The 57,671-nt window shown below is 58.7% G+C and carries 46 protein-coding genes; 16 read left to right on the forward strand and 30 right to left on the reverse strand.

The window, feature by feature from the left end:
- Positions 1-61: 61 nt before the first annotated feature.
- On the reverse strand, positions 62-1,288 hold the full coding sequence (locus Q1K31_RS10270) for a carboxylate--amine ligase (RefSeq protein WP_300379162.1): 1,227 nt from the start codon (positions 1,286-1,288) through the stop codon (positions 62-64).
- A 329-nt stretch (positions 1,289-1,617) separates the two neighbouring features.
- Here Q1K31_RS10270 and Q1K31_RS10275 point away from each other — a divergent pair, with 329 nt between their 5' ends.
- Positions 1,618-2,064 carry a hypothetical protein gene (locus tag Q1K31_RS10275; RefSeq protein ID WP_300379163.1) on the forward strand — a complete coding sequence of 149 codons (447 nt, stop codon included), beginning with the start codon at positions 1,618-1,620 and terminating at the stop codon, positions 2,062-2,064.
- A complete protein-coding gene (locus Q1K31_RS10280; RefSeq protein WP_300379164.1) occupies positions 2,036-2,794 on the forward strand; it encodes an anti-sigma factor in 759 nt (252 codons plus the stop codon). The genes Q1K31_RS10275 and Q1K31_RS10280 overlap by 29 nt, the downstream gene beginning before the upstream one ends.
- Positions 2,795-2,811: 17 nt before the next feature.
- On the opposite strand, the gene Q1K31_RS10285 is transcribed toward Q1K31_RS10280, so the two are convergent.
- Positions 2,812-3,393 carry a sigma-70 family RNA polymerase sigma factor gene (locus tag Q1K31_RS10285; protein ID WP_300379165.1) on the reverse strand — a complete coding sequence of 194 codons (582 nt, stop codon included), beginning with the start codon at positions 3,391-3,393 and terminating at the stop codon, positions 2,812-2,814.
- A 221-nt stretch (positions 3,394-3,614) separates the two neighbouring features.
- Between Q1K31_RS10285 and Q1K31_RS10290 the strand changes: the two genes are divergently transcribed.
- Positions 3,615-5,852, forward strand: coding sequence for a YadA-like family protein (locus tag Q1K31_RS10290; protein ID WP_300379166.1), 2,238 nt, complete (start codon positions 3,615-3,617; stop codon positions 5,850-5,852).
- An 85-nt stretch (positions 5,853-5,937) separates the two neighbouring features.
- Here the strand turns inward: Q1K31_RS10290 and Q1K31_RS10295 are convergent, their stop codons facing one another.
- From Q1K31_RS10295 to Q1K31_RS10320, 6 genes are all read right to left on the reverse strand, one after another.
- Complete coding sequence (locus tag Q1K31_RS10295) at positions 5,938-7,440, reverse strand: PepSY domain-containing protein (protein ID WP_300379167.1); 1,503 nt, start codon at positions 7,438-7,440, stop codon at positions 5,938-5,940.
- 11 nt (positions 7,441-7,451) lie between these two features.
- Complete coding sequence (locus Q1K31_RS10300) at positions 7,452-8,027, reverse strand: hypothetical protein (RefSeq protein ID WP_300379168.1); 576 nt, start codon at positions 8,025-8,027, stop codon at positions 7,452-7,454.
- Positions 8,028-8,050: 23 nt separating this feature from the next.
- Positions 8,051-10,180, reverse strand: a complete 2,130-nt coding sequence (locus tag Q1K31_RS10305; protein WP_300379169.1) for a TonB-dependent siderophore receptor — start codon at positions 10,178-10,180, stop codon at positions 8,051-8,053.
- A gap of 166 nt (positions 10,181-10,346) precedes the next feature.
- The gene (locus Q1K31_RS10310; protein ID WP_300379170.1) at positions 10,347-11,171 is read right to left on the reverse strand and encodes an aminotransferase class IV; all 825 of its coding nucleotides are present in this window, start codon (positions 11,169-11,171) and stop codon (positions 10,347-10,349) included.
- The gene (locus Q1K31_RS10315) at positions 11,168-14,821 is read right to left on the reverse strand and encodes a hydantoinase B/oxoprolinase family protein (RefSeq protein ID WP_300379171.1); all 3,654 of its coding nucleotides are present in this window, start codon (positions 14,819-14,821) and stop codon (positions 11,168-11,170) included. Before Q1K31_RS10315 ends, Q1K31_RS10310 begins: the two co-directional genes overlap by 4 nt.
- A complete protein-coding gene (locus Q1K31_RS10320) occupies positions 14,818-16,050 on the reverse strand; it encodes an Nramp family divalent metal transporter (protein WP_300379172.1) in 1,233 nt (410 codons plus the stop codon). The genes Q1K31_RS10315 and Q1K31_RS10320 overlap by 4 nt, the downstream gene beginning before the upstream one ends.
- 282 nt (positions 16,051-16,332) lie before the next feature.
- On the opposite strand from Q1K31_RS10320, the gene groES reads away from it, so the two are divergent.
- A complete protein-coding gene (gene groES, locus Q1K31_RS10325; protein ID WP_300379173.1) occupies positions 16,333-16,647 on the forward strand; it encodes a co-chaperone GroES in 315 nt (104 codons plus the stop codon).
- Positions 16,648-16,685: 38 nt separating this feature from the next.
- Entirely contained in the window at positions 16,686-18,314 is a 1,629-nt protein-coding gene (gene groL, locus Q1K31_RS10330; RefSeq protein WP_300379174.1) for a chaperonin GroEL, read from the forward strand.
- 139 nt (positions 18,315-18,453) lie between these two features.
- Here groL and Q1K31_RS10335 read toward each other — a convergent pair whose 3' ends face one another.
- The 5 genes from Q1K31_RS10335 to Q1K31_RS10355 form a co-directional block, all read right to left on the reverse strand.
- Positions 18,454-19,248, reverse strand: a complete 795-nt coding sequence (locus tag Q1K31_RS10335; RefSeq protein WP_300379175.1) for a crotonase/enoyl-CoA hydratase family protein — start codon at positions 19,246-19,248, stop codon at positions 18,454-18,456.
- A 120-nt stretch (positions 19,249-19,368) separates the two neighbouring features.
- Positions 19,369-20,604, reverse strand: a complete 1,236-nt coding sequence (locus tag Q1K31_RS10340) for a GGDEF domain-containing protein (RefSeq protein WP_300379176.1) — start codon at positions 20,602-20,604, stop codon at positions 19,369-19,371.
- 146 nt (positions 20,605-20,750) lie between these two features.
- Positions 20,751-21,098 carry a TraR/DksA C4-type zinc finger protein gene (locus tag Q1K31_RS10345; protein ID WP_300379177.1) on the reverse strand — a complete coding sequence of 116 codons (348 nt, stop codon included), beginning with the start codon at positions 21,096-21,098 and terminating at the stop codon, positions 20,751-20,753.
- Positions 21,099-21,119: 21 nt separating this feature from the next.
- On the reverse strand, positions 21,120-22,061 hold the full coding sequence (locus Q1K31_RS10350; protein WP_300379178.1) for a hypothetical protein: 942 nt from the start codon (positions 22,059-22,061) through the stop codon (positions 21,120-21,122).
- A 149-nt stretch (positions 22,062-22,210) separates the two neighbouring features.
- Positions 22,211-23,539, reverse strand: a complete 1,329-nt coding sequence (locus tag Q1K31_RS10355; protein WP_300379179.1) for a cytochrome P450 — start codon at positions 23,537-23,539, stop codon at positions 22,211-22,213.
- A gap of 167 nt (positions 23,540-23,706) precedes the next feature.
- On the opposite strand from Q1K31_RS10355, the gene Q1K31_RS10360 reads away from it, so the two are divergent.
- From Q1K31_RS10360 to Q1K31_RS10370, 3 genes are read left to right on the forward strand one after another with little or no spacing between them, the layout of a single operon-like run.
- On the forward strand, positions 23,707-25,353 hold the full coding sequence (locus Q1K31_RS10360; RefSeq protein ID WP_300379180.1) for an alpha-glucosidase: 1,647 nt from the start codon (positions 23,707-23,709) through the stop codon (positions 25,351-25,353).
- 47 nt (positions 25,354-25,400) lie between these two features.
- Positions 25,401-25,667, forward strand: coding sequence for a DUF4212 domain-containing protein (locus Q1K31_RS10365; protein WP_300379181.1), 267 nt, complete (start codon positions 25,401-25,403; stop codon positions 25,665-25,667).
- Between the two features lie 4 nt (positions 25,668-25,671).
- Positions 25,672-27,453, forward strand: a complete 1,782-nt coding sequence (locus tag Q1K31_RS10370) for a sodium:solute symporter family protein (protein ID WP_300379737.1) — start codon at positions 25,672-25,674, stop codon at positions 27,451-27,453.
- A gap of 3 nt (positions 27,454-27,456) precedes the next feature.
- Here Q1K31_RS10370 and Q1K31_RS10375 read toward each other — a convergent pair whose 3' ends face one another.
- On the reverse strand, positions 27,457-30,585 hold the full coding sequence (locus Q1K31_RS10375; protein ID WP_300379182.1) for an efflux RND transporter permease subunit: 3,129 nt from the start codon (positions 30,583-30,585) through the stop codon (positions 27,457-27,459).
- A complete protein-coding gene (locus tag Q1K31_RS10380; protein ID WP_300379183.1) occupies positions 30,582-31,694 on the reverse strand; it encodes an efflux RND transporter periplasmic adaptor subunit in 1,113 nt (370 codons plus the stop codon). The genes Q1K31_RS10375 and Q1K31_RS10380 overlap by 4 nt, the downstream gene beginning before the upstream one ends.
- Positions 31,695-32,058: 364 nt before the next feature.
- On the opposite strand from Q1K31_RS10380, the gene Q1K31_RS10385 reads away from it, so the two are divergent.
- From Q1K31_RS10385 to Q1K31_RS10395, 3 genes are all read left to right on the forward strand, one after another.
- The gene (locus tag Q1K31_RS10385; protein ID WP_300379184.1) at positions 32,059-33,369 is read left to right on the forward strand and encodes a D-arabinono-1,4-lactone oxidase; all 1,311 of its coding nucleotides are present in this window, start codon (positions 32,059-32,061) and stop codon (positions 33,367-33,369) included.
- Entirely contained in the window at positions 33,370-34,560 is a 1,191-nt protein-coding gene (locus Q1K31_RS10390; RefSeq protein WP_300379185.1) for an alanine racemase, read from the forward strand.
- An 83-nt stretch (positions 34,561-34,643) separates the two neighbouring features.
- Positions 34,644-35,255: a TetR/AcrR family transcriptional regulator C-terminal domain-containing protein gene (locus tag Q1K31_RS10395; protein ID WP_300379186.1), complete on the forward strand. Its 612-nt coding sequence runs from the start codon at positions 34,644-34,646 to the stop codon at positions 35,253-35,255.
- Here Q1K31_RS10395 and Q1K31_RS10400 read toward each other — a convergent pair.
- From Q1K31_RS10400 to Q1K31_RS10410, 3 genes are all read right to left on the reverse strand, one after another.
- Positions 35,236-36,174, reverse strand: a complete 939-nt coding sequence (locus tag Q1K31_RS10400) for an oxygenase MpaB family protein (protein WP_300379187.1) — start codon at positions 36,172-36,174, stop codon at positions 35,236-35,238. The genes Q1K31_RS10395 and Q1K31_RS10400 overlap by 20 nt on opposite strands.
- A 142-nt stretch (positions 36,175-36,316) precedes the next feature.
- Positions 36,317-38,908 carry a TonB-dependent receptor gene (locus Q1K31_RS10405; protein ID WP_300379188.1) on the reverse strand — a complete coding sequence of 864 codons (2,592 nt, stop codon included), beginning with the start codon at positions 38,906-38,908 and terminating at the stop codon, positions 36,317-36,319.
- Between the two features lie 122 nt (positions 38,909-39,030).
- Positions 39,031-40,233 carry an acyl-CoA dehydrogenase family protein gene (locus Q1K31_RS10410; RefSeq protein WP_300379189.1) on the reverse strand — a complete coding sequence of 401 codons (1,203 nt, stop codon included), beginning with the start codon at positions 40,231-40,233 and terminating at the stop codon, positions 39,031-39,033.
- A gap of 96 nt (positions 40,234-40,329) precedes the next feature.
- Here Q1K31_RS10410 and Q1K31_RS10415 point away from each other — a divergent pair, with 96 nt between their 5' ends.
- Together Q1K31_RS10415 and cpaB are read left to right on the forward strand one after the other, a co-directional pair.
- A complete protein-coding gene (locus Q1K31_RS10415; protein WP_300379190.1) occupies positions 40,330-41,103 on the forward strand; it encodes a LuxR C-terminal-related transcriptional regulator in 774 nt (257 codons plus the stop codon).
- 121 nt (positions 41,104-41,224) lie between these two features.
- On the forward strand, positions 41,225-42,082 hold the full coding sequence (gene cpaB / locus Q1K31_RS10420; protein WP_300379191.1) for a Flp pilus assembly protein CpaB: 858 nt from the start codon (positions 41,225-41,227) through the stop codon (positions 42,080-42,082).
- Between the two features lie 234 nt (positions 42,083-42,316).
- Here the strand turns inward: cpaB and Q1K31_RS10425 are convergent, their stop codons facing one another.
- The 10 genes from Q1K31_RS10425 to Q1K31_RS10470 all read right to left on the reverse strand — a co-directional run bounded on the left by Q1K31_RS10425 (position 42,317) and on the right by Q1K31_RS10470 (position 53,897).
- The gene (locus Q1K31_RS10425) at positions 42,317-43,255 is read right to left on the reverse strand and encodes a type II secretion system F family protein (RefSeq protein WP_300379192.1); all 939 of its coding nucleotides are present in this window, start codon (positions 43,253-43,255) and stop codon (positions 42,317-42,319) included.
- 16 nt (positions 43,256-43,271) lie between these two features.
- Positions 43,272-44,225 carry a type II secretion system F family protein gene (locus Q1K31_RS10430; protein WP_300379193.1) on the reverse strand — a complete coding sequence of 318 codons (954 nt, stop codon included), beginning with the start codon at positions 44,223-44,225 and terminating at the stop codon, positions 43,272-43,274.
- 7 nt (positions 44,226-44,232) lie between these two features.
- Positions 44,233-45,687: a CpaF family protein gene (locus tag Q1K31_RS10435; protein WP_300379194.1), complete on the reverse strand. Its 1,455-nt coding sequence runs from the start codon at positions 45,685-45,687 to the stop codon at positions 44,233-44,235.
- Positions 45,688-46,875: a hypothetical protein gene (locus Q1K31_RS10440; RefSeq protein WP_300379195.1), complete on the reverse strand. Its 1,188-nt coding sequence runs from the start codon at positions 46,873-46,875 to the stop codon at positions 45,688-45,690.
- Positions 46,872-48,302 (reverse strand): type II and III secretion system protein family protein, encoded by a 1,431-nt coding sequence (locus Q1K31_RS10445; RefSeq protein WP_300379196.1) that lies wholly within the window; start codon positions 48,300-48,302, stop codon positions 46,872-46,874. The genes Q1K31_RS10440 and Q1K31_RS10445 overlap by 4 nt, the downstream gene beginning before the upstream one ends.
- Positions 48,303-48,455: 153 nt before the next feature.
- A complete protein-coding gene (locus Q1K31_RS10450; RefSeq protein ID WP_300379197.1) occupies positions 48,456-49,829 on the reverse strand; it encodes an NAD-dependent succinate-semialdehyde dehydrogenase in 1,374 nt (457 codons plus the stop codon).
- A 24-nt stretch (positions 49,830-49,853) separates the two neighbouring features.
- Positions 49,854-51,098, reverse strand: coding sequence for an ectoine hydrolase (gene doeA, locus Q1K31_RS10455; RefSeq protein WP_300379198.1), 1,245 nt, complete (start codon positions 51,096-51,098; stop codon positions 49,854-49,856).
- Positions 51,095-52,318, reverse strand: coding sequence for an aspartate aminotransferase family protein (locus Q1K31_RS10460; protein WP_300379199.1), 1,224 nt, complete (start codon positions 52,316-52,318; stop codon positions 51,095-51,097). The genes doeA and Q1K31_RS10460 overlap by 4 nt, the downstream gene beginning before the upstream one ends.
- Before the next feature lie 33 nt (positions 52,319-52,351).
- Entirely contained in the window at positions 52,352-53,569 is a 1,218-nt protein-coding gene (doeB2, locus tag Q1K31_RS10465) for a N(2)-acetyl-L-2,4-diaminobutanoate deacetylase DoeB2 (protein ID WP_300379200.1), read from the reverse strand.
- Positions 53,570-53,711: 142 nt separating this feature from the next.
- Positions 53,712-53,897 (reverse strand): NepR family anti-sigma factor, encoded by a 186-nt coding sequence (locus Q1K31_RS10470; RefSeq protein ID WP_300379201.1) that lies wholly within the window; start codon positions 53,895-53,897, stop codon positions 53,712-53,714.
- Positions 53,898-54,179: 282 nt separating this feature from the next.
- Here Q1K31_RS10470 and Q1K31_RS10475 point away from each other — a divergent pair, with 282 nt between their 5' ends.
- Together Q1K31_RS10475 and Q1K31_RS10480 are read left to right on the forward strand one after the other, a co-directional pair.
- Entirely contained in the window at positions 54,180-54,554 is a 375-nt protein-coding gene (locus Q1K31_RS10475) for a TetR/AcrR family transcriptional regulator (protein WP_300379202.1), read from the forward strand.
- A gap of 1 nt (position 54,555) precedes the next feature.
- Positions 54,556-54,801 (forward strand): hypothetical protein, encoded by a 246-nt coding sequence (locus Q1K31_RS10480; RefSeq protein WP_300379203.1) that lies wholly within the window; start codon positions 54,556-54,558, stop codon positions 54,799-54,801.
- 19 nt (positions 54,802-54,820) lie between these two features.
- On the opposite strand, the gene Q1K31_RS10485 is transcribed toward Q1K31_RS10480, so the two are convergent.
- Both Q1K31_RS10485 and Q1K31_RS10490 read right to left on the reverse strand, forming a co-directional pair.
- Entirely contained in the window at positions 54,821-55,435 is a 615-nt protein-coding gene (locus Q1K31_RS10485; RefSeq protein WP_300379204.1) for an exopolysaccharide biosynthesis protein, read from the reverse strand.
- Positions 55,436-55,497: 62 nt separating this feature from the next.
- Positions 55,498-56,124: a TetR/AcrR family transcriptional regulator gene (locus tag Q1K31_RS10490; protein ID WP_300379205.1), complete on the reverse strand. Its 627-nt coding sequence runs from the start codon at positions 56,122-56,124 to the stop codon at positions 55,498-55,500.
- A 299-nt stretch (positions 56,125-56,423) separates the two neighbouring features.
- Between Q1K31_RS10490 and Q1K31_RS10495 the strand changes: the two genes are divergently transcribed.
- Positions 56,424-57,659, forward strand: a complete 1,236-nt coding sequence (locus tag Q1K31_RS10495) for an efflux RND transporter periplasmic adaptor subunit (protein ID WP_300379206.1) — start codon at positions 56,424-56,426, stop codon at positions 57,657-57,659.
- Positions 57,660-57,671: the final 12 nt, after the last annotated feature.

Here is a 57,671-nt window from a genome sequence, read left to right on the forward strand (position 1 = left end):
TTCGACTCGTTTATGACTGAAGGCTAGCGAATATGCCGGGGTCTGACTACAGACCCGCCCTCTAGACGTAGAAGTCGAGCTCTTCCTGAGCGGTAAGGAGTTCGTGGAGAGTCTCGGCATTGTCACCGTGGAAATAGACCAGTCCCCAGTGATTGCCGAAGGCTGAACGTTTAGCGACCTTGTTTTCCATAGGTTCCGTCAGCTCGTGCCATTCGAAATATGGGTGCTCTTCGGTTTCTTTTGGAATGGAGAGATGAGACACTACACGACTGCGGGGATAAACGCCGAAACAGCCAGCATACCCGTTTGCATCCTTGACGGGCGTCGGGAAGAACGCCTCGATTTCTTCTTCGGTCGTTTTGGGATCGAACATCAGGACCATTCCCTGATAGGCGTTGAAACCATAAACCCTTTCAAGAAGCTCGAAGACCTTGAAGCCCGGCGGACGGTAAGCGACTTCACCGAAATACATCACGCCATCGGGGGCGATGAAGTATTCCGGGTGAATGAAGCCGAACTGGATGTTGAATGTCTTGATCAGTTTCTCGATCTCGGCTGTGACCTTGTCACGCATCTCTTCGAGCTTCGGGCTTGCGGGTACAAAAACGGAATAGCCCAGCCGCACATATTCGGAGATATTCAGGAAACGGATTTTGCCATCCTGAATCCAAGCTTCCGCAGCGAACTCCCAACCATCGAGGTGGCTCTCCATCAATGCAGGAAATTCCTCTTCGGGAATCATGTCGACATCTTCAGCAGTCCGCACGACACGATGACCCATACAACCGGCAAGGTCGAACGCCTTGACGTGAATCGGGTCGTTGGTGTCTCCCTCCAGCTTCAGGAGGGTCTGATTGACGCGGCGCAGGAAGCGCTCAACGTCCGCCCGGTCATGGGCCTCTTCGAAAATACCCACACGGATGCCGCCAAGTTGAGCACGGCGCTTCATAAGCGACTTGTCACGGAACAGCATGGACTGGCCGAGAAGACGCGGATTATCAAGCAGTACACTATTGATCGCGCCCGCCCACTCCACGGTCTCTTCAAAGAGCGGAATGGCGACATCAATCCCCATTTCTTTCAGAGTATTTGCGATCTCGAATGATTTCTCGTTCAGCCGCTCAAAATCCCAGGACAGAAACGGAATATCATTGGCTTCAGCGTATTCCCTTGCCCAGCTTGGCGCGACCACAAGATAGCGCCGGTCGAATTTTTCCAGAGCATCAATGGCGCTCAGGCTCCAGCCAAGAAGGGCAACATAGCCTTTATCGGGATTGAAATCGGACATAAATTCTCCTCGCTCGTAAATATGTACTCAAAGCAACGTGCGGAAACTCCACAAGTTCACAGACTATCAATGGCAGGCAGTGCCTGACGCTTTGCGCCTAATTCAAAAAGGCAATTCCGGCTCATGCCTTTGCCGTTAATTGGGGCAGGGGTGTGGATATGATTCAATCCACGGGTGGTCATTTCAGTCTTGCAGCCCTATTAATCGTGTTTCTGCTCGGTCCGGCAGGTTAGCATATTTGACTTCAGACTGGGTGATGAATGTCTAATTCGAGTTCCGGAAGTCTTACGGAAGCATTAGCAGCTCTGCGTGCGGACAATCCGCAACCTATGCAGGCGATATATGAGCTCACGGCTCCCCGCCTGTATGGCAAGCTGCTGTCGCTGCTTGAGGACCCTGACCTGGCACGCCAAGTGCTGCACACCACATATGTCTGTCTCTGGCGACAGCGTCACAATATCGAAACCTCCGGAGACAGGGATTTCGAGAAGATTGCGGCCTTGGCGCACCATTGTGCGCTTCGTGTTCGTTTCCAGAGTAGAGATGCGGAGGGTTTGGCTTCCGGACAGAACGCAGGTGCGTTGCTCGAAAGGAAAGATGTTGAAGGGGTTTCGCTACATAGACTTGATGACGGCGACCGCGCAATGTTGAAGGCCGCTTACCTCGGATTCGAGAGCATCGATGGATTGGCAGGCCAGACGGGGATGCCGCCTGAAGAGGTGCGTTCACGTCTGGCACGTCTTGCGAGTGGAAAAGGAGGGCAGTCTGATGACTAGTCGTCCAGAACACTGGCAGATGCTGGCGAGCGCATATCTCATGGGCCATGCAACATCTGAAGAGGTTGCGGAGTTCGAGGCGCTTTATGCTTCTGATGCGAGCTTCCGCGGTTTTGTCACGGACATGGAGACCTTTCTGGCGCCACTGAACGCCGATGCCGATGAAGTGACCCCGCCTGCGGGCCTCCTTGATGACATTATGGATGTGATCGAGGCTGAACTGGACAGCCCCAAGGAGAGGATTGCCAGTAATGATAATATTAAGCCGGCGCCGCAAAGGCCCTGGCAATATGCAACAGCGGCATCCATCCTGGTAGCTGCAACGGCGATAGGCCTTCATTTTATTCCGGTGGACGGGGATAAAGGCACACCGGCGCAAACAGCGCAGGAAGAGTTGTATGCCCTCATGTCAGGTGGTGAAGAAACGCCGAGTGTTGTGGTCCTGCTCTATGACAAGGATACAAATACGATCAGTGGGCGGCTGACTAACACGTCCCCACCATCAGAGGGCGTCTGGCAGCTGTGGCTGCTCAGGGAGGGTATTGATGCCCCCCAATCATTAGGACTGTTGCAGGAGCTATCCGAAGACGGTCGTATTGATTTGAATTTGGCAACCGATCTTGCGGCCGGGTCCGATACATTGGCAATCAGTGTCGAGCCGGAAGGTGGGTCGCCAGAAGCAGGCCCAACAGGCCCGATTGTATTTACGGGTAAAGTCGACCCCATCTGATCGTGCGGAACGGCGGCTTAAAGAACTGAGGAAACGCCTGTAACCGGCATTTCCGCACGGACACGTTTGAGCCCCCTGCGGATCCAGCCTTTTACCGTATTCGGTGATGTGTCGAGCTTCAGGCCGATCTCGGTGCAGGACATGCCTTCCACAATGTTCATCATGATGGAGCGGGCAACATGCTCTGGCAAAAGAGCGAGATGACGTGCGACGAGCCTGCCGCCATCGCCTGTTCGAGCTAGGTCTTCCGGCTGGTCGGCCCCGTCGACAATAGTTTCACCGATTTCTTCCATCTCAGGCGTGCGCGCCTTGCTTCTAAGGTGATCGAGTCCGCGATTGCGAATGATCACGAGCATCCAGGTAAAAGCTTTTCCCTTTGAAGGGTCATAACGCCCTGCATTGCGCCATATTGAGAGATAAGCGTGCTGCAGAACATCGCGAGCTGCTTCCGGATCACGAAGCTGATTGATCAGAATGGATGTGAATTTGGGTGCGGTCAGGGCATAGATATGGCTGAAAGCATTTCTGTCCCCCTCAGCACACTGGCTTAAAGCTCGTTTGAGCTGGTCATTGAGATCTTCGACATCTTGTTTTGGCATGTCCACTCCAGCACCGCCTGAACATCACGAACTAGTCCGGCACAAAAAAAGACAAGCTCAACCATCATAAAAATTTTTGATTAATATGGCTGCGGCCGAAATTTTTTTGATGGAACCTGCACCCAAGCTTTTTGGAGGGTCGTATCTCCTGATGCTGGGACGCCCAGCCTGCTGGCCTGCCCAACGCACGGCCATTTCCAGGAAGGAAAGGGATATACGCAATGAAGGTTTCAACTTTAAAGAAGACAGTCAGTGCTGCAGCATTGGCAGGGGCGGCATGGACGATTTTGCCAGCCGGTGTGGCGGCAGCTGATGCAACGCCGGACTGTAATGCAGGCACATCCGCTACGGCACTTGAATGCGGCACTGGCGCCTCTGCCGATGGTGAGGACGCCACGGCTGTCGGTACGGATTCCACATCGACAGGAACGTCTTCTACGGCCGTAGGTGGAGAAAGTGTAGCAAACGGTACGGCAGCTACGGCTTTTGGTTGGCAGTCGTCTGCAACAGCTGAGCGCGCGCACGCGCTGGGCCATCTTGCCAGCGCCTCGGGTGTTCGGTCCACCGCAGTTGGTGAAGCGGCCGCCGCATCTGGCGAACAGTCTGTTGCCGTTGGCAATGAGGCATCAGCGACCGGAACAGATGCAGCTGCCTTCGGCACGATGGCACAGGCTGATGGGCCCTCCACGACCGCTGTTGGTGGTGAAAGTGTAGCCAATACGCCGGGCGCAACGGCCCTAGGCTGGCAGGCACAGGCTACCGGTGCCATGGGCACTGCTGTCGGGCATCAGACCACAGCTTCAGGCGACCAGAGTTTTGCGGGCGCTGAAGACGCTGTGGCGTCTGGGTCTAACTCCATTGCGATCGGCAATACTGCACAGGCAACTGATGGCGACTCGATTGCGATTGGCGGCAACCGGGACGGTGCAAACGGGCGTTCCACAGTCGCATCTGGTCCATCAACGACGGTTGTTGGTGGACAAGCTATAGGCATGGGCCCAGGCGCAAGTGCCTATGGCTGGCGGTCTGAAGCTACGGCCGAACGGGCACAGGCCTTCGGGCATCTGGCCAACGCATCCGGTGTCAGATCGCTTGCTGTTGGTGAGGCAGCAGAAGCATCGGGTCTTGAAAGTATCGCACAGGGCAATCTGGCTTCAGCTACAGGCGCAGATTCCATCGCGATTGGTACAACCACCACCGCAACCGGTCCGTCCACTACCGCAGTTGGGGGTGAGTCTCAGGCCATGGGCCCTGGTGCCAGTGCCTTTGGTTGGCAGTCTGCTGCCACGGCTGAGCGTGCTCAAGCCTTTGGCCATCTGGCGAGTGCATCGGGTGTTCGGTCCACCGCAGTTGGTGAAGCGGCCGCCGCATCTGGCGAACAGTCTGTTGCCGTTGGCAATGAGGCATCAGCGACCGGAACAGATGCAGCTGCCTTCGGCACGATGGCACAGGCTGATGGGCCCTCCACGACCGCTGTTGGTGGTGAAAGTGTAGCCAATACGCCGGGCGCAACGGCCCTAGGCTGGCAGGCACAGGCTACCGGTGCCATGGGCACTGCTGTCGGGCATCAGACCACAGCTTCAGGCGACCAGAGTTTTGCGGGCGCTGAAGACGCTGTGGCGTCTGGGTCTAACTCCATTGCGATCGGCAATACTGCCCAAGCCACCGACGGCGACTCGATTGCCATTGGTGGCAACCGGGACGGGGCTGACGGTCGTGCAACAGTTGCCTCCGGTCCATCAACAACGGTTGTTGGCGGGCAGGCTGTTGCCATGGGGCCGGGTGCCACCGCATTCGGCTGGCGGTCAGAAGCCACAGCCGAGCGAGCGCAGGCCTTTGGCCACCTCGCTAATGCTTCGGGAGTTCGCTCACTCGCAATGGGTGAGGCGGCATCTGCTGCAGGTGCAAACGCGACTGCGGTTGGTAATCAGGCTTCGGCAGATTTCGACAATTCCGTAGCTATCGGTGACAATGTCGCCACGACACGTGTCAACCAGGTTGCTGTTGGTAATTCGAGCAACACCTACACGATGGCGGGTGTGAACTCGAATGCGAGCACAGCCGCACAGTCCGGTGAAGTGGGCGTTGTGACAACAGACCGCAATGGCAATCTTGCGGCCGACTATTCGCTATCGGCCGGGCTGAGTGCCAATAGCGGTCTGATCACGCAGAACCAGAACCTTATCGCGGCCAATAGTGCCCTTATTGCAGGCAACACAGAGGCGATCCGGGATAATACCGCCGGTATCGCAGCTGCTATTGCCCTGGACATGCCCCAGGTTCCCGAAGGCAAGTCATTTGCCCTCGGCGGTGGCGTTGGCTTCTATGACGATGAAAGCGCTCTCTCCATGGCGGCAGCTGTCCGCGTTAACCCGACATGGCAGCTCAATGCCGGTCTGACATCTGGTGTCGACCGGGGTGAAACTGGTGGTCGTGTCGGCTTCCAGGCTTCCTGGTAGGTTTCACAGTTACTGCTACTTGGGCAGCCTGATGAATGAGCCCCTGCACGTTCTTTCCGTGCAGGGGCTCTTTTTGTTAATCAGGTCAAGCCGGATCGGAGTGAGGCTGGCCGATCTTCGCATCAGGCTTACGCGAGCGCTGAAGACCAGGCAGCAAGGCCTGGGCCGTCAGTCCCACTGCGCAGGCTGCAAGTCCCAGCGTTACGAAAGTTATATATGGATTTGTGTATGCCGCGCCATACTGGATAGCGTGCAGAAAACACGCGGCTAGAAGGCTTGCTGCGCAGACAAGCCGATGCAAGCGCCCGGCAATTCTGGCATCGAAAGCAAAGGCACAGGCGATCGCGCTGGCCGACAGGCCGATCCAGAAAAGGCCGGTCATAACCAGTGCATTAGCTCCCAGCAGACCAGACAGAAGGGTCAGGCCAAGCCAGGCCGGTGTTCCCCATACCAGCGCTGACCAGGCTGCCTCCGTGCGAGGCATTGCCCGCCCGGCTTCTGCCCGTTTCAGCAGGTATATATTCAGGCCTGAAGCTATCATGATGCATAGTGCCAGGCCGAGAAGGGCATAGGCAGCCTTGACGGCCAGCCCCCCGAAGTCCCCGAAGTGCAGGCGATAGGTGGACATGAAAACTTGTTCGCCAAGCTCTCCATCGGATTCGTGGCCCCGGCCGGTATAATCGCCTGCAGCATCGAAATTATAGGTTTCGCCATAGATGAGGCGATCGGTGTGCTCACCATAGATCGTGATGTGCTGGCCCGCCGTTCCGGGATCGTGGAGCACGACAAGAAATGGTTCGGCTTCAGGGGCGACACTGGAGAGTGTTGTCATTGCCGCTCCTACATCCGCAAGGTCGGCAGGGCTTTCATCTGTTGCCGGTTCGCTACCGAAAAGGGCTTCAGACAGTTTCGCCGTGTCGCCATCATAACTTGTCTGCGCCAATACCAGGGCGACGATCGAGAATAGCCCGATCATGGCGCCGGTCAGGGCAATCGCAATGTGAAAGGGTGCAGTCCAGACACTCAGCCTGTTGTGCAGGTCCGCCTGTGCGAGACGGGGCTGCCCCTTGTTTCGAAAGCGGAAGGCATCCCGGAACACGCGAGGGTGAGCCATGAACCCGGAGATTGCCATGGCGACCAGCATGACGCCAAAAATAGCGACGACGATCATGCCGAAGCTGGTTGGAAGGGTTAGGTAATAATGCAGGTGAATTAGAAAGTCGTTCCAGGGCGTTTCGTACTCCCCGGTAAGCTCTCCGGATGCGCTGGCCGTCTTGAGCCCGTCGTCACCGCCAGCGACGAAACGTGGCCAGCCATCCTTGGGCAGGTACAGGTAGAGGTGCGTGGTTTCCGGCTGTTCAGCGATGACGGATCGTGCGGCCGCCTGGGCTGTATCAGAACTGACGCTTTCAATTGGGCTGGAGACAGGGTTTTCCCACCAGCCGATCTCGTCCTCGAAGACAGCGGCGGTGCCGCTGACGCAGATGATGAAGAGCAGGGCGCTAATGACCAGCCCCATGACGGAGTGTGCGGAAAGTGACCTGTCGACCCGCGCCTTGTTTGATTTCGGCCAGATGGAGTTCGCCATGAGAGGGTTTCCTATACGAGTGCGACAGTGACGGCGGCGGCCAGAGCGGCGCCAGCATAAACCGAACGGCGTCCTGGCCGCGGCTCGATCAGAAGCAAAGTGCTTGCAAGCGCCCAGCCACAGACAGCCACAATGACGGCTATAATACCAGCATTGGCCGGGCTGCCGTTTTCAGGCCGCAGTATCTTGAAGAGAGCGGCCGCTGCATAAAATGCAATGCCCCCGGCGACCGGCCCGCAGATGACGAAAGTCCAGAAACCACTGAGACCTGCCAGGACAGGCTGCCCAGTAGGTTGCGCGTTAGCGGTGTTTCGCCGTCTTGAAAGCGCCCTTGGCGGTGTGACACCTGAAAACAGTGGCCTGGTAAACCAGGCCACTGCTACGAGCATGAGAATGACTGAGATTTGAGCCACACCCCTGTCGGTATTGGCAAAGAAGGCCAGGCCCAAGGCACCGGAGAGAAACGCCCAGCCTACTATTATCGCTGCTGGCCGTCCCGGGCGCTTCCAGCTCAGGAAGAGCAGGGCAAGCCCCGCCAGGCTCATGACAGTGGCGAGGCTCATCAAGGTCCAGTCCAGAACAGTCATTCTATGTCAGTCTCCTGAATGGATCAGAACTTGTAGCGAAGGTTTGCCACCACAGTCCGGCGCAGGCCGGGAAAGCAGTCACCCCGGGTCAGGCAACCGGTGAGGTATTCCTCGTCGGTCACGTTGCGGGCATTGATGGAAAGGTCCCAATGTTCCCACTCATAACCGATCATCAGGTCGCCAAGCGTGTAGTCTGGCGTGACATAGCGTACGGTGCCGTTGTCGGAGACACTTTCACCAACATAACGGATGCCGGCGCCAGCCTTGAAACCTTCAAGCGCGCCGTCCGGACGCCATGTCGTCCAGAACGACGCCTGGTTTTCCGGATTGGCTGACAGCTGGAAACCGTTCGGGTCTTCAGCATCAATCGTCGAGGCAGAGGCCTGGACATAGAACTCGTCGAGCTGGAGCCGGCCTTCCACTTCAAAGCCCTTAAGCGTCGATATGCCCTGCTGCTGGGCTGCGTTGCCGGGCAAGCTGCTGGGGTTGGGCAGGTTGGATATCTCGATATCGTAATAGGCAACAGTGATGAGCCCCGGGATGCCTTGGGGCTCATATTTGAAACCGGCCTCATACTGGCGTGCTTCGCGTGGTTCCAGCTGATTGTTGTTGGCGTCCGTACCGACAACGGTCTCAAAGGATTCCGAATAGCTGACATAAGGCGCGAGGCCATTGTCGAAGCGGTAAAGCGCCCCAAGGCTGGTCGAGATGGCATCATCTTCCTGAACGGTCGTGCCATCGTCATTCTCGACCCGGTCGGCTCGAATGCCCGCCGTGAAGCGCCACTTGCCAAGCGAAATCTGGTCGGAAATGTAAAGGCCCATATCTTCCACTGTCTGGACGGGCGCATCGTTGTAGACAGCGTCGAAGGCCGCCTGTTCCGGGAAATTGCCGTAAACCGGGTTCTTCAAATCTAGCACATAGCGGAAGTCACCCTGAAGGGCTCCACCGCCATAGATGCTGGCGCGGTTGCTGTCGGTTTCGACATCCTGATATTGAATGCCTGCGAGAAGGTCGTGTTCGAGACTGCCGGTCGTGAAACTCCCGCGCAGGCGTACATCCCCGGCCAGTTGGTCGAAAGTGTTATCGGCCTGGTAGAAGGTTCGCGCAACGGTCGTGTCAGTAAACTGGTCAATGCCCAGAATGTCATTCAGGTACCGGCTGTTCCCGGCTCCCAGAAAGCTCGGCCAGGCCTGATGATAATCGGCTTCGCCGGACCGCCAGAGCGCCGTGGCTTCGAGCATGAGATTATCATTGAAAGCGTGTTCGCCAAGCAGGGTGATCTGTTCGGAATTGGTATTGTAGCGGTTGAAGTCCGGCTCGCCGGCATAGACTTCGTAGTCGAGATAGCTGCCATCATCGAGTGGGTTCAGCGTGCCTTCAACGGGTATGAACTGGGCTGCCGTATCGCTCTCAGTGTCCTGTAGAAGCCCAATCACGGTCAGCTTCGTGTCATCGGTCGGCACCCAGGAGAGGGATGGCATGAAGATGGAGGTTTCTTCGTCGACCTGATCGATCTGGGTACCCGTATCACGGTAAAGCCCGACAAGGCGGTAAAGCAGTTTGCCGTTCGATCCGGCAACCTCACCAGTTACATCACCGGCGACCTGGTATCGGTCATAATTGCCGACCTCGGCCTGAAGTTCACCGGCAAATTCCTCCTGCGGCGTCTTGGAGACATAATTGACGATACCGCCTGGAGAGCCTTGTCCATAAAGTACGGAAGCCGGGCCGCGAAGCACTTCAACCTGTTCGATTGTGTATGGATCGGCGCGGGTCGAGTTGTAACTGCCGAAAAGCTCCTGAATGGAATCGCGGTAGCGCGGGATAGAGAGACCGCGAGAGAACGGGAAATCCCCACGCGTCGCGAAGCCATAGGGTTCGGCGGTGACACCGGCAACATATGTCAGCGTCTGCGCGAGGTTGAGCGCGCCCTTGTCGATGAACATGTCACTGGTCTCGACAGACAGCGAACGGGCGGTTTCGACGATTGGCGTCTCTGACTTTGTAGCCCCGAACGGCGTTATTGAGCCTTTCACAATGATGGTCTCCTGCCGGTCTTCCCGGTCAGAGTTCTCTTCTTGTGCGGCCACGCCCAATGCCATGCTGCTGACCGAAAGCGACAAGAGTGTCGCCAGTCTCACCAAAATCATAGTCTACCCCTCGAATATTGAGAATGATTATCACTAACGGGGTGCGGCTATAGGAGCAGAGATTGCAAGTCAATCTCATTCTCATGGGAGATGCATGGATTCTGGCGGCGTGACTGGAGGGCCACATCAAAATCAGTTTCGTATGTGGTCGATAAAAGTGGCCAGTTCAGGCTGGAAGTCCTGCAAGGCTGGCGCACATATCGTGGAGGCGGGAAGGGATTTCCGTATCAAAGCGCATGTCGTCGAGCGTGGAGACTGCACGCACGAGTTGCAGGCTGTTCGTGAGATAAAGGGCGTCGGCTTTCCTGAGGTCCTTCGACTGAAGGGAGGCGACACGCGCCTGCAGCCCCGCCTCTGCCGCTTTGGCTAGAAGCCAGCCGCGCATTACGCCTTTCAGAACACCGTCCTCCAGGGGAGGAGTTACCAGTTCATTCCCGAAACGGGCGAATATGTTAGCGATGGAGCTGCAGGTTACATGTCCGTCCGGCGCAAGATACAGCGCATCATCGTATCCGGCGCTTTTCGCGCGCTCCATCCCGATCACCGTATCGGTATAGGCCAGCGTTTTGTGACGCGACGAGGGCGCGCTCGGATTGCGGTGTATGTCGCTTGTCATGATGCGTGCCGGTACTGCGGGAAAGGCCGGATTGCCTGCATCGAATTTGGAGATCAGGGTGGCCGGTCCGAATGCGCCGGGAGACAGGCCGCGTGGCCCCGGCCCACGTGTCACGGTAAGGCGCAGAGCGCCGTTGCCGCCTGTCGGAACAGCCTCCATGGCGAAGGCCCGCAACTCCTGGACTTCAATCTGAATGCCAAGGGCGTCGCAGTCGCCGGCAAGACGGCTGAGGTGATCCTCCATGAGGATGATCTGTCCGTTGCGGACCATTGAGGTATCGAACACGCCGTCTCCAAGCAGCAGGCCGCGATCCGTGAGGTCAAATGACTGCCGGGTCGATTCGGTGCCTGTATCAAACTGCCGGATACGGATCATGTCTTCCCTCGATCAGGTGTGCGGTCAGCCAGGCCGTATCCGCCGCCGCCGGGTGTTTCGATTGTTATACAGTCGCCAGCCGAAAGGCTGACACTGGCTATACTGGCAAGGGCCTCGCATGAGCCGGATACCCGATCGACCCATTGCTGACCGGTTTGCCCCGGCAGGCCACCGTCGAGTCCGAAGGGGGGAACTGTCCTGGAAGATGAAACAAGGGTTGCCGTCGTCTCGCCAAGCGCTGTGATCGTTCGGACAACCCCGTCGCCGCCAGTGTGTTCTCCGCCCCCGCCAGAGCCTTTGCGCAGGGCAAATCGCTCGACACGCAAGGGATAGCGCAGCTCGAGGATCTCCGGGTCGGTAATGCGGGTATTGGTCATATGGGTATGCACACCAGACGCACCGTCATGGCCCGGACCGGCCCCCGCGCCACCGCAGATAGTTTCGTAATACTGATAGGTATCATTCCCGCAGAGGAAATTGTTCATCGTGCCCTGCGCCGCCGCGCTCGCCCCCAACGCCCCAAAAAGGACATTGCACACTGCCTGGCTCACTTCGGTATTGCCCGCTACCACGGCACTACCGGGTGAAGGGGACAGGAAAGACCCGTCAGGAATGACAAGCTCTAGTGGGCGCATGCACCCCTCATTGAGCGGCAGGTCATCGGCGACTAGGCAGCGGAAAACATAAAGCACGGCTGATCGTGTAACGACCGGCGGAGCGTTGAAATTTCCCGGACGTTGTGGGCCTGTTCCGGCAAAATCAATCCGGGCAGATCGCGTGTTGCGGTCGACTTTTATAGAGACACTGAGTGGCAGTCCGTCATCCATCTCTACATGCATCTCTCCATCGCTCAGCCGGTCGATGACACGGCGTACGCTCTCCTCGGCATTGTCCATGACATGACCGGCATAGGCTGAGACGCCTGCCCAGCCATACCGCGTGATCATCGCTTGAACATCGCGTGCGCCTGCCTCGTTTGCAGCGATCTGGGCCAGTATGTCGGAGATATTGGCGTCCGGGTTACGTGCAGGCCAGGCTGCAGTGCTGAGCACTGAACGAAAGGCGGCTTCACGGAAGTCCCCTTCATGGCGTAGCAGGAAGTCGTCGATCACGACGCCTTCTTCTTCAAGCGTCTTTGCATCTGGCGGTGTCGACCCCGGAGTCAGTCCGCCAATGTCCGCATGGTGACCGCGATTGCCGACGAAGAACCGGATCTCTTTCCCCGTTTCATCGAAAACCGGAGATATGACAGTAACATCGGGCAAGTGAGTGCCGCCATTGAAGGGATTGTTCAGCGCGATCATGTCGCCCGGTTTCAATGTGTCGCCACGTGTGCGCAGCACGGTGCGCACGCTCTCCCCCATCGCGCCCAGATGCACTGGCATGTGTGGCGCATTCGCGAGCAGGCGGCCTTGTGCATCGAACAGGGCACATGAAAAATCTAGCCGTTCCTTTATGTTCACGCTGGTTGCCGTGTCGCGCAGGACAGCACCCATACGTTCGGCCACAGCCATGAACATGTTGTTGAACAGCTCAAGCAGAACCGGGTCGGGCTTGCCGTCAGCAGAGATCGTGCTTCGCTTTGCTGCTTGTTCACGGGTAAGCACAAGATCACCTCGGGAGGCGACCTTTGCAGTCCAGCCCGGGTCGATGACACTGGTCTGTGTTTCCTCGACGATGAGGGCAGGGCCTTCTATTCTGTCACCACTGAGCAGATTTTCGCGCTGATAGATCAACGCTTCGTGGCTTTCGCCACCACTCCACAGCGTGACCGATCTCTCAGCATCTGGCGCGCCATTTTCGCGTTCAGCGAGGGTATCCGGCCTGGCTTCTGCGCCTTCGCGGCGCAGTTCACTGCTGACACTCTGTACAATGAGCGCCCGGTCAGGCGTGATGAAGCCAAACTGTTGCTGGTGGCGTGCTTCGAACGCAACTCGCATATCGCTGGGCGTGCCGAAGGGTACATCTATTGTCGTGTCCGTGCCGTCATAGCGCAGCGCCACCATGGACACCCAGCCTATAGTGTCAGACGTCTCACTAGCTACGCCAAAGCGCTCCAGCTGGGCGGTTTTCAGTCCGTCGAGTACAGTGCTGGCCCGCTGCGCAGTGTCCGCGCTCAGGGCCCGCTCGACCGAGCCGCGCCTTATGTCAATCTCGTCTGCCAGCCCGATGCCAAGCGCTGAAAGAACACCGGAGAAAGGATGGATCAACACCGTATCGATACCAAGTTCATCCGCCACGAGGCAGGCATGTTGACCACCCGCGCCGCCAAAGGCTTGCAGGACAAACCCGTCAGTGTCGCGCCCCTTTTCCAGCGTCACCTTGCGGATTGCCTGCGCCATGTTGGCGACTGCGATAGACAGGCAGCCAAGGGCGATCTCATGAGGGCTGCGGGCTTCTCCGCTCTCCTGTTCGATCTCCCGGGCAAGGGTGCGGAAACCGGTCTCGACACTGTCAGTGTCGAGTCTCTCGTCCTGCGCAGGGCCAAAGACAGCCGGGAAGAAGTCCGGCTGGATACGTCCAAGCAGTACGTTCGCATCGGTGACGGTCAGCGGGCCGCCACGGCGATAGGCCGCCGGACCCGGGGTGGCCCCGGCGCTGTGCGGGCCCACCTGTAGTCGGCCCTGATCGAACCGCAGGATCGAGCCACCCCCTGCAGCGACAGTGTGAATATCCATCATCGGCACGCGCAGTGGCGTCCCGGCGACCTCGGCTTCGGTGACGCGTTCAAAGTCACCTTCATAGACCGAGATGTCGGTCGAGGTGCCGCCCATGTCGAAACCGATGACATTCTCGTATCCAAGCGCGAGCGCGCTACGGGCCGATCCGACAACCCCTCCTGCTGGTCCGGAAAGAACGGCATCCTTGCCCTGAAATATCTCGGCTTTCGCCAGTCCGCCATTCGATTGCATGAAGTGCAGCGGTGTGTCGCCGAGCTTCTCGCTGACCTGGTTCACATAGGCGCGCAGCACAGGCGAAAGATAGGCATCCGTCACACTGGTCGCTGCGCGTGGCACGAGCCCGATAAGTGGATCGGCGCGATGGCTCAGCGTGACGCTCCTGAAGCCTGCCTCCCGCGCGATCTCGCCGAGGCGTAGCTCCATCTGCGGGTGCTTCCAGGCATTGATAAGGGCAATGGCACATGACATCAGCCCGGTTTTCAATGCGTTGGTGAACATGGTATGGGCGGCCTCTTCTTCGAGGGCGCGGAGCACGTTTCCATTGAGGCTGACACGTGCGTTGATCTCACAAACCTCGTCATACAGCGGACGGGGCTTGCGAATGTCCAGCGCGAAGAGGTCAGGGCGTGACTGACGCCCGATTGCCAGCAGGTCAGCGAACCCTTCTGTAACCACGAACAGGGTGCGTGCGCCCTTGCGCTCCAGCAGCGCATTAGTGGCAACCGTCGTGCCAATGCGGACATCGCTTATGATGTTCGTGGGCAAAGGAGCGGTTTTTTCCACGCCGAGTAAGCGCTGGATGCCGGCGAGCGCGGCGTCGTCATAAGCGTCTGGATTCTCGCTCAGCAGCTTTGTGATCTCAAACCGGCCAGCGGGATTGCGCGCGATAACGTCAGTGAAGGTACCGCCCCGGTCGACCCAGAACTGCCAGCCCTTGTCTTGAACAGAAGGTGTTTCCGGCGCGCTCATATCAGTGACAGCCCCCTCTCGATAGCAAGCCAGATGCCCCGTCCGCCAAGTGCCACGGCGATTGCAACGACAAGGCCGCCAGCAATATTCGCCAGCATCCCATTGGCGTGCTCGTTAAGCAGCATGCCGCGGTTCATGATGAGCAGCAGCATGATGGCAATAATGGGCAGCAGGAAACCGTTCGCCGTCTGGGCCGTGATGATGAGTGCGACGGCATTGATATCGGTAAGCGCGATCGCCGTGCCGACCGCCACGATGGACAGCGCGAAGAGCCGGAAGCGTGTGATGCCGTGTTTCTCATCTCTGGGCGGAAAGAGCTCGTTCAGTGCGAATGCGGTCGCCATGGGCGCGGTGACGGCCGATGTCAGCCCGGCGGCGAGCAGGCCCGCGCCGACAAGATAACGCGCCGGTGGCCCGAAAGCGGGCTCAATGGCGAGCGCCATGTCTTGTGCGCTTTGCACATCAATCCCCATCACGAAAAGGCTGGAGGCCGCTGTCGACAGGATCAGGATGGAGACGATGCCACCAATTCCGATGGAGATGGCGGATTCACGCCGTGCTTCGGTGACGCTTGCAGCATCTTTACGCCAGCGCTGCCGCGCGCCAGCTGCGTGCAGGAAAAGATTATAGGGCACTATGGTTGTTCCGATAAGTGCAATGGTCATCAGTAGACCGCCTTCTGGAATCTTCGGCGAAAGACCGCTCAACAGTGCCCCCGGATCAGGCCGCACGATCACCGCACTGAGCGCGAAGGCAGCTGCCATGATGAGGACAAGACCGACAAGGATACGCTCCATCGGTTTGTACTGGCCGATAAGCAGAATGGCGGATGCGATCAACGCGATGACCAGGACCAGTGCCTTGCGGGCGCCTTCACCGGTCAGGGCTTCGACGCCCAGAACGCCGCCGAGTATATTGCCGCTTTCATAGGCGGCGTTTCCGATGGCGAGAGCCAGCAATATGAGCCCGCCCGCCAGAACTGTCGCAATGGAGCCGGGGGCGGACTTCACCAGCGCTTCGCCAAGTCCCAGCCGCGCGCCCGCGCCAAGACGGGCTGACATGTCCTGCAGGATCATGGTGGCAGCCGTGGCAAAAACCAGCGCCCACACCAGTGAAAAGCCAAACTGTGCGCCCGCCAGCGTGCAGGTCGTTACCGTGCCGGGGCCGATAAATGCGGCAGCGACCAGTGTGCCGGGTCCGGTCTGGAAACGCGTCTTGCGCTGCGTCATGTATCGTCCTGTTTTCCGGCTGCTCTGTCTTGTTGCCACCATCCCTAGGGCTTCGCCAATCGCGATCAAGTGATGTCTCGAGAGCGGCCGCTGGAGTAGCGAGAACTGGGCAAAGAATATTACGTAAAATTCATGAAGTGCGCTAATTGAATTTCAGGGCGGCTTGGCCAATTAAGCAACGTCTTTAGCAGTCTCAGGGTGCGAGTGCCAAAACCTCACCCGAAGGCTGCTGACGGCCATGTTTCAACAAAACCATATCTGTCAAATCAGGAGGCATCAGCCATGTCATTCCGTCCGCTCCACGACCGCGTTCTCGTGCGTCGCATTGAAGAGAGTGAAAAGACTGCGGGTGGCATCATCATCCCCGACACCGCCAAGGAAAAGCCGCAGGAAGGCGAAGTCATCGCCGTCGGCTCCGGCGCACGCGGTGATGATAATGAAATCATCCCGCTGGAGGTGAAATCCGGTGACCGCGTGCTGTTCGGCAAGTGGTCCGGCACCGAAGTGAAGATCGATGGCGAGGATCTGCTCATCATGAAAGAGAGCGACATTCTCGGTATCATCGAAGCCAGCGCGGCCGCTCAGAAAGCCGCTTAAGCGCTTATCCCCAAATCCTTTTTCAAGGTATACAAGACATGTCAGCCAAACAGGTTGTTTTCAGTTCCGATGCCCGTGAGCGGATGCTGCGTGGCGTCGATATCCTCGCCAATGCGGTGAAGGTCACGCTTGGTCCAAAGGGCCGTAACGTCGTCATTGAGAAGTCCTTCGGCGCCCCGCGCTCCACTAAGGATGGTGTCACGGTCGCCAAGGAAATCGAGCTTGAGGACAAGTTCGAGAATATGGGCGCACGGATGCTGCGCGAAGTTGCCTCCAAGGCGAACGATGTCGCAGGCGACGGCACCACGACAGCCACCGTGCTGGCCCAAGCGATTGTTCGGGAAGGCATGAAGCGCGTTGCCGCTGGCATGAACCCGATGGACCTCAAGCGCGGCATCGACAAGGCAGTTACAGACGTCGTTACACATATTCAGGCCGATGCCCGACAGGTCTCCGCCAACTCGGAAATCGCCCAGATCGGCACGATTTCCGCGAATGGCGATACCGAGATCGGTGACATGATCGCCAAGGCGATGGACAAGGTCGGCAATGAAGGCGTGATCACGGTCGAGGAAGCCAAGTCGCTCGAGACCGAACTCGACGTCGTTGAAGGCATGCAGTTCGACCGCGGCTATCTCAGCCCGTACTTCGTAACCAATGCCGACAAGATGACGGTCGAGCTGGAAGAGCCCTATATCCTGCTCCACGAGAAGAAACTCTCCTCATTGCAAAGCCTGCTGCCGGTTCTGGAAAATGTCGTCCAGAGCCAGCGCCCGCTGCTGATCATCGCTGAAGATGTCGACGGCGAAGCGCTCGCCACGCTGGTGGTCAACAAGCTGCGCGGCGGCCTGAAGGTCGCGGCCGTGAAAGCCCCTGGCTTTGGCGACCGCCGCAAGGCCATGCTGCAGGACATCGCTGTCCTCACCGGTGGCCAGGTCATCTCCGAGGACCTCGGCATCAAGCTGGAAAACGTGTCTCTCGATATGCTTGGCACGGCAAAGCGCGTGGCCATTGCAAAGGATGACACAACCATCGTCGATGGTGCGGGCGAGAAGTCCGACATCGAAGCCCGTGTCAGCCAGATCAAGAAGCAGATCGAGGACTCCAGCTCCGACTATGACAAGGAGAAGCTCCAGGAGCGCCTTGCCAAGCTCGCTGGCGGTGTTGCTGTCATCAAGGTCGGCGGTGCCACCGAGATCGAGGTGAAGGAACGCAAGGACCGTGTCGACGACGCGCTCAACGCGACCCGCGCAGCTGTCGAGGAAGGCATTCTGCCGGGCGGCGGTATCGCGCTCCTGCGTGCCTCGCGTGCGATTACGACCAGGGGTCTCAATGATGACGAGCAGGCCGGTATCGATATCGTCCGCCGTGCGCTCGAAGCCCCGGTCCGCCAGATCGCCCAGAATGCCGGGCTGGAAGGCTCAGTCGTCGTCGCAAACGTGATGGCGAAGACAGACCGTGGCTATGGTTTCAACGCCCGTACCGAAGTCTATGAAGACCTCGTGGCGAATGGTGTGATCGACCCGGCTAAGGTTGTCCGCTCTGCCCTGCAGAACGCTGCGTCCGTGGCTGGTCTCCTGATCACGACGGAAGCCGGTATCGTCGAACTGCCGAAGAAGGCCTCCGCGGGCGCAATGGCTGGCGGCATGGGCGATATGGACTTCTAGGCTGCAAAGGTCTGGAAGGCCGAGGCAGTGGTAAAACCAAATAAGAAAGGGCGGCTCCATGCGGGCCGCCCTTTTTATAATCTGCGATGCGAGCACGACTTCATGGTTCGACTCCGCTAACCATGGGTGGCGGGGCTCTCTACCGCCCCTTCCACTCCGGTGCGCGCTTTTCAAGGAAGGCGCGCGGGCCTTCCTTGGCGTCCTCGCTGGAGAAAACGATGGCCGAAGCTTCGTTGGAAGCTTTCCAGAGGTCCTCCTCGGTCCCGTCATAGGCTTGGCGGGCGACTTCGAGACTCTTGCGGACCGCCAGCGGGGCATTCACGCCGATCTGTTTCGCCAGTTCATGCGCTTCACCAAGCACTTCTTCCGACGCGACCATCCGGTTGACGAGACCCAGCTGGTACATCCGCTCGGCCGGCATCGGGTCGCCTGTTGCGACGATTTCCAGCGCGACATTGCGGGGCAGGGCCCGGGGCAGACGGAAGACACCGCCAGCACCGGCAAAAATCCCGCGCTTCACTTCCGGCAAGCCGAAACGGGAATTATCCGCCGCCACGATCATGTCGCAGGACAGCGGCAGCTCGCAGCCGCCTGCCAGTGCATTGCCGCGCACGGCCGCGATCCACGGCTTGGTGCGCGGATATTTCACGAAGCCGGCAAAGCCGCCTTCCTTGGTCGAGAGGGCGCGCGCATTACCCTTGGAGATTTCCGAGAGATCGGCGCCGGCACAGAATGTCGATTCCAGCGAAGAAGTGAGGATGCAGACGCGTACATCATCATCGCGTTCGGTCTCTTCACAGATCCAGCCCAGCGCCGAGGCCACTGCGCCGTTGACGGCGTTGCGCTTGTCAGGGCGGTTGAGCGTGACAACGGCGATATGATCCTTCACCTCGTAAAGGACTTCGTTTCCAACGCTTTCTGGCTTGTCCGACATGGGGATCCTCCTGCTACCTGTTTGGCCTCAGAGAGCATGTGGACGCCACGCCGACAAGTCTCACCTTGGGTCAGGCGAGTATGTCTGTGATGTTGCGGAGGTCTTGCGCAGGCCGATAATTCAGGACGCGATCCGTCTTCTTGCCTGCCGTTTTGCTTGTGGCGGTGAGGAGAGCTTTTCACGGCGTATCGGCCAGCCCGCATCTACTGGCTGTTCGGCACAGACGACCCGGTCGCGTCCGCGGCTCTTGGCGGCATAAAGCGCTGCATCTGCAACAGTATAAACTTCATCGAACATCGTGGCAGCGCCAAGCTCGGCAACACCGAAACTGGCGGAAATACGTGCCGTTTCCGGCAGGCCGGGAACCGTCAGGCCGCTAAGCTCGTCCTTGAGGCGAGTCGCAAGCTGGCGTGCGCCGGTTGTTCCGGTTCCTGGGAGAAGCAGGCAGAACTCTTCCCCGCCGACACGCCCGGCCAGGTCAGCCTTGCGGGTCTGCTGTGAGAGGAACCTTCCGAAAGCGCTGATGACGGCATCTCCCATTGTGTGCCCGTACTCATCGTTGAAAACCTTGAAGTGATCGATATCCATCAGGATGATGCTGGCTGCGACCTCTCCGGAGCGGGAGGCGCAGTAGGTGCGTGCCGATTCCTCGAAGGCGCGGCGGGTTTTCAGCCCGGTCAGATAGTCATTTTCCGCATCATGGCGCAGCGCGTTAAGCTGTTGCATCGCGCAGACCGCAATCAGGCTGCCGCCCAAAGCCAGGGCGGAAAGTATTGTAATCGCATTCATCGAACGCCAGTAAACGGTATCGAAAAAGCCCTCGGCCGTGACGTTGATATCCAGAACCGTCACCGGGGAAACGAACATGAGATTAAGGATGCAGAGCCATAGGGAGGCGTAAACCGCCGTGCCGGTCCAGTTTTTACGCCAGATCCCCCAGATGCTGAACGTGAGGATAATGAACATGATGCCGTGGATCATGTTTGTCGTGATAATGCGTTCGCTGCTAAGGCCTTGGTGCGCCAGCGTAAGCCAAGCTGCAGCCCCGACACTGGCTATGGCGAGGGCCGCAAGCATTTTACGAGGAACTGTCCGGTGGAATGCGGTCGATATCCCCACAGCCAGAAGATAGACCCCGACTACATAAAAAGCATTGTGGACAATACCGTTCGCCAGGGAGTCCTTGGCCAGGATGAAATGGTTGAGGACAAAGCCTGATGTGCACATCAGGAAGGCAACAGAAAAGAGAAGCGCAGCCTTGTCCTGGCGATTATAATGCCAGAAGCATAAAAAGATCGCACACATGCAGCCAGCAACTGCGGGTACGATCAGCCCGAGAAAGGCTCCACTATCCAATTTCGCTGCCCCACCTTCAAGGTTCCTACCTTGACCAGGTCGATACCAGTCATAGGCGAACCAATGCTTAAAGCTCTCTTCCAAATTCGCCAGAAACGACACTCTAAACCGGGTGCGGCTGACCGGTCCCTCGCTATTTCATGTTGTTAGCTCGCACAATTGATACAACGGATCACAGCCGGGTCGGTTCTTAGCCGGCCGTATGCGATAGGCTCTCCGCAGTCTGTGCAGTAACCGAATTCTTTCTGCGCCATTCTCTCCAGCGCTGCTTCCAGAGCACGCGCGCGTTGCTGCCGGCGAGCTTCAGCGGCGTTTGACATTGCCTGTACCTGAAGTGAATCGATGCGCGAAACGCGTCCAACGCTTTGTTGGTCGAGTTCTACAGGTTTTCGGTCGCTTTGTGCGGCATCACGCAAGGATTTCAGCTCATCAAGTTCGGTGCGTATACGCGGTTCGAACTCATGCCTCAGCGTTTCGGGATCGTGATCGGACATCAATCGCTCGACAGTTGCCAGTCACGTCCGCCAGCGCAGGGTCGCCGACTCGAGAGGATTGTCGAATGTGTGAGGGCAATAACCGGCTGCCTGCCATTCTTTCTTGAGCTGGAGGTACCAGAGAAATTGCTTGTCTGAATCGCCGACAAGCATGCCCTTGCCATTGGCCCAGGGCTCGTTCTGGCGGCGAAGTGCCATGATATCGACATCCTGCTGGAGGAAAGGCCGCGCCACCATACGGGCGAAAGGTCTGAGCAGGTTCAGTACAGGCGTATCCCAGTAAAATATCTGACGCAGGGTCGTGTGGCGTTCATCCTTGGGCGTAAGTGCTGTAAGCCCCAGAACCGTGTGCTTCGCGTTGGAAATATATTCCGCCCTGAGGCCAGGCAGCCTGAACTCGATGGTGACTGAGATCGCTCCGCCAATAAGCTTGTAGATGTCGCTGTTCACAGGCGCATGCGGCTTCATCGTAAAACCAAGTTCGCTCGGTTCGAAGTTCTTCTTCTTGCGTTTCAGCTGGCCATTGCCACGCCAGATCGGGGAGCGATGGACGAAAGGTGTGTGTGCCGGGTCCAGCAGTCCATAAATGGCGTCGTCCTGATGAGCCGGAATCTCGACCTTTTCCATGAAGCGGACACGACCTTTCGGACCATCAAATTCAGGAACATTGATCCTGGGTGACTCGGGTCCATTCTGCCCACAACTCACATAAATCCAGACCAAATCTTCTGTGCAACGCACGTCGAGCGTCTCGTCAGGCTGTGAAGCTGCGCGGCCCCTGATCGCTCCGTTTTCCCGCCAGAAGGAGACCGCTTGTCCGCAGATCGAAAGCTCCACTTTTCCGCGCTCAGGCACCTCTGCAACTGTCGCGGCGACGTACCAGCTGCCAACGGTAAAAGGGCCTTCCGTACGAAGTGGAGCGGGCCGGATATCAGAGGTTCTGGATGTGAGGGTTGCAGTCATGAGGGAGCACAAGGAGATTGAACGGCGAGAGCCGTCGGCCTGTTGGTCGGATTTCCCAGAATGCTCACATTTGCAGTGTCCCAATCTATTAAATCAGGGTAGCGCCCCCATTGTTTCAAAGTCAACGAAAACCGGGTCTTTTGCCTGCCTCAGACGCGCAGATCGATATCCAGCCGTGAAATAGCGTGAACAAAATTGTTCGGCGCAATATCGATCTCCCCCGTCCATTCAGCGTTCGGAAAGCGTGCGAGTATCTGCCGGTAAGCAGCTTCAAGCTGCATGTTTGCGACCCTCTGGCCAAGGCAGACATGAGGGCCCATGCCGAAAGCAAGGTGATCCTTTGCGTTTGCGCGGGTTACATCCATGCGGTCGGGATCAGTAAAGACTGCCGGGTCGCGATTGGCCGCGCCGTAATACATGACGACCTTCTCACCCTCGGCAATCTTCTGGCCATGTATCTCGGCGTCCTCTGTTGCGGTGCGGCGCATATAGATAACAGGAGAGACCATACGAATGGCTTCATGCGTCATATTGGTGATGAGTGAAGGATCATCAACAAGCTTCTGTTTCTGTTCAGGAAACTCGGTGAGGAGCTTCATCGTACCGGACAGGGAATTGCGCGTTGTATCATTACCCGCAAAAACGATCAGCAGCCAGGATCCGTCAAGCATCTCGTCCGATAGGCGCTCACCGTCAACTTCGGCATGGGCGATGGAGGTAAGCAGATCGTCTTTCGGGTCCTTGCGGCGCGCCTGTAGCACTTCCTTGCCATACTCGAACATTTCCAGGACATTCTGGACAAAAGCGCCAAACAGTTCCGGGTCCATCTCGTCGCCCTTGCGCATCGTGTCGCTGGCTGTCTCGAGATAGTGCATCCACTTGACGAGTTTCGGACGGTCAGCTTCGGCGATGCCGAGGATTTCAGACAATGTGAAAAGTGGCAGCTCGGCGGAAAAGCTTTCCACCATGTCGATCGGGCCACCCGTATCCTTTGCCTTGGTTTCCATGTCGTCGAGCAGGCTCTTGATCTTTACATCGACGCGTTTTTGCAGGTCGGCGACATAACCCGGTTTGAAGAAGGGCATATGCTCACGCCGGAGTGGCATGTGGTAAGGCTGATCAAGGCAGATCATGGTGTCCAGCGAAGCGCGGTGGAGCAGGGGGTGGCGCGCATCCGCGCTGCCATAGTTCATGAGGATGCCGCCTTTCTGCGAAGAGAAGACCTTCGTGTTAAGCTCCGTCTCGCGGACATCCCTGTAGGTGGTCAGGGCCCAGAAACCGGCACCTTCTTCTTCATCATGCCAGCAGACAGGAGCAGTTTCACGCATGGTGGCGAAAGCATCGAAAGGCTGGCCTTGTGTGAACAGGTCTAGGTCTGTCAGGTCTGCAGCAGGTTTTGCATCGAAGGCAAGCGGGTGTTTGTGCCCCTTGTGAAGGTCTGTTTCCTCGACGGCGGTTTCGCTGACATTGGCAAGCATTCTGGTTCCTCCCATCGGCTTTTTTGCCGCTATTTATAAACCTTAGTGTTCCAGAAAAGCCGACGCGCGTGAAGCGTTGCCGCAACGCCAAGTTGCCGCATTTCAGGCTTGATCCGGACAGCCATTCGGGCGGAACTGGGAGGGGCGTTCAATATGCGAGGCATGTGATGTCAGGAATAGGCAATAAGGATGAGCCCTGGTGGAAGGGCGCGGTGATCTATCAGGTCTATCCGCGCAGCTTCCGCGACACGACCGGTGATGGGGTCGGTGACCTTCAGGGGATCATCAAAGGGTTGCCGCACATCGCTTCACTGGGCGTGGACGCGGTATGGCTCTCGCCCTTCTTTACCTCGCCCATGAAGGATTATGGCTATGACGTTGCCGATTATTGTGGCGTCGATCCGATGTTCGGGACGCTCGCGGACTTCGACCGGCTGATCGAGACGGCGCATGGGCTCGGCCTGAAAGTCGTCATCGACCAGGTATGGTCCCATACATCCGATCAGCATGACTGGTTCACCGAGAGCCGGGAAAGCCGCACCAGTCCGAAAGCTGACTGGTATGTCTGGGCTGACCCGAAGCCGGATGGCTCGCCGCCAAACAACTGGCAGGCAGTGTTTGGCGGGCCGTCCTGGGAGTGGGATGGACGGCGACAACAATACTACATGCACAATTTCCTTGTCTCGCAACCAGACCTGAACCTGCATAATGAAGAGGTACAGGACGCGCTGCTTGAGGTCGCGCGGTTCTGGCTGGACCGGGGTGTTGACGGTTTCCGTCTCGATGCGATCAACTTCGCGATGCATGACCGGTCGCTGGCCGATAATCCGCCTTCCGGTGTGCCGATGGAGAAGGTGACTCGCCCCTTCGACATGCAGCTTCACACAAACAGTATGTCCCAGCCTGAAATCCCGGCCTTTCTGGAGCGGGTGCGCACCGAACTGGAAAGGGCGGGCGAGACGTTCAGCGTGGCCGAAGTGGTCGGCGCTGATGCCATTGCGGAGATGAAGGCCTTCACCGAAGGCGAGGCGCGCCTGCATTCGGCTTATAATTTCGACTTTCTCTATGCCCAGAGCCTGTCGCCGGCGCGGGTGAAGCGTTCGCTGGAGCAATGGGCAGGCGCAGACGGCGAGGGCTGGCCGAGCTGGGCGTTCTCTAATCATGACGCGCCGCGGGCGGTATCGCGCTGGGCCGCGCCAGAGGACCGCAAGCAGGCTGCTGACATGCTGCTCCTGTTACTGCTTTCGCTGAGGGGGAATGTCTTTCTCTATCAAGGCGAAGAACTGGGCCTGCCGCAGGCCCACGTGCCGTTCGAGCATCTGAAAGACCCTGAAGCCATAGCGAACTGGCCGCGTACCTTGGGCCGCGACGGGGCCCGCACGCCAATCCCGTGGAAGGCGGATGCGAATAACGCCGGCTTTTCAAGTGGGACACCATGGCTCCCTCTCGATCCGGGGCATGCCGGTCTGTCTGCCGATCTTCAGGAAGATGATTCTGCTTCAAGCCTGAATATAACGCGTGAACTGGTGCGTCTGCGTCACGGTATTTCGGCCTTGAGGCACGGAACCCAACGCTTCATCGATGTGTCTGAAGGCATGCTTGCTTATGAGCGGGAGGTTGCCGGTGACGGGGTGCTTTGTGTCTTCAATATAGAAGCAGACGCAGCCGAATGGCGGCCTGAGCAGGCAGACCAATGGCGCGTGATTGCGACCGAGCAAGGCGCTGAGAAAGCCGGTAGGCCTTTGCCATCGAGGCTTGCGCGCTGGTCCGGTTATTGGGCGGTCCGCGAAGACAGGTCTTTTCCTGGGCCTTAAGTCTCTCTAGCCTCCCTGAAAAGAACATGATCAGGGGAGGGCATTTCATGGCCGACGAGACACGCAGGCCGGACCGTAAGGCTTACTGGCGGGCAACTATTCGTCTGACGATCAGCCTGCTCGTCATATGGTTCGCTGTTTCATATGGTGCCGGCATCCTGCTCAGGGGCTTTCTCGATCAGTTCATGCTTGGCGGGGCGCCGCTTGGCTTCTGGTTTGCCCAGCAGGGCGCGATCTATGTCTTCGTCCTCCTGATCTTCATCTACTGTCTGGCGATGCGGCGTATCGCGAAGAAATACGGCGTGGAGGGCTAGAGTGATGGATCAGACTTTCTGGACCTATTTCTTCGTTGCAGCGACTTTCGGGCTCTATATCGGCATCGCCATCTGGGCGCGGGCCGGGTCGACTAATGATTTCTATGTCGCGGGCCATGGTGTGCATCCCACGGTGAACGGCATGGCAACGGCAGCTGACTGGATGTCGGCGGCGTCTTTCCTGTCTATGGCAGGGCTCATCGCCTTTCTTGGTTACGGCGGTTCGGTCTACCTGATGGGCTGGACGGGCGGCTATGTGCTGCTCGCCTTGCTGCTCGCACCTTTCCTGCGAGAATTCGGCAAGTTTACGGTGCCTGACTTTGTCGGCGACCGGTATTATTCGACAACCGCACGCGTCATTGCGGTAATCTGCGCGCTGTTTGTGTCTTTCACTTATATTGCGGGCCAGATGAAGGGCGTCGGCGTGGCCTTTGCCGGGTTCCTTGGCGTGCCGTTCGAGCTGGGTATCGTGATCGGCATGGTGATCGTGTTTTTCTATGCCGTGCTCGGCGGGATGAAGGGGATCACCTACACTCAGGTCGCCCAGTACTGTGTAATGATCTTCGCCTATACGGTGCCGGCGATCTTCATGTCGCTCATCATCACTGGCAATCCCATCCCGCAACTGGGCTTTATCGGTGAGGCGCAGGGCGAGGGCATCTCCATGCTGGAGAAGCTCAACACTGTCGTCACCGATCTTGGTTTCATCGAGTACACGCAGACCAACAAATCAATGGCGGATGTCTTCTGCATCACCGCCGCACTGATGTTCGGCACGGCCGGACTTCCGCACGTCATCATCCGTTTCTTTACCGTGAAAAGTGCCGATGCGGCGCGCATTTCTGCCGGGTGGGCGCTTGTTTTTATCGCGATCCTTTACACCACTGCCCCGGCAGTCGGCGCATTCGCCCGGATCAACTTCGTCGATACGGTCAATGAGTCGACCTACATTTCTGACGAAGAGAACTATGCCGAGCGTGCTGCCGAGATCGAGGCGGACGGCGGCAAGCCGGTACCAGCCTGGTACAAGGACTGGGAAGCGACCGGCCTTCTGGAGTTCGAGGACAGGAATAACGACGGCGTCATGCAGTATCGTGGGCCGAACGCGCCTGATGGTGTGGAGAACGAGGTTTCCCCAGACAATGACATTTTCGTGCTGGCCAATCCCCAGATCGCGGACTTGCCCGGATGGGTGATCGGGCTCGTTGTGGCTGGCGGGCTAGCGGCGGCCCTCTCGACGGCTGCCGGACTATTGATGGTGATCTCGTCAGCTGTCAGTCACGACCTCTGCCGGCGAACCCTGTTCAAAGGCATGACGGACAAGGATGAATTACGCGTCGCGCGGCTAGCGGCGGCCAGTGCTGTCGTAGCGGCCGGGTTGCTCGGTGTCTTTTCCAACAATCTCGGCTTTGTCGCGCAGGTGGTCGCGTTCGCTTTCGGACTGGCAGCCGCCTCGCTGTTCCCGGTCATCTTCCTCGGCATCTTCTGGAAACGGATGAACAAGGAGGGGGCGATTGCAGCCATGTCTACGGGGCTCATCACCACCTTCGGCTATATCTACTGGTTCAAGTTCGTCGATCCGGATCCGTCGAACTGGCTTTTCGGTGTGTCGCCAGAGGGCATAGGTTTCGTCTTCATGTGGCTGGCGCTTATTGTTGGTGTTGTTACCGCGCTGGTAACGAAAGCCCCGCCAGATGAAATCCAGGAGCTTGTCGAGGATATACGGGTGCCTGGCACCCGGGCGGCCCATGACGGTGGCGACACGGAGATGGCACCCGCAGAGTAGATATTATTCTGCGGGTTGCTGGTTCTGCCGGGATTGCTGCTCATCAGCCTCGCGCAGTTCATCTTCCAGGGCGCGGGTCTCTACAGCACGGGCCGACGAGAGTCGGGCTATGCCAAGATAGATCACCGGCGTGAGGAAAAGCGTGAACAGCCCGGCAAGGCCCAGGCCACCAAACACGACCCAGCCGATGGAGTTACGCGATTCAGCACCTGCTCCAGTCGAAAGGATGAGCGGCAGGGCCCCGAGCACGGTTGAGATCAGCGTCATGGTAATCGGGCGCGCGCGGATCGTGGCAGCCTCGTAGACGGCCTCACGCACAGTCCGGCCATGGCTGCGGAGCTGGTCTGCAAACTCCACGAGCAGGATACCATTCTTGGCCATCAGGCCGATCAGCATGATCAGGCCGATCTGCGAATAGATGTTCAGCGAAACACCGGTCAGGAAGAGGGCATAGACCGCTGCGGCCAGGGCGAAAGGCACGCTCAGCATGACGATGACCGGGCTGGTGATACTTTCGAACTGGGCCACAAGTACGAGCAGTACGATGACAAACGCAAAACCGTAGGTGATCGCAAGATCGCGATTGCTCTCTTCAAGAGTTGCCGCTTCACCCTGCAGCACCATGTTGATGCCTTGTGGCAGGTTTTCGTCAGCCAGTCGATCCATCTCGGCAATTGCCTGCGCAAGCGGCAGGCCAGGCTCGATATCCATCTCGACCTCAATGGCCCGGCGCTGTTCGGTGCGGTCGAGTTCGGCGGCAACGCCCTCCTCGGTAAGGCTGGTCAGCATCGAGAGGGGAACAAGGTCGCCGTTGCTGGAGCGCACAAAGAGGTTGTTCAGGTCGCCCGGATCACGGATTGCACCTGTTTCCGATTCCAGGATGATCGGTATGGCCTGGTCATCGACGTTCAGGTCGATCAGGTCTTCGCCGTCGACCATGGCCCGCAGGGTCACAGAGATTTTGTCCAGTGGCACATTCAGGTCTGCGGCCCGGCGCCGGTCCACCTGCAGCGAAAGTTGCGGCTGGGTTGGCTGGTAGGAGATTTCGGGATTCGACAGGATGGGGCTGTCCTCGATCTCCAGCGATATATCCCGGGCGGCGGCATAGATTTCTTCATAGGTGCTGCCGGTCAAAGCGACTTCGAGGCCCCCGCCACGGTTTCCGCCGCCACTGTCGAGGCTGGAGCGACCAAAGACAGAAACGCGCGATCCGGGAATTTCCGACATGGGGCCCTGTAGCCGCTCGATCAGGTCCTGCTGGCTCAGTTCACGCTCCTCCCAGGGAGCAAGGCGTGCCGTGATCCCGATACGGTTGGGGTCGTAGCGGCCTACCACGGTGAACAGGTTCTCGATCGTGCCATCATCGACATAGGGCTGGAGGATGGCTTCGATCTCATCGGCCTCGGTTTCCATATAGGCAAGCCCGACCCCGTCCGGCCCTGTCGCGAAGACTTCAACAACGCCGCGATCTTCCGGCGGGACAAGCTCCTTGGGCAGGGTAAGGAAAAGAAAGCCGGCGCCCCCCGCTGCCAGCAGAGAGACGAAGACCACGATCAGGGGATGCGCGAGACAGACTTTAAGCGCGTTTCCATACCCATGCGAGATCTTGCGGCCAAAGGCTTCCAGAGGTGTGTCCTTGCGGTCTTCAGGGTCACGCTCGATGAAACGGAACTTTGACGCGATCGCCGGAGCGAGTGACAGCGCGACGAAAGAGGAAATGATAACTGACAGTGACATGACGAAGCCGAACTCGCGGAACAGGCGGCCCGTCGTCGAAGGCAGGAAGGAAATTGGCACGAAGACAGCGACCAGGACAGCCGTTGTGGCGATGACGGCGAAGAAGACCTGTTGGCCGCCAATAACGGCGGCGGCGCGCCGGCGCAGTCCCTCGCCCTGTTTGCGCTGGATGTTCTCCAGCACCACGATGGCATCATCGACGATCAGGCCTGTAGCGAGCACGAGGGCCAGAAGCGTCAGAAGATTGATTGAAAAGCCCAGCAGCCAGATGCCGGCGACCGTACCAACCAATGAGACAGGTATGGCAACGGCGGGAATGATGGTCGCCTTCGCAGACCCCAGAAACAGCCAGATCGTGGCGACCACAATCATTACGGTGATCGCGAGGCTTGTCAGGACCTCTTCGACGGACTGCTCAATAAACACCGCCTCGTCGGACGTCACACGCAGTTCGATATCATCAAGCCGCCCATTGAGCGTCTCGACCTTCTGTTTCGCGGCTTCGGAAATCTGGATCGTGTTGGACGTTGCCTGCCGGATCACACCAAGCCCGATAATCGGATTGCCATTGAGGCGCAGGAAGTTTTCTGCATCGGCCGGGCCAAGCACGGCTTCAGCGACATCGCCAATGCGCGTATTGCCTTCGATGTAGATGTCCTTGATCAACTCCGGCGTTGCCGCGGTTGCCTCTGCGCGTACGATCAGTTCCTGGCTTTCAGAGCGGAAGCTGCCAACAGGCACGTCGAATGGGGCCTGGCGCAATGCGTCGGCGACATCGGTGATGGTCAGGCCAAATCGGCTGAGCCGGAGTGGGTCGACCACCACACGCATCTGGCGTTCACGTGTGCCGAATTCCTGCACCGTCGCCACACCATTAATCGCCAGGAATTCCGGAATGATGTCATTGGTGATGATCCGGGTGAGTTCTTCCTCGCTGTACGCATCGCTTATGACAGCGAGTGTCAGCACAGCTTCACCGCGGCTGTCGGCCTTGGTTACGAAGACATCTTCCACCCTGTCGGGCAGTTCACGGGTCACACGGCTGACGGCTTCACGAACATCCGAAGCGGCTGTATCCAGATCAATGCCCGGATTGAACTCGATCCGCATGCGCGAATTGTTTTCTTCGCTCGAGGATCGGATTTCGTTGATGCCGGACACGCGCGAGACGGCACCCTCGATGATGCTGGTGACTTCAGCATCTATGGTTTCAGGCGCGGCGCCGGGCAGAGTTGCCTGAACGGAAATGACTGGCCGGTCGACATCGGGGAGTTCGCGCACTTCGATGCCCAGTATGGCGGCCATGCCCGCAATCACGATGAGCAAGCTGAGTACCGCCGCGAGCATGGGGCGGCGTACCGAAAGCCCGGGCAGTCCGGAGCCCGGCGGGATCATGGCAGGGCTGGCGACGCCGGGCCGCCTCCTGTCGTACTGGCCTGTGTATCTGACCTGGCCACGGCATCGGTGCGTTCAGGTGTTTCCACAGGGATGCCGGGCCGCATTTTCTGGACACCTTCCTCGATGATCCAGCTGCCTTCGGCAATATCCGCCTTGACCAGAACCATTCCCTCATCACGGCTTATGATCGTGATGGAAACACGTTCAGCCCGGCCGTTCTCGATTGCCCATAGAAACGCGCCGTCGCCGCCCCATACGATCGAGGCTTCAGGGACCGCCGGATAATCCTGTCCGGGCAGTTCGAAACCGATACGGAAGCTCATGCCCGGGCGCAGCCTGTCTTCGGAATTATCAATTGCCGCGCGGACGGTATAAGCGCGTGTGCCGGCGTCGATGGAGCTGTCCAGCGTCAGGATTTCCGCCTCGTAACTGACGTCCGGATTGGAGAACGGCTCAACTTCAAGCGTGTCGCCAGCCTCGATACGGCCGAATGTCTGCTCCGGGACTGGAAAGTCTACAAACAGGACTTCGCGATCATCCAGCCGGGTGATTTCAGTATCTGTGGTAATGCGTGCGCCGGGGTCGATATCGGTCAGGCCGACATACCCGCTGAAAGGGGCCCGCACAGTTCGGTCACCAAGATTTTCCTGCGCGATCTCGAGCTGGACCTGTGCATTGTCATAAGCAGCCTGGGCTCGGTCCATTTCGTTTCCCGCAATGACACCAGGCGTGGAGACCGTATCATAGCGCTCAATCAGCCGTTCGGCCTCACGCAAGGACACCTCTGCCTGCTTGACGGCGAGGCGCTCGGAGCGTGCCTCTAGCTGGAGCAGGATCTGGTTCTTGCCGACTTTATCGCCTGCGCTGAAGTTGATGCTGACGACCTCACCGGCAGTTTCGGGATATATCGCTGCTGTCGAACGGGCACGCGCAGTACCAACGGCTTCCACGCGCGTACTTTCTGTCACGTACTGAACCTGATGCGGCACAATCTGGACAGCGCGTTCGCTCGCCTGCCGGGGCTCGGGCGTGCTTTCCTCGCCCTGACAGGCTGTTAGTCCTGCGATCGTGAGCAGGCCCAATGATATCAACTGAAAAGGTTTCACACATACTCCCTGTGCGGGCCGTTTCGAGGTCTTAAACTGTCGCTACGACAATTACATTTCGTGTATCTTATTGTGGCTGTCTGAGACACCCACACGCCGAATGTATAACGTAGCGGCAATCTGCTTTTTTCACCACTTAAGGCATGAAACGGATGAGACCAGCTTTTCCGTCGAAGAGTATCCTAATATTTTTCTGCATTGAAATGGGTGGACCGTATGGGGTTCAAAGCAGCATGAAATCAGCAATCCCAGAGCGGTTTGCTGGCTTTTTAAAATAGATGATTGCTTACATTTCGCGTCTACGTGACATCTTGAGCTGGCCGGGCTTATAGTCTGACCGGAATAGAGGAAACGGGGGATCTGCTTGCCGCAAGAAATACAAGGCCGCGGCGATGCCGCGACATGGAGGAACTGGTCGGGCAACCAGCGTGCAACGCCTGAGGCGGTTGCCATGCCGCATGACACTGACGAGCTTGCCGCTCTCGTTACGGGGGGTGCCGGTCCCGTGCGTATGGTCGGAGCCGGTCACTCCTTCACCCCACTCTGTGCAACCGACGGCACTCTTGTCCAGCTCGACGCAATGGGGCTTGTGCATAGTGTCGACCGTCAGAAGAAACGTGCCTGGGTAAATGCCGGAGCACGGCTGAGAGATCTTTCGCCTGAGCTTGAGCGGCATGGTCTGGCTTTCCGCAACCTTGGCGACATAAACGTCCAGTCGCTGGCTGGAGCTGTTTCGACGGCAACGCACGGCACAGGCGCAGAGTTACCGTGTCTGTCGGCCGAAATCACAGCACTTAAACTGATGATGGCAGATGGGCGGCTGCTGACTGTGTCGAGGGAGCAAGAGCCGGATGTCTTCAATGCGGCCCGCGTCTCTCTTGGTGTGCTTGGTGTGCTGGTCGAGGCCGAGGTTCAACTCGTCGACGCCTATCGTCTTCACCGCACGACATGGGCTGAACCGTTGGAGACGCTTGTGCGAGAGGCCAATGGGCGATGGCAGGCCAGGCGAAACTATGAGTTCTTCTACGTGCCATTTTCCGGCTACGGTATTTCGATCTCGCATGAAGAGACAGATGCAGAGCCGACCCCCAGACCTGAACAGGATGATGATGAGGCTGTGCTCGGCCTCAAGAGGGCACGCGACTATTCCGGATCTGACATGGACGGCCGGCGTGGGTTTCTGGGTGCGGCTTTCGAGAATTTCGAGGGCGAGGACGTGGTTGGCAATAGCTGGGAGCTGCTCGCCAGCCAGCGCAATGTTCGCTTCAACGAGATGGAATACCACCTGCCCGTAGATGACGCGCTGCCGGTCTTTGAGGAGGTGGTCCGGCAGATCGAGAAGACACGTCCGGATGTCTTTTTCCCCATCGAAGTGCGCCGTACGGGCGGAGATGATATCTGGCTCAGCCCCTTTAACGATGGCGGGCGCGTCTCCATTGCGGTTCACGCCTATCATGAAGATGAGTGCGACTTCTTCTTTTCCGAGATAGAACCCTTGTTCAGGGAGGCTGGCGGACGCCCGCACTGGGGTAAGTTGCATGGGCTGAAATATAGTCAGTTTTCAGGGCTTTATCCGGAGTTTGAGATGTTCTGCAGTATCCGGAACCGGCTTGATCCGGAAGGACGCTTCCTGTCATCCTATCTGGCCGGGCTTTTCGGTGTGGAGGGCTGGTAGATGAATATGTCCCTGGAGCTTGATAAAGCCTATTTTGCGTCGCTTTCGTCCGCGCTTTCAGAGGCTGGTATTGCCCAGCCGACCCTTATCGTCGACCGGGCACGGCTCATCCGGAACATCGATACGCTTACCGGCCATCTTCCAGAAGGCATGGGCTACCGGATCGTCGCCAAGTCGCTGCCGTCCATGCCGCTCCTGCATCATATCAGAGCGCGCACAGGCACAGACCGGTTGATGACCTTCAATCTCCAGATGTTGCTCCAGATCGCACGCGAGATGCCGGAGGCAGATCAGCTGCTTGGCAAGCCGATGCCAGTGGCCGCCGCGCGCCGTTTTTATGAAGAGGCTGATAGAACGGCGAAGGTTCAGTGGCTGATCGATACGCCTGAACGGCTGTCGCAATATATCGAGCTTGCGAAAGACCTTTCGACACCGCTCAATCTGGTCCTCGAACTCGATGTTGGCCTGCATCGTGGCGGCTTTAAAGCCGATGAGCGCCTGCGAGACGCGGTCGAAGCGATCAAGACCTCAAACCATGTCACCTTCTCTGGCCTGATGGGCTATGAGCCGCATATCGCCAAGATGCCGGAGAAGGGCGGATTGCGTGGAAAGGTCATCGAACATGCATGGGATATTTACGCCCGTGCCAAGGTATTGTCAGGGTGTGGTGATGGTGTGGCAGCGGTCCAGAATCTGACGCTGAATACAGCTGGTAGCCCCACCTATCGTCTTTACGGGGATACCTCACTAGCAAACGAGATTTCGGCTGGCTCTGTCCTCGTCAAGCCAACCGATTTCGATACCGACCTGCTCGAGGATCATCTGCCGGCGAGCTTCATCGCCACTCCGGCCCTGAAGGTTCTGGATGGCGTAAATGTCGCCGGATTTGATTTCTTGCCGGGCCGCGAGCCGGAAGTGCCAGAGGGCCATACAAGAACAGTCTATACTTTTGGTGGTAACTGGATGGCCGAGCCGGTCTGGCCGGAAGGTCTGGTGCTGAGCAACAAGTATGGCCGGTCCAGCAACCAGCAGATGCTGACGGGGCCGGGCGACACGGCAATCGTCCCTGATGATTTCGTTTTCCTGCGCCCGACGCAGTCTGAGGCAGTCTTTCTTCAGTTCGGCGACATAGCTATTTTCGAGAATGGGCAGATTGTTGACCACTGGGAAGTGTTTCCCGCATCGGCCTGAACTCGCTTTTCTCATGACGCAGAGTCAGTCTTGCGTGACGGCAAAAGCCGGGTGACACTGCTGTCATGGGCGAGGATGAAAATGTGCGACAGGGATCCAATGTGGCCGAACAGGCACCGCTCAATCGCGAACGGATTGTCGAGGCAGCTCTTGCCCTGCTTGATGAGACCGGCCTGGACGGGTTGAGCACGCGGCGCCTTGCAGCCGACCTCGGTATCAAGAGCGCATCGCTTTACTGGCATTTCAGCAACAAGGATGAGCTGCTCGACGCCATGTGCTCAGCCCTGTTCGATGAATGCCTGGATATCATCGATACCGGGCGGCAGAACTTCAACTGGCGCAAGTGGCTGGCCGGTGGGACCCGGGGTATCCGGAGGACGGCACTTTCCCGCCGGGATGGTGCCCGTGTCATGGCGCGTGTGCGCCCGGTTGGTGAAGCATCAGCCAGACGTATCGAGGCGAACACGGCTTTTCTGCAAAGTATCGGGCTCACTTACGAGGAAAGCACCTATGCCCTGCTTGCGCTGAGACGTTACGCAGTTGGCAGCGCCCTGCAGGAACAGGTATATGCTGCTGTTGGCCAGGCGGCCACGCAGGACGAGAGCGAGGCCTCATTCGAATATGGCCTGTCGCTGATCCTGGATGGACTGGCAAGCAGGTTCTCCCCCTTGGAGTTCACTCCGCCTGAGAAGTAGGAAGGGTGCCAGTTTCCTGGCCACGCATTTCCATATCGAGCAGGATGCGCTGGCGTACCTTCGGGCTTTTCCAGGCAAAGCGCCATGGCAGGCCGAGACGCAGCGCAGCGTCGGCCGGGGGAGAGCCTTTTACAGGGACGTGTTCGGCTATCCGCCCGATTGATCTGAGGGTCATTCGGGCCAGGGGTGAGAGATCATATTCCGGGCCGAGTTCCAGAACCTCTCGTACATCGGACGGCAGGATGGAGACAGACGCATTGGCCAGGCTTGCCTGAAGTGACTTCGGCACGGCTTTCACGGCGCGGCCTGATTTGATGATATCGAGAAACTCGGTGTTGATTTCGTGTGGTTCGAAGCGTGGCAGGAGCCTGCCCAGCATCCTGTCGAAATCGGCTGGAGAACGCACAGGGTCCTGAACGCCGTAAAGCCGGGCTACCGGTTCGCCCTCTTCATAGAAACGGCACTTCTCGTCATGGGAAAGCGGTTTCACGAACTGGTCATAGGCCGTCATGAATCCATAGCTGGCCGTGGCGGAGACCCAGTCGAGAAGTTCAACATCAAGCGCCTTGTAGGCTTCTCCGCCAGGTGTAGTGCCTTCCACTCTGGCGTGCATGTTGGTAACGCCCTGGATTACACGCCGGGCGGCGCTGGCCGGTCCATAGACGCCAACCATGGCAGCCGTGCCGGTGCGTTGAGAGCGCCCGATCGGATCTGTCTTGAAGACTGAATGATCCCAGACCCCGGAGCGGATGCGGGCATCGGCAAATTCCAGAAGGACAGCTGCGACACCGCCGATAGCGAGAGCAACGGGATTCTTGAAAACCTGCCAGGAGACCGAGTCAGGTGCGGCATAAGCCGGCTCACCCGGTGGCACCGTATAGTCGATTTTCCAGCCAAGATAGGATTGCATATTCTCCATGTCGGCGACCTCCCATGTCGCAAGACTAGCATACTGGCGGCCAGCGGCCCCTAAAAAGCGGCTACCGGACCTGGAGTCTGCCCTCCAGGCCCGGCAACCGAGTTATGCGCATCCCGGGAGGAAACGGGTCTACGCGAAGAACCTAGAAGCGGTACGTGAGCGACGCTCCATAGGTCCGTGGCTGGCCGGCAAAACGCAGGATGACGTTCGCATTCGACGTAATCTGCTGCCAGTAATATTCATCCAGCAGGTTCTTGCCCCAGATGCCGACTTCCCAGTTCTCGTCGAGGCTGTAGACACCGATAGAGCCATTCACGACGCCATAGGATGGTATGTCGTAGAACGGGTTGTCGGGATCGCCTGCTGTCGAGTCGCTCTGCCAGCGGGCCGAGAGTGCCGCGCGCAGGCCGAGCCGGTCGGTCAGCGTGTCATCATAGATCAGGCTGAGGCTCATCGTGCGTTCCGGGCTGTAGAGGAACGGGTCACCCTGGTTGTTGGTCGGCTGGCCGGCGAAATCGGTCGTCGGGAAGTCGCCATACTCGGTATGGAGCAGGGTGAGCCCCCCAACAGCCGTCAGATAGTCGGTCAGAAGCCAGGTGACTTCCGCATCAAGCCCGTAAGCCTCACCCTCAGGCGCATTCTGAAGACGTGATAGCGCGGTGTAGATGTCGTCCGGGAAGAAGGATGAGACCTGTTTGTCGGTATAGTCGTAATAGAACAGCGACGCATTGGCTTGTAGCGTTTGTTCAAGAAGCCCGGCTTTCACACCGACCTCATAAGCGGTCAGCTTCTCCTGCGTGGCAGGTGCATTCTGCTCGGCCTTCGAGGCTGCATTGACCGGGGTGGAGGCTGACTTGAAGCCGCGTGATACCGAGGCGAACAGCAGCAGATCATCAGTTGGCGTGTAGTTACCCACCACGCGCCAGGAGATGTTGTCTTCGGTCAAATCGGAGGTCACCGGGCCAAAGGCGTTTTGCGTTTCGCTGTAGGTGTTACACCCGTTTTCCTCCAGCGCGGCCGGTGGGGTGACCCCATAGGTCAGCGTGTAGAAGATCCGGTTGAAAATATTGATGTTGGGCTGCATGGAGCCGTTCACATCACGCGAGCAGCCGACATAGTCCTGCTTGTCTTCAGTATAGCGGATACCGGTAATTAGCTCGAATTCATCCGTCAGCTGCCAGTTGGCATTTGCGAAAATACTGGCGGTTTCGGTCTCGAACTGGCCAATATCCCGGTAGGTCTGGAACGAGTTGAGAATTTCGGGGATCGAGTAGGGCTGACCGGTCTCCGGATCGACATTCACGCCAGCGACCAGCGCATTGATCTGGGCGACCTGTTCAGGTGGCAGCATCGAGGGATCCACGCCAAGCAGGGCTGCAACTGTGGGCACCGGGGCGGCGGCGAGACCGGCGGCTACTGTGCTGACCTGGTTACTGTTCGAGTTGTCACGCAGCAGCGTGCGGTTGGAATCCGTGATCTCGTCCTTGCCGTAATAGCCGCCAACCAGCCAGTCGACCTTGTCTGTCGAGCCTTCGAGGCGGATTTCGTGGCTGAAAGACGTGATCTCGCCGTCAATGTCCTGGATCAGGATCTGGTAGGGCACGCCCGACCAGTCGAGATTGGCTTCGCGCTGAAGATCGTTATAGCCGGTCAGCGAGACAATCCGCATATCGTCGTTGAACTGGTAATCGACGGCGAGCTTGTAACCCACGAAAGAGGAATCTTCCTCGAGTGGACCATCAACGCCCTTGCCCACACCGATATCCGTCTCACGGTCTGCGCGCGGTGCCCAGTCTGCATCCTCGGCGCTTTGCGGCTGGTTGTTGGCCAGGAAGTCGGCCAGCCCTGGTTCGTTGAATGTATTGCCATTCGCCGGGTCGGTCGCGGGAGTGAAGGCAAAGCCCTGACCGCCAATCGTGTCGGACTTGTTGATCCAGCCATTGATGGAGAAGTCGATATTGAGATCGCTGGTCGGCTGGAACGCAAGCGCACCGCGATAGCCGAGCTTGTCGACCTTGCCGCGGTCTTCCCCACGCGAGACGGACTTCTGCCAGCCCTCACCGCTGGTTTCATACCGGGCCGCGACACGGGCCTGAACAGCGTCGCCAATCGGCACGTTGAGCATGCCTTCATAGTTGATGGTTTCGTAGTTGCCGACGTCGATTGCGGCGAAACCTTCAAATTCGTCTGTTGGCTTGTTTGTCACGACGTTGAGGAGCCCGGCTGTCGTGTTGCGCCCGAACAGGGTACCTTGCGGGCCTTTCAGGACCTCAACCCGTTCCACGTCGAAGACGGGACCGGAATTCATGATCGGATAGGGATAGGCGACCTCGTCGACATAGGTGCCGACCGTTGAGGTAGACGACAGGTTGATCGTGTTGAAGCCAATGCCGCGCAACGTGTAGGTCGGCACGCCCTGATAGGATTGCGAGACAGTAAAGCTCGGCACCACGGACTGCAGGTCGTCGACGCTGTTGACGCGCAGATTGTCGAGCGATTCCTCGTCGAAGGCCTGGATATTCATGCCGACATTATTGATCGACTCTTCGCGGCGCTGTGCGGTGACCTGGATGGAGCGCAGGCGCATATTGCCATCGGCTTCAGCCGGCTGCGTTTCAGCGGCTGTTGTCGTTGCGCTCTCCGCCTCTTGAGCGACAGCCGGGGCAAGCCCGGCAAGGGCCATGAGCGAGGCGCCCGTGACAAGGCTGTGGCGGAATGTGGCTCTGGAAATCATATTGTCCTCCCTTGGATAGCATCCTTGTTTCAGGGGATGCCGATTTATGCGGGGAGGGTTTCGAAAACCGGGCCTAACGACAAGCTATCGGAAATGACAGGTCGCCCGTCACCATTGCGGATTCAGAGCCCCAATAGCAGTTTCGCCATGACATTGCGCTGGACTTCGTTTGAGCCGCCATAGATGGAGGCCGCCCGGTTGTTGAGATAGCGTGGCATGGCGGTGAGGCTATGGTCCGGCCCGATAGGGTCGACGTTGGAGCCAGGCTGACGCGCGGCCATCTGCTCGACATTGCCATAAAGGCCGGCTGCCTCGATGGCGAGTTCATCGATCTTCTGCATGGCTTCGGTACGGGCCGTCTTCAGCATGGAAGAGGCGGGGCCGGGATTGCCCCCCTTGGCCATTGCCGCGGCGACGCGCTTCTCTGTTATCACGATGGACTCGAGATTGATTTTCGTGTCTGCGAACCGCCGGGCGAAGGCGGGGTCGTCGGCGAGGCGTCCGCCACCGTCTGCCGGTTCGGCATGGGACATGGCGCGTACACGTTCCAGAGCGGCTTCCAGCCCTGCCGATGAGCCACCGCCGCGTTCGAATTCCAGCAGGTACTTTGCGACGGTCCAGCCGTCATTCTCCTCGCCGAGGCGGCCGGATTTCGGAACGCGGACATCATCAAAGAAGACCTGGTTGACCTCATGCTCGCCCGCCAGGGTTATGATCGGCTCTACGCGGATGCCGGGCGTATCCATGTCGAGAAGCAGGAAGGTGATGCCCTGCTGTGGCTTGCCTTCTGTGGAGGTGCGCACAAGGCAGAACATCTTGTTGGCGTGATGGGCCTGCGTGGTCCAGATCTTCGAGCCATTGAGGATATAGTCATCCCCGTCGGAGACAGCCCGCATCTGGAGGCTGGCAAGATCGGAGCCGGAGCCGGGTTCGGAATAGCCCTGGCACCAGTAATCTTCACCGGCGAGGATGCGGGGCAGGTAGTAAGCCTTCTGTTCTTCGGTGCCATAGCCCATGATACAGGGGCCGACCATTTGCAGACCCATCGGCGAGAGTGGGGGTGTGCCGGCCTTGGCGCATTCTGAAGAGAAGATGTATTTCTGCATCTCGTCCCAGCCTGGGCCGCCATACTCTTCAGGCCAGTGCGGCGCGGCCCAGCCCTTTTCATTGAGGATTTTCAGCCAGGGAAGATTGTGTTGCGGTTCACTGAAGGAACTTGTTGTCAGCTTTCCGGCTTGCGCCAGTTCAGGCGGCAGTTTTTCCTGCAGAAAGGTGCGGACTTCGTCGCGAAACGCCTCATGGTGTGGTTCAAGCGCCAGTTTCATGGATAATAGCTCCCGTGCCGGATTTTCGCAGCTTGTCTGCCTTTGGGGCAAGGTTGCAAGGTCTGCCGTGAAGGAACAAGCTGCCAGTTGTAATAGGTGTTTACGCTTCTGCCCGACATGCCACAGATTGATGCCAGCCTCTCATTAGAGACACAACTCTCCACGCTCGCGCGTGACGTTTCCGACACCGGCGAAACGATTGGTCTGCCTTATATTGCCGTCAGCCCGGACATTGCCAGTCCCATGCCGATGATGGACGCTGACGGGCGGCCTTTCGCGGAGACGGTTTTCCGCTGGATCGACCCTGAGCTGAAATACTGGGAAGACCGCTCCTTCGCGCTGCGATCGGCCCTTGTTCATGCGACACGCACCTGCGCCGAACCTTTTTACTTCGAACATGGCCGGCTTGGCAGCTGGCGTCCGAATGATGCCCTGGAAGCAGGCAATGCGCCGGAACAGTATGCGCTTGCCCGGGTCAAGGCGGCGATCGTTTCACCGGTTCACTTGCCGGGCGGGACGATCGGAGCGGTGGTCTGGGCGTCTGACAGGGAAGTCGAAGTCTCACCGGTTTTCAAGGCGCGCGCCGAGCGTCTTCACGCACTCGCCCTGAAATTCATTGCGACCTATCATGATGCCCGCGCGATTGGCCCGAAAGGTCCGGCCGTCCATCTGACGCGCCGCGAGATCCAGTGCCTGAAATGGGCTGCAGCGGGAAAGACGGATTCCGAAGTCGCGACGATCATCAATATCTCCGTTCCGACAGTGCGTTTCCATATCACGAACGCGGCCCGCAAGCTCGATGTGACGGGCAAGGCGCAGGCAATCCACCGGGCGACGACACTCGGCTATGTGGGGGGGCGCGAGTCCTGATGCCGCAGCTTTCGCTGACCCTTATGGTTAAGCCATCGCGACGAATTAAACACTCGCATTTGCAGGAGGTTTAAGGCCGCAGCCATTAGATTTCGCAGACTTATGAAAATGGGAATGCGTCATGCCACTGTCTCCGCTTGTCACCCTCGTCCTCTCCATCGTCTTTGGGGCGGCTGCCCTGCTCGGTACGCATCTCTGGCTGAACGCCTCGCCTGATGAGAGCGACCAGCAACCAGCCCCTGTGGAGGTTCAGAAAGCGCCTGTGCTTGTTGCGACACGCGATATTCCGCGCGGTACAAATCTGAGCCCGGCCTGGTTTAACGTCGAGGAGCGTATCGTGGATGCGGTTCCGCGCGGGGCTTTCGGATCGGTAGAGGCGCTGGAAGCAAGCGGCGAGGACCGGCGCACTCTCATCAACATTTCGGCCGGGGACGTCCTTTCCGAGCCAATGCTGCTGGCACCGGGAATGCGTGCATCGCTGTCTGCCAAGATACAGCCGGGCTATCGCGCCTTTACCATCCGGACAACGGATGTTTCAGGCGTTGGCGGTTTCGTGCTGCCGGGTGACAGGGTGGACGTAATCTTCACAGAGGACGCCACACCGCAGTCGACCGGTCTCTCCCTTGTCTCGAACGTGCTGTTGCAGAATGTCGAAGTGCTGGGCGTTGACCTCAATGACGACATGACCGGCGAGGAAACCCGTACCTTCGAGACCGCGACCCTTGCTGTGGCGCTGGATGAAGCCCAGAGGCTATCAGTTGCCTCGCAGAGCGGAACGCTCTCTCTTGCGCTGCGCGGTAGTGCGGATGAAGCCTACCAGCAGGCAGAGGCGGTACGCCTGCGTGAAGAAAAACCCGAACCCCGGCAGGTCGCGGCTGTTCGCCCACAACCCGCAACCCCACGCGAGCCGGACTCCTCTACCATTGAGGTGATCCTGGGGGAGCAGGTCAACGAGCACACGGTGCCCGTGAGCCACTAAAGACCAGGCGCCTCAAGGCTTTCTCTTTTCGCCAAGTTCCAGGTTAAAAGCGACGTGAGTCTCCCCGCGCCGACTGCATTGGCGGGGCGGCGCGGCTCTAGGGCATTGTTGCTCCAATAGAAGACTTTCGTCTGAGCGTCTTCAGGCCAGGCGGCCATAACGGAGGTGCGCTCTTGAGCAAGGCTTGAATGAAGCCGTCTTGATTATGTGAGCGGGGGCGTTCTCAAACTGCCTTCAGGTCTGGGCGAAGACATCGACCATTCGCACAACGGCCGGCATCATCAGGATGACAAGCAGGGCCGGGAAGACAAACAGGATCAGGGGCACCACCAGCTTGGCGGGCAGGGCGAGCGCCTTCTCTTCGGCATAAAGCATGCGCTTCTCCCGCATGTCGGCAGCAAAGACACGCAAAGTTTCGCCAACGCTCGTGCCGAGTTCTTCCGACTGGCGCAGCATGGTGGCCAGGGCGCGGGCTTCGTCCAGTCCGAGACGGTCTGCGAAGTTCTTCCAGGCTTCCACCCGGGCCCGGCCGGCTCGGGTTTCGAGGTTCATGATCTTCAGATGGTCTGACAGGTGCGGATAACGCTGGCTGAGTTCTTCGGAGACGCGCTGGACCGCTCCGTCCAGGCTGAGGCCGGCTTCGACACAGGCAACCATCAGGTCCATCATGTCGGGGAAACCGTTACGGTACTCTTCTTCCCGCTTGGCAACTTTCTTGTCGAGTAGGAAGGAGGGAGCGACAAAGCTGATGATGCCCAGTGCGGCTGATGAGAGGAGCAGACCGTTTTGCGGCATGTGCTGGTCAATCAGTGGCCACAGGGAGAGTAGCAGGAGCTGTGGTACGATCAGTGCGACAAAGCGCAGGCCGATAAAGATGTATGGTGCGGAACGGGAATAGTAGCCCGCTTTCATCAGCCGGAAACGTAGCTTGGTCAGTTCCTGTGAATCCGGATCGGTAAAGCGCCGGCCCAGGGCCTCGACAACGGAAGCTCTTGATCTGGCGGGATAGGCTTCCCGCTTTTGGGGCTTGCCTTCGGGCTGTAGCCGCGCGTTGACCTGGCGCTTCTGGCGCATGGTCCGGAAAGTCAGGCCAGCGAGCACGAATGCACCTGCGACAATCACGATAAGGAAGATCGCCACAAGTGTGGGGCTCTGAGCAGGTGTTTCCATCATCGTTTCCAGCTCCCCGTCAGACCTTGAAATTAATCATCTTGCGCATGACGAGATTGCCAATCGCAATCCACACCACGCAGCCTGCGAGGCCATACTGTACCAGCCGTTCTCCGATGACTTCTCCGTAGAAGTGCGGTGTCAGGACATGCATTGCGCCCATGACGAGAAAGGGGGCAGACGTCAGGATCAGCGCCGACATGCGGCCCTCCGATGAAGCGGCCTGCACCTTGAGGCGCATTTTCTGGCGGGCGCGGACCGTGGCGGCGTTGACCTTCAGAAGGCTGGCGAGATTGCCACCGGTCTTGGCCTGAAGGCGTACGGTGGCTGCGAACAGCTCCACATCCGGTTGCCGGGTGCGGGCGGCAAGTTTGCGAACAGCCTCTTCAAGGCTTGAACCATAGGCAATCTCATCTCCTGCGAGGCCGAACTCGGATCCGATCGGGTCCGGCATCTCGCGGCCCACCAGAGCTACGGCGGTTGGCACAGGGTGGCCGGCTTCAAGGCTGCGGACGATGATCTCAAGCGCATCGGGCAGTTGGGCACCGAGTTGCTTCTCGCGCGTGGCGGCGCGCTGTTTCAGGAAAAGGACGGGCAGTACGGTTGCAGCTATCAGGGCGGCCGGGATGGAAACGGGCCAGCTCTTCAGGAAGTAGAAGCTGGCCGCAAAGACGACGACACCCAGCCCGGCGGCGACAGCCCCCCAGGCCATGGGACGGAAGTTGAGCCCCGAACGGGTGACGAGATCATTGAACCAGGAAAGCCCGGCGCGCTGGTTCCCGTCCTGGTCGAGCCCGCGCTGGCGGCGCAGTTCGACGATGAGATCGGAGACCGATGCCTGGTTTTCCTTGACCTTGAGGCGCTGGTTGATCTTCGTGCGCGCAACCGCTGTCTTGCCGAAGCCGAGCGCAGCCTGCATCGCGGTGAAGGCGCAGGCGAAGAACAGTACGTAGATGACGGCTTCGATCCCCATGACGGTGTTACGGCACGCTCAGCAGGGGGGTGGACGGGTCAAAATATTCGAGCGGCAGATGCACGCCGCGGCGCTGCATGTCATCAAGACACTTGGGGCGCAGGCCCGAAGCCCGGAATTCACCGACAACAGTTCCATCCTCATCGGTGCGCAGGCGGTCGAAGGTGAAAATGTCCTGCATCTGGATGATATCGCCTTCCATGCCGGTCACTTCGGTGACGTGCGTGATACGGCGTGACCCGTCAGACAGCCGCTGTGCCTGAATGATGATGCCGATGGCCGAGGATATCTGGCCGCGAACAGCCTCACCGGAAATGCGAAGACCGCCCATTGCCACCATCTGCTCCAGGCGGCTGATCGCCTCGCGCGGATTGTTGGCGTGGATCGTCGCCATAGAGCCTTCATGGCCGGTGTTCATGGCTTGCAGCATGTCGAAGGCTTCTTCGGAGCGGACCTCGCCGAGGATCACCCGGTCGGGACGCATACGAAGCGCGTTTTTCACGAGTTCACGCTGGCGGATTTCACCCTTGCCCTCGAGATTGGGCGGGCGGGTTTCCATGCGCGCGACATGGGGCTGTTGCAGCTGCAGTTCGGCAGCGTCCTCGATCGTGATGAGGCGTTCCTTGTGGCTGATCGCGGCCGACAGGGCGTTGAGTAGTGTCGTCTTGCCCGAGCCCGTACCGCCCGAGATGAGGGTCGTGACCCGGCACTTGACCGCATTGTGAAGAAACGCAGCAACTTCTTCCGGCATCGCCTTGAAGCTGATCAGTTTTTCGAGTGTCAGCGGCTTCTTCGAAAATTTCCGGATTGAGACCAGTGGCCCATCGATGGCAACCGGCTCGATTGCGGCGTTGACGCGTGAGCCATCGAGAAGGCGGGCATCGACAAGCGGCTGGCTTTCGTCGACACGGCGCCCGACGGCAGACACGATCCGTCCGACAATGCGGCGCAGGTGAGCATTATCGCGGAACCGCGCTTCCGAGAGTTCCAGTTCCCCCCCGCGTTCGACATAGACCTGGGCGGCCCCATTGATGAGAATGTCTGAGATGGAGGGGTCGGCAAGCAATGGCTCAAGCGGGCCGAGGCCGGTCATCTCATCATAGACCGAGTCTGCGAACTGGGCGACTTCGGCCTGGTTCATCGGGATGCGTTCTTCCCGCACGATCTCTGTGACCAACCGGCGGACCTGGCGGCGCATTTCCGTCTCGTCGAGCTTGTCGAGCATCGACAGGTCGAGCTCGTCAATCAGCTTGTTGTGGACCCTGAGCTTGGCGTCCAGAAGGTCCAGTGACGGGGCTGAAAGATCCTGTTCGTCTTCCGGTTCGGCGATTGCTTCGTCCGTCGAGAAGAGGGGGGCGCTTTGCTTGTCGTCCTCGCCTGAAACGGGCTTTTCGGCGGGTGTGTCCGTGGCTTGCTCGCGGGCAGGCGACGAAGTTTTCGAGAGAATTGAGAACCGGGCCATCTACGCGCTTTTCCTTGCCTTGATGATCTGGGAGGTCGCTTCATCGCCGCGTTCCAGCGTCTCGATCAGGTTGGTCACGTCGCGGCTGAGCCGTGCGCCGGGCTTGGCCTGGCTGACGGCCTGGCCGAAATTGACGGCACTGAGGGCGGCTTCCCAGTCTGAGGTGATGGTGGCATAGACCGGGCGCCCGACAGCTTCCTCGGCCTGGCTGACAGTGACAGCATTACCGAAGACCTTGCGTGTCATGCGGTTCAGCAGGATGCGGGGCGTGGCGGTACCTTCCGAAAGGTCTTCGATTTCCTCGGCGCGGTAGCGTGCAGCATGAAGTGCCGGAACAGTCAGTTCGCTAACCACGAGGTTCTCATCCGAGCCCGTCACCACTGCGGCAGTCCATGGGGCAGGCCAGCGGGGCAGGTCGATCAGGACATGGTCATAGCTTGTGCAGACGATATCCAGAACCTTCAGGATCGCTTCGGGCTTGATCGCATTCCAGAGGCGCTCGGACCGTGGGGCCGAAAGCAGGTGGATACCGTTCTTGTGGCGGGTGATGAATGCCTGGAGAAGTTCGTCGTCAATCCGGTCTGCCGATTGGGTCAGGGCTGACTGGTTCAGGTTTGACGGACAGTTCAGATAGGATGCGCAGGCACCGTCATAGAAATTGAGATCGACAAGACAGACCCTGTTGTTTTCTTCGCGCTGGCTGAGCTGATAGGCGATTTCGACGGCGATGAGGGTTGCCCCGGCTCCACCGACCGAGCCTGTCACCGTCCAGCATTTTCCCGTATCTTCTCCGCCTGCTTCCTCGCGCCGGGACACATGGGCCACGGCCTGCTCCAGCCCGTCCTTGCTGACAGGCGCATCGAGCATGTCCCAGCGGCTCATTGAGATGATGTGCTTGACCGCCAGGACCGGCACATTCTGCCCGATCACGATACCGGGCAGGGCGGGTGCTTCCCGGGAGACACGCAGGAGCAGTTCAGTCAGATCATAACTGGGGTCCTGTTCGATAACGGCAATCGTTCCCGGCTCGGCCTGTGCTGCCATGATGGCTTCATCCGCCCCTGCATGGACCGTAACAGGCAGGCTTCCGCACGCCTGTGCGGCTTCAGAAAGGTTTCCGCCCCACTGCGGCGCAAAGACATGCAGGCGTGGGCGGGCCTGACGATGGGCCAGCGTCTGCGACGTCATTCAGCCCCTCCCGGTGGATCTGGCACATAGCCAAGATCGCGCCGCAGGGTCTGGGCTTCGATATTGGCACTCACTGACGTGCCGAGCGGGATGGCGGACGGATCTTCTAGTTCACCCATCAACAGACGTTCGGCTTCGGAGGGCTCGCTGTAACTGGCGAGTGGATCTGAAAGCTTCGTGCCCGCCGGGGCTGGATCGACCAGCCGGGGAGTGATGATGATGACCAGCTCGGTTTCGTTCTCGCGGAAACGGTTGGAACGGAAAAGGGCACCGAGAATGGGCACATCGCCAAGCCAGGGGGTCTGGACGCTGGAGCTGTCCACGGTGGTCTGTATCAGCCCGGCAATCGCGAAGCTCTCGCCATCGGCCAGCTCGACAATCGTGTTGGCCCGGCGAACGCTAAGCGCTGGGATTTCGACATTCGAGAGGCGCACGGAGTTACGTGGGTCAAGCTGGCTGACTTCCGGGCTGACTTCGAGGCTCATCCGGGAATCCGAGAGGATGGTGGGGGTGAAGTCGAGGCTCACACCGAATTCGCGGAACTCAATGCTTATCCTGTCCTCGTCGGCGGCCACTGGCACAGGGAACTCCCCGCCGGCCAGGAAGCTTGCCGTTTCGCCGGAGCGGGCCACGAGGTTAGGCTCAGCCAGGGTGCGGATGATGCCCTTCTCCTCAAGCGCCTGCAGGAAAATATCGATGTTTACGCTGCCTGAGGCACCCAGGATGGAAGCGAGCGTCTTCGGCGTGTTGCCTGAAAGCAGGCTTGAGCCCGTAGAAAAGATGAAATCACCGGCACGGCTGACTTCGCTGCCAAGCCCGATCTCCTTCACATCCTCACGCGAGGCTTCAACGAAGCGTACCTCCAGCATGACCTGCTGCGGGCTGCTGACTTTCAGGGCGTTGATGACGGCATCCGGGGCGTAGCTTGATGCGATCTGCATGATCTCATCGGCTGTCGCATCATCGGGCACATCGCCACGGACATGCAGGCGGTTGGCGACGGTGCGCAGGTTGAGGCGCGCATCCGGGAAGAGGGCGGCAACATCACTCTGTATGGCGCCAAGATCATGCTGGACACGTACGTCAATGACCTCGACGAGACGTCCGGCGGCATCATAGACGAGGATGTTTGTCGCACCGATGGCGCGGCCACGTACATACAGGCGGTCAGGCGATGTCGGGGCAGCGTCGGCGATACCCGGCTGTGAGACGGCGATCCGCTTGAAGGGGCGCGAAATTTCCACCGGTGTGGAGCGGTGGACGACAACATTGAGGTCCCGCTCGACCGGACGCATTGATTGCGCGGATACGGCGGCGCCGTTGGCGCTACTGCCAGACAGATCGCGCTGCGCATGGGCAGCCGGCAGCATGAAAAAGCCTAGTAGAAGTGCAGGCAGTATGCCCTTGATGCGCTGTAATGACAGCATGGTTAGAGCCCCGGAACATTCTGTTCGGGCCGCAACTGGCGCGGCCTCTTCAGTTCACAGGGCTAACGCAACGACATAAAGCGGCGCTGAAACGCAGTCGTCAAACTTGTCGCAAATTTTCCCGTTCGTGGTGATGAGCTGTAAGGACCAGGTTCAGCCGTCCTTTACAGGGCCAATCCAGACTTGCTGGGCGTTCACGAATTCCATGATGCCATGCGGGCCGAGCTCGCGGCCAAGGCCGGATGTCTTGATGCCACCGGATGGCAGGCGCGGGTCAGTTTTGACAATACCATTGACGCTGACCTGCCCGGCTTCGATGCGGGATGTCATCTCCTCACCACGCTCCCTGCTCGTCCAGACGGCAGCGGCCAGACCGTATTCGGTATCGTTTGCCATTTCGAGCGCGTGGGCTTCATCCTTTGCCCGAATGAGGACGCCAACAGGGCCGAACGTTTCTTCGACGAAAGCAGTCATGCCGGGTTTGACGTCACCAAGCAGGGTGACGGGATAGAAGAAGCCGTCTCCTTCCGGTGTCTCCCCGCCAAGCAGGCACTTGCCACCTTCCGAGATAGTCGATTTCACCTGCCGCGCGACTTCGGCCCGCAGGTCCTGCCGGGCGAGGGGGCCGACATCGGTTTCATCCAGCGCGGGATTGCCGACTTTCAGCGCCCCGAGCTTTTCTGTCATAAGCCCGGCCATCCGGTCATAGACGCTGTCTTCCACGATGATGCGCTTGGCTGCAATGCAGGACTGGCCGGCATTGATGATACGGGATGTCTTGATGGTTTCGGCTGCCGTCTCAAGGTCGGCATCGGCTAGCACGATAGCCGGGTCCGACCCGCCAAGCTCCAGCACGACGGGTTTTATCTCGGAGCCTGCAATCTCTGCGACTTTGGCACCACCGCGTGCAGAGCCAGTGAACGAGATGCCACGCACACGCTTATCCCTCATGACAGCTTCAACGCGCGGCGTCTCGAGCATCAGGGCCTGGAAAAGCCCTTCCGGTGCGCCGACGTCGCGGAAGCATTTTTCAATGGCGAGCGCGCAACCCGGGACGTGTGGATCATGCTTGAGGAGGGCCGAGTTGCCAGCCATCAGTGCCGGGGCACAGAAGCGGAAGGCCAGCCAGAAGGGCGCGTTCCATGGAAGGATGCCAAGGACCGGGCCGATCGGCAGGTGCTGGACATAGGACAGGGTTGCGTCCGACTCGAGGACCTGCCGGGTGAGGTACCCCTCTGCATGATCGGCATAGTGTTCGGCGCACCAGGCGGCCTTGTTCACCTCGCCGCGGGCTTCCTTGATGGGTTTGCCCATTTCCTCTGTCATCAGCGGGGCCAGCGTCTCGACATTGTCGCGCATGTATTTCGCCACGGCCCGCAGGAGTTCAGCGCGTTCGGCAAACGTTTTGCCCTTCCAGTCATGATAGGCGGACTGGGACGCGGCGAGTTTGGTTTCGACGCCTTCATCGGTGTCCTGCGCAACTTCGCGCACGGTTTCACCAGTCGCCGGATTGACGGCTGTCAGCATTTCAGGGCCTCCAGTGTGTTTCGCTCAGCTGCGGGCAGCCTGCCCGTTAGTGGATTTTGATTTTGGCGTGTCACCGGATGTTTGGGCAGTTGCCGTCTTCTGGCGGGATTTCAGCGTGAACTTCTCATCCAGAGAGAAGAAGCTCTCGCAGCCATCCTCGGTGACGTAGATCGTGTCGGAGATGCCGACCGTCTTGTCTCCATCGACGCCCCAGACCCATGGGATGATATGGAAGGTCATGCCTTCCTTCAGGATCTGCGGGTCCCCCTGCATCAGGGAGAGAATATAGCCCTCGTCCCAGCTCGGCGGGAAAGCGATGCCGATAGAATAGCCAGACCGTGTAATCAGCGCACCGCCATGTCGCCCGTCCGTGATGATGTCGCGGACGATCTTGTCGGCATCCGATACCGTAAGGCCCGGCTGGATATATTTCTTCAGCTCCCGCAGGGCTTTCTGCATCTGGCGCTGGGCGCTTTCCATGGAAGGGGTGAGCCGGTCCTTGAGAACGACGGTGCGCATCATTGCAGTGTGATAGCGGCGGTAACAGCCGCCGACTTCCATGAAGACGTGCTCGCCGTCCTGTACGGTGCGGCCTTCCCATGTGGCGTGGCCGATCATGGTGCGCGGGCCAGACGTGACATACGGCATGACAGCAGGCGGTTCGCCGCCAGCGCGGAACATCGCCCCGGATATGGCGGCGCCGATCTCGTTTTCGGTGACACCGGCTTTCACCGCCTCGATCCCGGCAGCCATTCCGGCCTCGGTGGCTTTCGCGGCCTTCTTCATCACCTCTATCTCGGCCTTGGACTTGATCATCCGGCCTTCCTCGACAATGCCGAAACAGTCCAGCAGACGGCCTTCAGTATAGGCGGAGTGAATGCGGTCCTGCTGGTAGGCGGGCAAGAAGTAGGAGTTCCGCTCGTAGCCGACTGTGCACTTATAGAGGCCGAATTCGCGCAGCGCCTCGATGAGCCGCTGGATGGCGTCGCCATTATCGGCATAGGGCCGTGTCTTCTCGACCCAGGTGCGGGCATGGACGTTAGACTCCTCCATGTTCCGCGTGACCATGAAGCAGTCACCCTCCATGGGCACGACGAGAGCCTGGAAGAAGGAATAGCCGGTGGTCTGATAGTCGGTCAGGTACATGATGTTCTCGGGGTCCGAGATCACCACGGCATCCAGCTTGCGCTCCTTCATGCGTTCGCGCAGGCCCTCGATCCGTCGCACGTATTCCTCGTGCGGGAACGTCATGTCATCGCGCTGTCTCATGCCGGCTCCATCACGGTCTTAATGGCCTTCTCCAGAATATCGAGACCTTCCTTGAGGTCTGCATCCGTGATGGTGAGCGGCGGGATCAGCTTGCCGACCCGTCCGTCCGTGCCGCAGGCGCCAAGCAGAAGCCCGTTGTCGAAGCATTCGCGGACAATCTTCTTGTTGGCAGCAGGGTCATGGGTGTCGAGGCCCCAGAGCATGCCGCGGCCACGGATTTCCATGCCGGACGGCGTCATTGCCTTGAGGCGCTCATGCATGACCTCGCCCTTGCGGCGGACGTCGTTCATGAAGTCATCGCCCTTGAAATAGTCCATGGCGACCTTGCCCGCGACGAAGGAGATGCCCTGGCCGCGGAAAGTGCCGGTGTGCTCACTGGGCGACCAGTGCTTGTCATGCTCGGGTTTGTTGAGGTTCATGGCAATCGGGGTGCCATACCCGCCAAGCCCCTTGGCAAGGGTGATGATGTCGGGATCGAGGTCCATGCCGTCAAAGCTGAAATACGAGCCTGTGCGTCCACACCCGGCCTGGATGTCGTCAATGATGAAGAGCGCCCCGCGATCACGCGCGAACTGGCGGATCTCTTTCAGCCATTTCTCGTCGGCGACATTGACGCCGCCTTCAGCCTGAATTGGTTCGACCAGGATGGCGGCGGGTTCTTCATAGCCAGAGGAGCTGTCATTGTAGGTCTCTTCCATGCCCTCAAGCGGGTGTCCGAAGGGCAGGCGCTCGACATTGTTGAGCTCAACGCCGGCAGCGTTGCGGTAATAGGCGTTGGCCGTGGCTGCCAGAGAGCCGAGCGTCATGCCATGGAAGCCATTTGTGAAGGCGATAACCTGACGGCGCCCAGTCACCTTGCGGGCGAGCTTCAGGGCCGCTTCGACCGCATTCGTGCCGGTCGGGCCTGTGAACTGCATCCTGTAGTCCATGTTGCGTGGCTTCAGGATGGTGTCGATGAAAGCCTGCATGAATTCACGCTTGGTGGTGGTGGCCATATCGAGACTGTGAGGAATGCCATCGGCCTGCAGGAATTTGATGATGGCGTCTTTCATCTTCGCATTGTTGTGTCCGAAGTTAAGCACGCCAGCGCCACCGAAAAAGTCGATGTAGGACTTACCGGCTTCGTCGACCTGACGGGCGTTCGAGGCGGACTTGAAAACGGTCGGATAGGCGCGGCTGTATCCACGGACTTCCGATTCCCAGCGGTCGAATACTTCCATCTCTAAACTCTCCTTTGGTCGGTTGCGGCGTAATCAGTCCATCTGAAAGGTGGATGCTTGTGGCAGGGGCGCGCCTGCGAGACGCGCATAGATGCGCGTTACGATAGGCAGGAGCCGGTCATTGAAGTCATAGCGCGGGCTATGACACGGCTCGTGATGTCCAAGGCCGTCGTCGGCACCGATCAGGGCGAAGGCGCCGGGTATTTCCTTGAGGTAATATGAGAAATCTTCCGATGCCATGATGGGCACGGGAAGTTGATCGAAATGCCAGTGTTCGCCGAGGTCGGCCGCCATTGCTTCGCGCATCCGGGCGGCTTCGTCGGGATGGTTTATGGTGGCATCATAGCGCGGAAAGATTTCGACCTCTGCCTCCACGCCGTAGGCAAGCGCTGTGCGGGTTGCGATTTCCTCGATCATGTCATCAATCCGCTTGCGGTCATCTGGGTTAGCAATGCGTATGCTGCCGGCAAGTTGCGCGCTGTCTGGAATAACGGTGATCCCGCTTGGCGCCTCGATCGAGGTGACGCTTACGACGGCGGCGTTCTGTGGTGTGATGCGCCGTGAGATAATCTGCTGTAGCGCCATGGTAACCGCAGAGGCAGCAAGCACGGGGTCGCGGGTGTTTTCAGGCTGGCTGGCATGGCCGCCTGAGCCCTGAAGCGTAATGCGGAACGTGCCATTTCCGGCCATGACGGCACCATTGGGACAGACCGCCTTGCCAAAGGGAATGGCTGGCCAGTTGTGCCAACCGAAAATCGCCTCAATTCTTTCAAGTGCGCCATTTTCGATCATTTTCCTGGCGCCATGGCCGCCTTCTTCAGCAGGCTGGAAAAGCAAAGTGACCGGGCCGGGGAGATCGGCTTCATGGGCCTTGAGCCACGCCGCGGCAGACATCAGCGTTGCCGTATGACCGTCATGCCCACACGCATGCATGCAGCCCTCACGCGTGGAGCTCCAGTCATGCCCTGTCGCTTCATTGATCGGTAGCGCATCCATGTCTCCGCGCAGGCCAATATGCCTGCCCGGAGCGCCTTGAGCGAGACGGGCCACAGTGCCTGTGCCAGCACATGCTTCCCACGGGATATGCAGGGCATCAAGCGAGGCGCGGATCGTCGCGGCCGTATTCTCTTCCTGCCAGGTAAGTTCGGGGTGGCGGTGCAGCCCCCGGCGAAAGTTCCGGGAGGCATCCTGAATGGCATTCCAGTTGTCTCTGGCACCGAGCGCTGAGGCTTTGAAGGTCAGGTCTTCCATGAAGCGAGCCTATCCGTAGAGGAAGGGACTTCAACCCGGAAAATGATGCCGTCTTGAAATTATCGCAAATTTTCGAAGACGGCCCTTTCAAGTATAAACAAATATTATTTAGGTAAACTAAGTTTATTGTTGAAAGAGGGGCTCAGGCGCGCGAGCTTTTCCGCTTGTCAGCCGTTTCAAGCAGCTCCATGAAATCGTCCGGGACCGAGTAGGTTGTCACACGGTCATAGGTCCTTTTCAGGCCGGAAGACATTGCCTTCCTGAAGGCACGACGGGCTTGTCGGCTTTCCGGTGTGGTGATATCTTGCTGTGTGTCTCTATTGGTCATGTTTGCTATCTCGTGTTCAATAGACAAACTGTTCGCCTGCCTATCTGTTCCGAAATGATGTGTGCAGCACAGTTAAAGTAACTAATAATATCGTTAATTTTCTGAATACATGGCCTATGGTCTCGGGCGTGGCCGGTTTGGTGCTGATGCGTATGAGCGGGCAGGTGACGGGGCGAATCTGTCTTGGCTGAATGACCCTGCCACGGGCCCGTGGCAGGGCTGTGTAGCGGATTGATTGACCTGACAGTCCAAAATCAGGAAAGTCCCGGAAGGGAGGCACGAATGACGACAAAGTACCCGTTGCGGACAAAGCGGAAAGCCGAGACGCGCAAGAAGATCGTGGGCGCGGCCCAGGAAATCTTCTATCGCAAGGGGTATGACGACACTACGCTCGAAGAGATTGCCGAAGCCGCTGGTGTCCACGTGCAGACGCTCTACCGCCATTTCGCCAACAAGCAGGAGCTTGCAAGCTCCGGTGATACTAGCTGGCTGGAGCGGTTCCGCGAGAGCATCAACGACCGTGACCGGTCAGGGAATACGTTCGAGTTCTGGCGCAACTGGCTGCGCTTTTCTCTGGGACGGCTGACAAGCGACGGCGGCGAACCTTATCGCCGGTATATCACAAGTGCGTCATGCCAATCCGCCTATCCTGGGTGAGATGTCAAAAATCAGGGCGCAATATGAAGACCTGCTCTGTCTCTCCCTGGCCGAGGATTTCGGCATGTCTCCTGAAGGGGCGGGCAAGCCGCGTCTTGTGGCTGGTATGCTTCTCGCCGGATCAAGTTATGTGTTGCGCCGCTTCGAGACCGAGCAGATCGACCTGGTCGAAGAAGCTGTGGCTGTCGTTGATGATGTCGAGGCCATGTTCGCAGATAGCATGAAGCTCCAGCGCGCGGCTGAATAACAACAGGCGCCCTTGGGGGCTATCCTCCGAAAAAGCCAGAAATCTGTGACCAGGGTGTGAAAGCTATCGTGACATAGATGGTGGCTGCAGAGGCGGCATATCCAAACAGCATGAGTATCCCGTCCCGCGCCACGAAAGCCAGGCCAAACAGTGTGATGGCGGCGCCGGGGATTGCGACGGCGAATGGTACGAATTCCAGCGGTATCATCGTCAAGGCGAGCAGGGTGACAATGATCGCAGCAAAATAGATCGAGATCTTGCCGGTCAGCAGGTCTATGCGCTCCGAAACAAGCCGGTCAAACCGCCTGAGCCACGGCCTGGCGCGTTTCTCTGCAGCTTTCAGCTGCTTCTTGGAGATGGAGCGTTTTTCGATGAAGCGCGGAACCCAGATATGGTCAGCGCCAAGGATGATCTGCGCACTGAACAAGATGATCAGGATGCCCACAATGGCAGGCAGGCCCGGTATGGCTCCGATGGGTGGCAGGACGACGATCAGGCCAAGCAAAGCGACGACAGGGCCGAAGGAGCGGTCGCCGAAAAGCTCGAGTATGTCGCCGAAAGTTATGTCCTCGCCGTCTGTTTCCTCAAGTGCCCGTTCGAGCACATTTTCAAGCGGGTCATCGCGGGAAACCATAACGCGCCTTTTCCTCCTTGCACCGGTTTGCTCAGAGGATAGCGCTCATCATGGAATAAAGTTCACTCGCTTTTGCGTTTGTCGTCCTTGTCGCACGGTTCAAGAGCCAGGTGCATGACCTGCTTGATAAGCGGGATGAGGGTGTGGCGGTCGAGTTCGGGGTGGCGGATGATGCGGGAGGCCAGGCCGCCGAACAGGGAGAGAAGAAGCTCGGTTCGTGCTTCTGCATCCGGCAGGTTCAGCTTGTCCTTAAGCATGGACCTGAAGAGCTCGCGCACTTCTTCGTCATGCTGGCGCATGATGCAGGCAATCTGCGGATTGCGCTGGCTTTCAGCGAGAATTTCAAGATTGAGAACAGACTGAAAAGCATCGGCCTTGCTGTCGACCATCTCGTCGACACGTTCGGTCATCACGTGCACAAGTTCGTCTCTCGGCACTTCTTCAAACTCGGCAAAACGTTCAGCCGCGAGCTCGGATTCACGATCGACAATCGCAGCGATGATCGCTTCCTTGTTTTCGAAGTAGTGATAGATATGGCCAACGCTCATGCTGGCGCGCTTGGCGATCTTTGCCATACCGGCACCGTGAAAGCCAAACTCGACAAAGCAGTCGGCTGCGGCATTCAGCACCTGGTCGATGCGTGCTGCACGGCGTTTGTCCATACCGGATGGGTGAGAAGTATCAGACACTATTTTCTGTTTCTGCCTCTGTGTATGCTGCGTCGCAACAATAGATCGAACATTCATTCTATTTGCACATAATTGTGATTAATTCAACGTGCGACAAGCAGGATAGCCTTTCGTAACAGGCGATCTGGCTTGCTCTTGCGATGGAGGAAGTGGTGAGCGTACGTGATATATTATCAGGATGTCTCTTGACTAAATGCGCCGCAGCAATAGATAGAACGTTCATTCTAACGTTACGATAAGTGCTAAATCATATATATAAAGACAGACAGCACGCTGCGCGCCGAAGAGAAGGACGAAAAATGGCCGCTCCGCTTTCCTCCCCCCGCACCCGCCGACCGGGCCGGGTTGCCATTTCTGCAATTATTGCAGGCACGCTTGTGCTCACCGCCTGTGGTTCAGGCGAGAGCGGTGAGGCGTCCTCCCAGCAACAGGCGCCGCAACAGCAGGCTGCCAAGGTAGATGTGATGACTGCCCAGCCTGAAACGGTAGGCAGTGTCCGCTCCCTGCCAGCGCGGGCAACGCCTTTCGCCGAAGCCGAAATCCGCCCGCAGGTTTCGGGCCTGATCGAGAAGCGTCTCTTCACCGAAGGCCAGCAGGTTGAGGCTGGAGAGGCGCTCTACCAGATTGAGGCATCGGAGTATTCCGCAGCCGTCGAAAGCGCACGCGCTTCGCTGGCCCGTGCCCAGGCGACAGCAGAGACCACCAATGAGACGGCCAAACGCTTCAAGCGTCTCGCGGAAATCAATGCCGTCAGTCAGCAGGCCTATGATGAGGCTGTGGCAGCTGCCAAGCAGGCCGAGGCCGATGTCGGCATACAGCGTGCAGCGCTCGACCGGGCCCGGATTGATCTTGCCCGGACGAAGGTGCGGGCCCCGATCGACGGACAGATCGGGCGATCGAACTTTACGCAGGGTGCGCTGGTGACCGCCAGCCAGGCCCAGCCACTGGCGCGCGTTGTCCAGCTCGATCCGATCTATATCGACATGACAGCCGCGAGTTCCGAGGTGCTCAACTGGCGCCAGGATATCGCCGCAGGCAGGATCCAGACGACGGGCGATGAATCGGCTGTGCCGGTTACCGTCCGTTTTGAGAATGGCAGTGAATATCCGCTTCGTGGCAATCTCGAATTCAGTGAAGTCAGTGTGGACCAGGAGGCGGGGACCGTCATTGTGCGGGCCCAGGTGCCAAACCCGGACGGGATCATCCTGCCGGGGATGTTCCTCAAAGCCGAATTTTCGGCCGGGACATTGAATGATGTCTACCTCGTGCCGCAACGCGCAGTTCAGCGCACACCGAAAGGCGAGCCCTACGCGCTGGTCGTCACAGAGGAGGGCACGGCCAGCCAGGCCATGCTCGAGATTGAAGGCGCACGTGGCGCGGACTGGATGGTGACAGGCGGGCTTGAGCCTGGCCAGAAGGTCATCACTTCCGGCTTCCAGAACGTCAGAAGCGGTGCTCCAGTGGATGTCTCTTCGTCAGCACCGTCGAACATGACGGCGATGAACAGCGAAGATACGCCTGCAACGCCGGAATAACGGACACGCTCA

The sequence above is a fragment of the Henriciella sp. genome (assembly GCF_029936995.1).
Classification (GTDB): domain Bacteria; phylum Pseudomonadota; class Alphaproteobacteria; order Caulobacterales; family Hyphomonadaceae; genus Henriciella.

Coding starts and splice junctions, on each gene's coding strand:
- Q1K31_RS10275 (WP_300379163.1), top strand. CDS start 1,618: ATGCAGGCGATATATGAGCTCACGGCTCCCCGCCTGTATGGCAAGCTG.
- Q1K31_RS10450 (WP_300379197.1), bottom strand. CDS start 49,829: ATGCTGACAGCCGTCAATCCGGCGACTGGTGAAACCGTGCGCGAAGTT.
- Q1K31_RS10335 (WP_300379175.1), bottom strand. CDS start 19,248: ATGTCGGACAAGCCAGAAAGCGTTGGAAACGAAGTCCTTTACGAGGTG.
- Q1K31_RS10495 (WP_300379206.1), top strand. CDS start 56,424: ATGGCCGCTCCGCTTTCCTCCCCCCGCACCCGCCGACCGGGCCGGGTT.
- Q1K31_RS10405 (WP_300379188.1), bottom strand. CDS start 38,908: ATGATTTCCAGAGCCACATTCCGCCACAGCCTTGTCACGGGCGCCTCG.
- groL (WP_300379174.1), top strand. CDS start 16,686: ATGTCAGCCAAACAGGTTGTTTTCAGTTCCGATGCCCGTGAGCGGATG.
- Q1K31_RS10305 (WP_300379169.1), bottom strand. CDS start 10,180: ATGATTTTGGTGAGACTGGCGACACTCTTGTCGCTTTCGGTCAGCAGC.
- Q1K31_RS10375 (WP_300379182.1), bottom strand. CDS start 30,585: ATGATCCCGCCGGGCTCCGGACTGCCCGGGCTTTCGGTACGCCGCCCC.
- cpaB (WP_300379191.1), top strand. CDS start 41,225: ATGCCACTGTCTCCGCTTGTCACCCTCGTCCTCTCCATCGTCTTTGGG.
- groES (WP_300379173.1), top strand. CDS start 16,333: ATGTCATTCCGTCCGCTCCACGACCGCGTTCTCGTGCGTCGCATTGAA.
- Q1K31_RS10290 (WP_300379166.1), top strand. CDS start 3,615: ATGAAGGTTTCAACTTTAAAGAAGACAGTCAGTGCTGCAGCATTGGCA.
- Q1K31_RS10300 (WP_300379168.1), bottom strand. CDS start 8,027: ATGACTGTTCTGGACTGGACCTTGATGAGCCTCGCCACTGTCATGAGC.
- Q1K31_RS10440 (WP_300379195.1), bottom strand. CDS start 46,875: ATGACGTCGCAGACGCTGGCCCATCGTCAGGCCCGCCCACGCCTGCAT.
- Q1K31_RS10350 (WP_300379178.1), bottom strand. CDS start 22,061: ATGACTGCAACCCTCACATCCAGAACCTCTGATATCCGGCCCGCTCCA.
- Q1K31_RS10345 (WP_300379177.1), bottom strand. CDS start 21,098: ATGTCCGATCACGATCCCGAAACGCTGAGGCATGAGTTCGAACCGCGT.
- Q1K31_RS10475 (WP_300379202.1), top strand. CDS start 54,180: ATGACGACAAAGTACCCGTTGCGGACAAAGCGGAAAGCCGAGACGCGC.
- Q1K31_RS10445 (WP_300379196.1), bottom strand. CDS start 48,302: ATGCTGTCATTACAGCGCATCAAGGGCATACTGCCTGCACTTCTACTA.
- Q1K31_RS10355 (WP_300379179.1), bottom strand. CDS start 23,539: ATGCTTGCCAATGTCAGCGAAACCGCCGTCGAGGAAACAGACCTTCAC.
- Q1K31_RS10480 (WP_300379203.1), top strand. CDS start 54,556: ATGTCAAAAATCAGGGCGCAATATGAAGACCTGCTCTGTCTCTCCCTG.
- doeA (WP_300379198.1), bottom strand. CDS start 51,098: ATGAGACAGCGCGATGACATGACGTTCCCGCACGAGGAATACGTGCGA.
- Q1K31_RS10365 (WP_300379181.1), top strand. CDS start 25,401: ATGGCCGACGAGACACGCAGGCCGGACCGTAAGGCTTACTGGCGGGCA.
- Q1K31_RS10430 (WP_300379193.1), bottom strand. CDS start 44,225: ATGGGGATCGAAGCCGTCATCTACGTACTGTTCTTCGCCTGCGCCTTC.
- Q1K31_RS10410 (WP_300379189.1), bottom strand. CDS start 40,233: ATGAAACTGGCGCTTGAACCACACCATGAGGCGTTTCGCGACGAAGTC.
- Q1K31_RS10470 (WP_300379201.1), bottom strand. CDS start 53,897: ATGACCAATAGAGACACACAGCAAGATATCACCACACCGGAAAGCCGA.
- Q1K31_RS10295 (WP_300379167.1), bottom strand. CDS start 7,440: ATGGCGAACTCCATCTGGCCGAAATCAAACAAGGCGCGGGTCGACAGG.
- Q1K31_RS10320 (WP_300379172.1), bottom strand. CDS start 16,050: ATGACGCAGCGCAAGACGCGTTTCCAGACCGGACCCGGCACACTGGTC.
- Q1K31_RS10360 (WP_300379180.1), top strand. CDS start 23,707: ATGTCAGGAATAGGCAATAAGGATGAGCCCTGGTGGAAGGGCGCGGTG.
- Q1K31_RS10425 (WP_300379192.1), bottom strand. CDS start 43,255: ATGATGGAAACACCTGCTCAGAGCCCCACACTTGTGGCGATCTTCCTT.
- Q1K31_RS10460 (WP_300379199.1), bottom strand. CDS start 52,318: ATGGAAGTATTCGACCGCTGGGAATCGGAAGTCCGTGGATACAGCCGC.
- Q1K31_RS10315 (WP_300379171.1), bottom strand. CDS start 14,821: ATGAGCGCGCCGGAAACACCTTCTGTTCAAGACAAGGGCTGGCAGTTC.
- doeB2 (WP_300379200.1), bottom strand. CDS start 53,569: ATGGAAGACCTGACCTTCAAAGCCTCAGCGCTCGGTGCCAGAGACAAC.
- Q1K31_RS10485 (WP_300379204.1), bottom strand. CDS start 55,435: ATGGTTTCCCGCGATGACCCGCTTGAAAATGTGCTCGAACGGGCACTT.
- Q1K31_RS10370 (WP_300379737.1), top strand. CDS start 25,672: ATGGATCAGACTTTCTGGACCTATTTCTTCGTTGCAGCGACTTTCGGG.
- Q1K31_RS10435 (WP_300379194.1), bottom strand. CDS start 45,687: ATGGCCCGGTTCTCAATTCTCTCGAAAACTTCGTCGCCTGCCCGCGAG.
- Q1K31_RS10400 (WP_300379187.1), bottom strand. CDS start 36,174: ATGGAGAATATGCAATCCTATCTTGGCTGGAAAATCGACTATACGGTG.
- Q1K31_RS10285 (WP_300379165.1), bottom strand. CDS start 3,393: ATGCCAAAACAAGATGTCGAAGATCTCAATGACCAGCTCAAACGAGCT.
- Q1K31_RS10270 (WP_300379162.1), bottom strand. CDS start 1,288: ATGTCCGATTTCAATCCCGATAAAGGCTATGTTGCCCTTCTTGGCTGG.
- Q1K31_RS10390 (WP_300379185.1), top strand. CDS start 33,370: ATGAATATGTCCCTGGAGCTTGATAAAGCCTATTTTGCGTCGCTTTCG.
- Q1K31_RS10310 (WP_300379170.1), bottom strand. CDS start 11,171: ATGATCCGTATCCGGCAGTTTGATACAGGCACCGAATCGACCCGGCAG.